At 43.6% G+C, this 57671-nt stretch carries 55 protein-coding genes and 1 pseudogene (1 of these 56 only partly in view); 36 read left to right on the top strand and 20 right to left on the bottom strand.

Translation table 11 applies throughout. The features are described from left to right. Window positions 1-1813, bottom strand: partial view of a methyl-accepting chemotaxis protein gene (locus L1D23_RS06040; protein ID WP_239864848.1) — the 5' portion only. The gene continues 143 nt to the left of window position 1, outside the view; 1813 of the gene's 1956 nt are visible here — the first part of the coding sequence; the start codon lies at window positions 1811-1813; its stop codon lies off the left edge, out of view. Window positions 1814-2173: 360 nt separating this feature from the next. Then, window positions 2174-2776 (bottom strand): hypothetical protein, encoded by a 603-nt coding sequence (locus L1D23_RS06035; RefSeq protein ID WP_239864845.1) that lies wholly within the window; start codon window positions 2774-2776, stop codon window positions 2174-2176. Between the two features lie 220 nt (window positions 2777-2996). Here L1D23_RS06035 and L1D23_RS06030 point away from each other — a divergent pair, with 220 nt between their 5' ends. The 5 genes from L1D23_RS06030 (at window position 2997) to L1D23_RS06015 (ending at window position 7019) form a co-directional block, all read left to right on the top strand. Further along, window positions 2997-3800, top strand: a complete 804-nt coding sequence (locus L1D23_RS06030) for an EAL domain-containing protein (protein WP_239864844.1) — start codon at window positions 2997-2999, stop codon at window positions 3798-3800. Window positions 3801-3970: 170 nt separating this feature from the next. Further along, window positions 3971-4105 carry a hypothetical protein gene (locus tag L1D23_RS22205; protein ID WP_275667209.1) on the top strand — a complete coding sequence of 45 codons (135 nt, stop codon included), beginning with the start codon at window positions 3971-3973 and terminating at the stop codon, window positions 4103-4105. 663 nt (window positions 4106-4768) lie between these two features. Beyond that, window positions 4769-5080, top strand: coding sequence for an IS66 family insertion sequence element accessory protein TnpB (locus L1D23_RS06025; protein ID WP_239864843.1), 312 nt, complete (start codon window positions 4769-4771; stop codon window positions 5078-5080). Next, complete coding sequence (gene tnpB / locus L1D23_RS06020) at window positions 5077-5430, top strand: IS66 family insertion sequence element accessory protein TnpB (RefSeq protein ID WP_025590488.1); 354 nt, start codon at window positions 5077-5079, stop codon at window positions 5428-5430. Before L1D23_RS06025 ends, tnpB begins: the two co-directional genes overlap by 4 nt. Window positions 5431-5489: 59 nt before the next feature. After that, window positions 5490-7019: an IS66 family transposase gene (locus L1D23_RS06015; protein WP_239864842.1), complete on the top strand. Its 1530-nt coding sequence runs from the start codon at window positions 5490-5492 to the stop codon at window positions 7017-7019. 124 nt (window positions 7020-7143) lie between these two features. Here L1D23_RS06015 and L1D23_RS06010 read toward each other — a convergent pair whose 3' ends face one another. Beyond that, window positions 7144-7344, bottom strand: a complete 201-nt coding sequence (locus L1D23_RS06010; RefSeq protein ID WP_239864841.1) for a hypothetical protein — start codon at window positions 7342-7344, stop codon at window positions 7144-7146. A gap of 225 nt (window positions 7345-7569) precedes the next feature. On the opposite strand from L1D23_RS06010, the pseudogene istA reads away from it, so the two are divergent. Together istA and istB are read left to right on the top strand one after the other, a co-directional pair. Continuing rightward, window positions 7570-9101 (top strand): annotated as a pseudogene (istA, locus tag L1D23_RS06005) (IS21 family transposase). 11 nt (window positions 9102-9112) lie between these two features. Next, window positions 9113-9853, top strand: a complete 741-nt coding sequence (istB, locus tag L1D23_RS06000; protein ID WP_239864840.1) for an IS21-like element ISVch3 family helper ATPase IstB — start codon at window positions 9113-9115, stop codon at window positions 9851-9853. 80 nt (window positions 9854-9933) lie between these two features. Here the strand turns inward: istB and L1D23_RS05995 are convergent, their stop codons facing one another. Beyond that, the gene (locus tag L1D23_RS05995; RefSeq protein ID WP_165387364.1) at window positions 9934-10104 is read right to left on the bottom strand and encodes a hypothetical protein; all 171 of its coding nucleotides are present in this window, start codon (window positions 10102-10104) and stop codon (window positions 9934-9936) included. A gap of 275 nt (window positions 10105-10379) precedes the next feature. On the opposite strand from L1D23_RS05995, the gene L1D23_RS05990 reads away from it, so the two are divergent. Continuing rightward, complete coding sequence (locus L1D23_RS05990) at window positions 10380-10805, top strand: antitoxin Xre/MbcA/ParS toxin-binding domain-containing protein (protein WP_039539437.1); 426 nt, start codon at window positions 10380-10382, stop codon at window positions 10803-10805. A gap of 225 nt (window positions 10806-11030) precedes the next feature. Here L1D23_RS05990 and L1D23_RS05985 read toward each other — a convergent pair whose 3' ends face one another. Next, the gene (locus L1D23_RS05985; protein ID WP_038885217.1) at window positions 11031-11405 is read right to left on the bottom strand and encodes an MbcA/ParS/Xre antitoxin family protein; all 375 of its coding nucleotides are present in this window, start codon (window positions 11403-11405) and stop codon (window positions 11031-11033) included. A gap of 232 nt (window positions 11406-11637) precedes the next feature. Here L1D23_RS05985 and L1D23_RS05980 point away from each other — a divergent pair, with 232 nt between their 5' ends. Continuing rightward, entirely contained in the window at window positions 11638-11973 is a 336-nt protein-coding gene (locus tag L1D23_RS05980) for a helix-turn-helix domain-containing protein (protein ID WP_239864839.1), read from the top strand. Further along, window positions 11966-13372: a HipA domain-containing protein gene (locus tag L1D23_RS05975; RefSeq protein ID WP_239864836.1), complete on the top strand. Its 1407-nt coding sequence runs from the start codon at window positions 11966-11968 to the stop codon at window positions 13370-13372. The genes L1D23_RS05980 and L1D23_RS05975 overlap by 8 nt, the downstream gene beginning before the upstream one ends. Window positions 13373-13627: 255 nt before the next feature. Here L1D23_RS05975 and L1D23_RS05970 read toward each other — a convergent pair whose 3' ends face one another. Next, a complete protein-coding gene (locus tag L1D23_RS05970) occupies window positions 13628-14968 on the bottom strand; it encodes a sigma-54 dependent transcriptional regulator (RefSeq protein ID WP_239864834.1) in 1341 nt (446 codons plus the stop codon). A 339-nt stretch (window positions 14969-15307) separates the two neighbouring features. On the opposite strand from L1D23_RS05970, the gene L1D23_RS05965 reads away from it, so the two are divergent. From L1D23_RS05965 to L1D23_RS05935, 7 genes are all read left to right on the top strand, one after another. After that, window positions 15308-15856, top strand: a complete 549-nt coding sequence (locus L1D23_RS05965) for a BON domain-containing protein (protein WP_345779101.1) — start codon at window positions 15308-15310, stop codon at window positions 15854-15856. A 32-nt stretch (window positions 15857-15888) separates the two neighbouring features. Beyond that, the gene (locus tag L1D23_RS05960; protein WP_239864830.1) at window positions 15889-16059 is read left to right on the top strand and encodes a DUF1328 family protein; all 171 of its coding nucleotides are present in this window, start codon (window positions 15889-15891) and stop codon (window positions 16057-16059) included. Window positions 16060-16074: 15 nt separating this feature from the next. After that, window positions 16075-16272, top strand: coding sequence for a hypothetical protein (locus L1D23_RS05955; protein WP_172563977.1), 198 nt, complete (start codon window positions 16075-16077; stop codon window positions 16270-16272). A 65-nt stretch (window positions 16273-16337) separates the two neighbouring features. Then, a complete protein-coding gene (locus L1D23_RS05950) occupies window positions 16338-16766 on the top strand; it encodes a hemerythrin domain-containing protein (protein ID WP_172563976.1) in 429 nt (142 codons plus the stop codon). A 107-nt stretch (window positions 16767-16873) separates the two neighbouring features. Then, window positions 16874-18487 (top strand): diacylglycerol kinase family protein, encoded by a 1614-nt coding sequence (locus L1D23_RS05945; RefSeq protein ID WP_239864828.1) that lies wholly within the window; start codon window positions 16874-16876, stop codon window positions 18485-18487. A 40-nt stretch (window positions 18488-18527) separates the two neighbouring features. Then, window positions 18528-19442, top strand: coding sequence for a mechanosensitive ion channel family protein (locus L1D23_RS05940; RefSeq protein WP_239864826.1), 915 nt, complete (start codon window positions 18528-18530; stop codon window positions 19440-19442). 649 nt (window positions 19443-20091) lie between these two features. After that, window positions 20092-20655 (top strand): porin family protein, encoded by a 564-nt coding sequence (locus L1D23_RS05935; RefSeq protein WP_238853194.1) that lies wholly within the window; start codon window positions 20092-20094, stop codon window positions 20653-20655. Window positions 20656-20879: 224 nt separating this feature from the next. Here the strand turns inward: L1D23_RS05935 and L1D23_RS05930 are convergent, their stop codons facing one another. Beyond that, window positions 20880-21119, bottom strand: coding sequence for a hypothetical protein (locus tag L1D23_RS05930; protein WP_239864824.1), 240 nt, complete (start codon window positions 21117-21119; stop codon window positions 20880-20882). A 228-nt stretch (window positions 21120-21347) separates the two neighbouring features. Then, on the bottom strand, window positions 21348-21770 hold the full coding sequence (locus tag L1D23_RS05925; RefSeq protein WP_239864822.1) for a DUF2383 domain-containing protein: 423 nt from the start codon (window positions 21768-21770) through the stop codon (window positions 21348-21350). Window positions 21771-22074: 304 nt separating this feature from the next. Between L1D23_RS05925 and L1D23_RS05920 the strand changes: the two genes are divergently transcribed. From L1D23_RS05920 to L1D23_RS05880, 9 genes are all read left to right on the top strand, one after another. Further along, window positions 22075-22323 carry a hypothetical protein gene (locus L1D23_RS05920; RefSeq protein WP_172563972.1) on the top strand — a complete coding sequence of 83 codons (249 nt, stop codon included), beginning with the start codon at window positions 22075-22077 and terminating at the stop codon, window positions 22321-22323. Window positions 22324-22351: 28 nt separating this feature from the next. Next, the gene (locus tag L1D23_RS05915) at window positions 22352-22828 is read left to right on the top strand and encodes a hypothetical protein (protein ID WP_239864820.1); all 477 of its coding nucleotides are present in this window, start codon (window positions 22352-22354) and stop codon (window positions 22826-22828) included. Between the two features lie 295 nt (window positions 22829-23123). Continuing rightward, complete coding sequence (locus L1D23_RS05910) at window positions 23124-24299, top strand: AI-2E family transporter (protein ID WP_239864818.1); 1176 nt, start codon at window positions 23124-23126, stop codon at window positions 24297-24299. A gap of 193 nt (window positions 24300-24492) precedes the next feature. Continuing rightward, a complete protein-coding gene (locus tag L1D23_RS05905) occupies window positions 24493-24951 on the top strand; it encodes an Hsp20 family protein (protein WP_239864816.1) in 459 nt (152 codons plus the stop codon). Between the two features lie 613 nt (window positions 24952-25564). Continuing rightward, window positions 25565-25855 carry a co-chaperone GroES gene (locus L1D23_RS05900; protein ID WP_239835676.1) on the top strand — a complete coding sequence of 97 codons (291 nt, stop codon included), beginning with the start codon at window positions 25565-25567 and terminating at the stop codon, window positions 25853-25855. A gap of 31 nt (window positions 25856-25886) precedes the next feature. Then, complete coding sequence (groL, locus tag L1D23_RS05895; protein ID WP_239864814.1) at window positions 25887-27491, top strand: chaperonin GroEL; 1605 nt, start codon at window positions 25887-25889, stop codon at window positions 27489-27491. 397 nt (window positions 27492-27888) lie between these two features. Then, the gene (locus L1D23_RS05890) at window positions 27889-28260 is read left to right on the top strand and encodes a VOC family protein (RefSeq protein WP_239865408.1); all 372 of its coding nucleotides are present in this window, start codon (window positions 27889-27891) and stop codon (window positions 28258-28260) included. A gap of 209 nt (window positions 28261-28469) precedes the next feature. Continuing rightward, the gene (locus L1D23_RS05885) at window positions 28470-30005 is read left to right on the top strand and encodes a methyl-accepting chemotaxis protein (protein ID WP_239864812.1); all 1536 of its coding nucleotides are present in this window, start codon (window positions 28470-28472) and stop codon (window positions 30003-30005) included. Between the two features lie 22 nt (window positions 30006-30027). After that, complete coding sequence (locus L1D23_RS05880; protein ID WP_239835673.1) at window positions 30028-30756, top strand: transporter substrate-binding domain-containing protein; 729 nt, start codon at window positions 30028-30030, stop codon at window positions 30754-30756. Between the two features lie 75 nt (window positions 30757-30831). On the opposite strand, the gene L1D23_RS05875 is transcribed toward L1D23_RS05880, so the two are convergent. After that, the gene (locus L1D23_RS05875; protein ID WP_239864810.1) at window positions 30832-31242 is read right to left on the bottom strand and encodes a hypothetical protein; all 411 of its coding nucleotides are present in this window, start codon (window positions 31240-31242) and stop codon (window positions 30832-30834) included. 215 nt (window positions 31243-31457) lie between these two features. Here L1D23_RS05875 and L1D23_RS05870 point away from each other — a divergent pair, with 215 nt between their 5' ends. Next, entirely contained in the window at window positions 31458-33056 is a 1599-nt protein-coding gene (locus tag L1D23_RS05870) for a hypothetical protein (RefSeq protein WP_239864807.1), read from the top strand. A gap of 54 nt (window positions 33057-33110) precedes the next feature. On the opposite strand, the gene L1D23_RS05865 is transcribed toward L1D23_RS05870, so the two are convergent. Next, window positions 33111-34814 carry a hypothetical protein gene (locus tag L1D23_RS05865; protein ID WP_239864806.1) on the bottom strand — a complete coding sequence of 568 codons (1704 nt, stop codon included), beginning with the start codon at window positions 34812-34814 and terminating at the stop codon, window positions 33111-33113. A gap of 292 nt (window positions 34815-35106) precedes the next feature. Between L1D23_RS05865 and L1D23_RS05860 the strand changes: the two genes are divergently transcribed. From L1D23_RS05860 to cyoE, 6 genes are all read left to right on the top strand, one after another. After that, entirely contained in the window at window positions 35107-36141 is a 1035-nt protein-coding gene (locus tag L1D23_RS05860; protein WP_239864804.1) for a lactonase family protein, read from the top strand. A 655-nt stretch (window positions 36142-36796) separates the two neighbouring features. After that, on the top strand, window positions 36797-37684 hold the full coding sequence (gene cyoA / locus L1D23_RS05855; RefSeq protein ID WP_080568982.1) for a ubiquinol oxidase subunit II: 888 nt from the start codon (window positions 36797-36799) through the stop codon (window positions 37682-37684). After that, the gene (gene cyoB / locus L1D23_RS05850; protein ID WP_019275229.1) at window positions 37684-39720 is read left to right on the top strand and encodes a cytochrome o ubiquinol oxidase subunit I; all 2037 of its coding nucleotides are present in this window, start codon (window positions 37684-37686) and stop codon (window positions 39718-39720) included. The genes cyoA and cyoB overlap by 1 nt, the downstream gene beginning before the upstream one ends. Next, window positions 39710-40306, top strand: a complete 597-nt coding sequence (gene cyoC / locus L1D23_RS05845; protein WP_021455231.1) for a cytochrome o ubiquinol oxidase subunit III — start codon at window positions 39710-39712, stop codon at window positions 40304-40306. Before cyoB ends, cyoC begins: the two co-directional genes overlap by 11 nt. Further along, window positions 40306-40617 carry a cytochrome o ubiquinol oxidase subunit IV gene (cyoD, locus tag L1D23_RS05840; RefSeq protein ID WP_006961883.1) on the top strand — a complete coding sequence of 104 codons (312 nt, stop codon included), beginning with the start codon at window positions 40306-40308 and terminating at the stop codon, window positions 40615-40617. Before cyoC ends, cyoD begins: the two co-directional genes overlap by 1 nt. A gap of 8 nt (window positions 40618-40625) precedes the next feature. Then, a complete protein-coding gene (gene cyoE / locus L1D23_RS05835) occupies window positions 40626-41492 on the top strand; it encodes a heme o synthase (RefSeq protein ID WP_021455232.1) in 867 nt (288 codons plus the stop codon). Window positions 41493-41608: 116 nt separating this feature from the next. Here cyoE and L1D23_RS05830 read toward each other — a convergent pair whose 3' ends face one another. The 3 genes from L1D23_RS05830 to L1D23_RS05820 are packed head-to-tail and all read right to left on the bottom strand — an operon-like array spanning window position 41609 to window position 46019. Continuing rightward, window positions 41609-42202 (bottom strand): hypothetical protein, encoded by a 594-nt coding sequence (locus L1D23_RS05830; RefSeq protein ID WP_239864802.1) that lies wholly within the window; start codon window positions 42200-42202, stop codon window positions 41609-41611. Continuing rightward, window positions 42199-44550 (bottom strand): hypothetical protein, encoded by a 2352-nt coding sequence (locus tag L1D23_RS05825; protein ID WP_239864800.1) that lies wholly within the window; start codon window positions 44548-44550, stop codon window positions 42199-42201. The genes L1D23_RS05830 and L1D23_RS05825 overlap by 4 nt, the downstream gene beginning before the upstream one ends. Before the next feature lie 11 nt (window positions 44551-44561). After that, a complete protein-coding gene (locus L1D23_RS05820; RefSeq protein ID WP_239864799.1) occupies window positions 44562-46019 on the bottom strand; it encodes a DUF4150 domain-containing protein in 1458 nt (485 codons plus the stop codon). Window positions 46020-46284: 265 nt separating this feature from the next. On the opposite strand from L1D23_RS05820, the gene L1D23_RS05815 reads away from it, so the two are divergent. Then, a complete protein-coding gene (locus tag L1D23_RS05815; RefSeq protein ID WP_239864798.1) occupies window positions 46285-47448 on the top strand; it encodes an AAA family ATPase in 1164 nt (387 codons plus the stop codon). Between the two features lie 132 nt (window positions 47449-47580). Then, the gene (locus L1D23_RS05810; RefSeq protein ID WP_239864797.1) at window positions 47581-48336 is read left to right on the top strand and encodes an MBL fold metallo-hydrolase; all 756 of its coding nucleotides are present in this window, start codon (window positions 47581-47583) and stop codon (window positions 48334-48336) included. A 132-nt stretch (window positions 48337-48468) separates the two neighbouring features. On the opposite strand, the gene L1D23_RS05805 is transcribed toward L1D23_RS05810, so the two are convergent. Together L1D23_RS05805 and L1D23_RS05800 are read right to left on the bottom strand one after the other, a co-directional pair. After that, window positions 48469-49872 (bottom strand): HAMP domain-containing sensor histidine kinase, encoded by a 1404-nt coding sequence (locus L1D23_RS05805; protein WP_239864796.1) that lies wholly within the window; start codon window positions 49870-49872, stop codon window positions 48469-48471. Then, window positions 49850-50530, bottom strand: a complete 681-nt coding sequence (locus L1D23_RS05800) for a response regulator transcription factor (protein WP_006961865.1) — start codon at window positions 50528-50530, stop codon at window positions 49850-49852. Before L1D23_RS05800 ends, L1D23_RS05805 begins: the two co-directional genes overlap by 23 nt. Before the next feature lie 171 nt (window positions 50531-50701). Between L1D23_RS05800 and L1D23_RS05795 the strand changes: the two genes are divergently transcribed. Next, a complete protein-coding gene (locus L1D23_RS05795) occupies window positions 50702-51202 on the top strand; it encodes a heme-binding protein (RefSeq protein ID WP_239864795.1) in 501 nt (166 codons plus the stop codon). Between the two features lie 78 nt (window positions 51203-51280). Here L1D23_RS05795 and L1D23_RS05790 read toward each other — a convergent pair whose 3' ends face one another. From L1D23_RS05790 to uraH, 5 genes are all read right to left on the bottom strand, one after another. Further along, a complete protein-coding gene (locus L1D23_RS05790) occupies window positions 51281-52429 on the bottom strand; it encodes a crosslink repair DNA glycosylase YcaQ family protein (RefSeq protein WP_239864794.1) in 1149 nt (382 codons plus the stop codon). Between the two features lie 169 nt (window positions 52430-52598). Continuing rightward, on the bottom strand, window positions 52599-53960 hold the full coding sequence (locus L1D23_RS05785; protein WP_239864793.1) for an 8-oxoguanine deaminase: 1362 nt from the start codon (window positions 53958-53960) through the stop codon (window positions 52599-52601). Between the two features lie 134 nt (window positions 53961-54094). Continuing rightward, window positions 54095-55498, bottom strand: a complete 1404-nt coding sequence (locus L1D23_RS05780; protein WP_239864792.1) for a nucleobase:cation symporter-2 family protein — start codon at window positions 55496-55498, stop codon at window positions 54095-54097. Window positions 55499-55652: 154 nt separating this feature from the next. Further along, window positions 55653-56996: an NCS2 family permease gene (locus tag L1D23_RS05775; RefSeq protein WP_239864790.1), complete on the bottom strand. Its 1344-nt coding sequence runs from the start codon at window positions 56994-56996 to the stop codon at window positions 55653-55655. A gap of 135 nt (window positions 56997-57131) precedes the next feature. Next, window positions 57132-57485 carry a hydroxyisourate hydrolase gene (uraH, locus tag L1D23_RS05770; RefSeq protein WP_239864788.1) on the bottom strand — a complete coding sequence of 118 codons (354 nt, stop codon included), beginning with the start codon at window positions 57483-57485 and terminating at the stop codon, window positions 57132-57134. Window positions 57486-57671 lie beyond the last annotated feature (186 nt).

The raw sequence follows: 57671 nt of genomic DNA, 5'->3' as shown, positions 1-57671 counted from the left end.
CACTAACTTGAGCTTGCTCTTCTGATGCAGTTGAAATCTGAGCCATCATGTCGTCAATTTTTGCCATTGCAATATTAATTTCTTCGAAAGCTTCGACTGTTCTTCGAGAAACCGAGCTCGTGGATTCTGCCTGCTCAACACTCTTTTGCATCTTAGACACTGACGTTTTCGCCGCTCCCTGAACCGTAGAGACAATGTCTTGTATATCGGCAGCTGAATCTTGCGTCTTTTGGGCTAACTGTCTTACTTCATCTGCAACTACCGCGAAACCTCTGCCATTCTCACCTGCTCTGGCTGCTTCAATTGCAGCATTAAGTGCCAGCAGGTTTGTTTGTTCAGTGATGGTTTGTATTACTGTAAGTACCTGATCAATCTGGTCAGTACTTTGTACCAGTGCGTCCATATCATGTGCTGTGCTCGTGACATCATTAACCAAAGTGTCAATCGATGCCATACTGTTATTGAGCATAGTTATGCCTTCTTCAGTCTTGTCATGTGCTTCTTTCGATATCAGTGCAGCATTTTCCGTATTATGTGCAACATTATTGACGGTACTGGTCATTTGGTTGATTGCAGTTGCCACCATCTCTGTGTCAGTTTGCTGATTAGCAACCGCTGCGGTGGTTTGCTCAGAGGCAACCGAGGTTTCTTCAGCCGTTGAAGCCAATACCTGACTAGATTCCAGAATCTGGCTAATGAGCGCTTTCAGGTTGGTGGACATATTTCTCAGGGAAGCATATACACTGCCAGATTGTACTTTGCTGTCAAATTGATGGGTTAAGTCACCATTAGCAATTTGTTCTGCTAACTGCATCATTTCCCGAGGCTCTCCGCCAATCGGACGTATAATCATTTTAGGCATGAATACAGAAACCGTAGCGCCCAGGATAAATGCAATCAAAGAGGTTACGATAATGATGGTTAAGTTATTCTCTGTATCCGTTTGCACTTTAGGACCTAGCACATCTTGGTCATTTTTTACGGATAGTTTTACTTTCTCAATATCACCTGCCACCTTTGCTCCAATAACATTTAAGGTGTTGTTGATGAGGTCGTTCCGCTCTTTTATAGTGCTATCGACACTATTAAATGCCTCAAGGTATTGCGAATGACTATCCGTGACTTTCATGAGCAGAGCCCGCCTGACACTGTTTTGAAGGCTGTTATCCAGCTTTTTCAGGAATACTGGTATTTCATCAGAAAGCTCCTGCCGGGCTCTTTGGGCATCCTCCTGGCTATTAGTAACCAGGTATTTGGTAACGTAAAGGCGAGCCAGTAAAAGGTGTTCTTGTAATTGTGCCGCAAAGAATGAAGCTTCTGCGTCGTTGTCATTGTAGGCAGAGACGATAATGTCTGATAGTGCTTGTCGCATGGTCAAACCATTTGGTTCCAATTTCTCCTTTACGATTTGATTTCTTTTTCCAAACAACTGAACCACTTGCTCAAAACCATGCTGGTAGTCATCGACTTCCGAGATGATGCTTTGCACCAAAGCGGCTCTTTGGGGGTTCTGAATTTCTTTTTCTGCTTCTTGCAGGAAATCCACGATTTGGGATTTCCGGTCTTCATATTGCGTGATTGAGTTATCGGATTGCGTGTTAATGTAGTTGAGTACGGCTAATCTCATTGTCAGTATATTAGCCTGAACTCGACCTGCCAAATTGGTATCCCTTGCCAGCCCTCTGTAATCTACAAACCCATCTTGCATTTGGTTAAAGCCTGCAAGGGAGGTAAGAGAGATGACAGACAGTAACAGCAAGATAACACCAAAAGAAATATAGAGTTGTACACTCAGTTTTAGACGACTAAACATAGTGAAATGAACCCTTTTTGAGACTAATTAAATTCAACGTTAGAGAATATAAATAACTCAACAACGCAGTGATGAGTCGCGATTATGAATGGTCAGATTTTGAGAGTAAAGGATTTGAGGAGCCAGCAAGCAGTGAATTGTCATAGCCTAGAGTTAGCTTCTTTATCTTTAAATTCGAGTAACAATTTCACAAGATATTCTGATTTCGGCTTGCGTAAGTTGTATCTACGAAAAACATCGTTTGCGATATCCCACTTGTCTACTTTAGCCAAGTAAGTCAAATAACTTTCCATCACATCAAAGCCTCAGGGCAACTAAGATAAATACAGTTGCCCTGATATAGTCATTTACTTGGTTTATTTAGAAATAGAATTTTAAACCAGAAATACCAGACCATTGTTCAGATTCTCGATAAGTTTTATAGCTAGCACCGAGCTCAAGAGCGAAGTGATCTGTAAAGTTTATTTCACCTGTCAAAGAGAATTTATTCATCGGATCTTTATCAACATGAGAGTAACGATAGCTAGGAGTCAATGTTAAGAAGCTGATAGGGACAAACTTTACGCCAAGGTGAGCAGAGGGACTGTACTCATTAAATTTGCCACTCCCACGTTCTACATCAATTCGATTTATACCCAATGATAGAAATGGGAAAGCACCATTAGCGTAACCGTTAATACCGAGCCCCGCATAATGATCTCGATATTGGGTTTTGCCCGTACTCATTCCTGTAAATTCGGCTTCAAAAAAGACGTGTTTGTTGAGTGTTGTCGTTAACATCGCATATCCACCGACAAGGTCTTGCTCACCTTTTTTAGCGTATGATGAACCCAGATATTGCTCAAGGCCATTATTTTGCCCTGCTTGAACTCCAAAACTAAAACTATTGAAATAATTCGTTTCAGCATTCGCTAAATTAGGCATTGTCAAAATAAACCCTATAAGTATGTTTGCTTTTTTCATTGTTTTCCTTCCTGTTTTTAGGTGTAGGAAAATAATGGTTATCTTATAAATAATCAAACATTATTTTGTTAATATTTTTATATAATTAATGGTATTTTTTAATAATTTGTATTTGTTTTATATATTTATAATTTGTTTTATATAGGTTTAACTTCATCTTGAATATTTATTGAACTTTCTATAAATTCCCTCGGCTTTAATGAAATTAGAGATAGGTTGAATGATTGTATCCAAAGAAAATATAGAAATAGCTTTACGGAACAATGAATTCGAACCTTACTTTCAACCAATCATATCTCTCGATACTGGGAAAGTGGTCAGATGCGAAGTATTGGCAAGGTGGGTTCATCATTCGGGCGTTATCTCTCCAATTCAGTTTTTAAGTGAAGTTCAGTCACTTGGCCTTCTAGAAGAAATGACAAGTCAAATAGTTAAGAAAGCTATTAATTGTTGTTTGCTTTGGACACGTTCTCATGTTTTAAATGATGTCGGTTTTTCTATTAATTATCACTACGAACAACTCATAAACATTGCTCGTGTTGAGCAGTTAATAGTTTTACTGAATGAGCTTGGTCTCTCTACCTCATTAGTTGAAATAGAGATTACTGAGACACAAGTTATCGAAAACTATACGAAGCTTTCCTCTTCCATCGAGAGATTGAGGAAAGAGGGGATGTCAATTGCTCTTGATGATTTCGGTGTGGGCTCTTCTTCTCTAAGTACGCTAAAAATGCTTCCAATAGATACATTAAAAGTAGACCGTTCGTTTGTTAAAGATATTGAAAGTTGCAAGGTTAGCCGTTCCATATTGGAGGGAGTCTGCGGTATTGCAAGTGCTATTGGTGTCAATCTTGTGGTTGAAGGAGTAGAAACAAAAGAGCAGTTTAACTTTATTGATGAAACCTGCGATTCCGTTGAAGTACAGGGTTATCTATGTGCACCACCTTTGCTATTTGAGGAGTTTTATTACTTTGCCGAAATGATTAACTTAAATAGTCTGCAGTCACTTTCTTTGTTATTTTAGTTAGGATGATTTATATGTTGTTCCGAGTTTGCGTTGTTGCACTTTTCTATGCCCTAGTGTGTGGGTTTGTCAGAGCCGAGGCGAATTATCTCTATCCCCATACATGCGATAGTATCGTATGTAGGAAAACACCTGAACCTAGTTATTCTTTAAATGAATCATCGCCTCTCGTGATTTCAGATGAACCGGCAGAGTTACCTGACAAACTAGCCTTAGCTATCTATGTGACCGCGTTATTCATGCTTGACGAGCGTAATGTTGAGGTTAAAGATTGGAAATCAGAGATAGGGAATAGCGTTGAATAATTGAAGCTACGTTAAAGATAAGGTTGAAGAACCTATACATGAACTTGATGCGTTATAGGCTTTGTTACTTAATTCAGAGAGAAGGTATACCGACCCCATTGAGCTTGATTCTAAAACGATATCATGAGTTTCGGGCATTGAGTAAGTTTCATCAACCTGAGCGTTGTAGCTCTTCAGGTGTAATTTCCCGCCTAACAACTGGTTCAGTCGAAGTGTTCATGGCCCTCTCTAACTGCTATTCAGAGCTATGTTATACTGTTTCCAGTTAGTTGTTTTGTAACGAGGTCTAGGCATGATACTACGATGGAAGGCCAATGTAGCTGATCAGATCGTAGATTAGAGGCTTAGTTCCATCTATTTACGCAACAAGGCTTTGCCTATCTAAAAAGCTATCACTTATGAACCCGATAACATTATAAGAAGCAATAGCATAAACTACTGTCAGTAGGCGATAGCCCATCGATTAGTCTTGTCCGCTCTCAAAAATACGATATTTAAATTTCTTTTTTGAAATTAGAATCCCTATTACAAATATTAGATATATTTGTAAAAAAATCAATCAGTTAGAAGGCGCTCTCTCTCCGTAAGCGCTCCATAAACCCCGCATTTTAATCGCCTAGCGCGAAGAATAAGATCAAGTCTCCAACCGTGAGGAGATTTGAAATGGGAAAACGACACACTAATCAAGAATGGCAAACGCTCATCGAGCAGTCTGAATCGAGTTCATTATCAACGCTTGCATTTTGTAAGCTCAATGCACTCAATCCCTCAACGTTTTATGCTAAGCGCCAGCAACTCAAAAAAGCGGATGTCTCTCAAGGCTTTGTACGAGCAGAGGTCGTCGAAAAGACAACGAAATATCAAGCTCAAATAGCCACCGCTAACATAACACTTCTCATCAATGATGTGGAGCTGAGTATTCCTCAAGGCACGCCCGCTGCCTACCTGGCAGAACTCATTGGAGCGTTGTCATGAAACGCATGCTCAGCGCACCAGAGATTTATCTGTATCGTGAAAGTGTCGACTTTAGGAAGTCCATCAATGGCCTCGCAGCGATTATCGAAAGTGACACCGACTTACCTCTAGGAAGTGGTGCACTGTTCCTGTTCACCAATAAACAGCGTGACAAAATCAAGGTATTGTACTGGGATAAAACAGGCTTTGCTCTTTGGTACAAACGCCTCGAAAAAGCCAAGTACAAGTGGCCATCAAAAGAGAAAAATGAGGTGTTTACTCTGACTCAATTCGAGCTTGATAGACTGCTTTCTGGCTTCACGATTATCGGCCACAAACCCGTGCAAATAAACGATTTTACAATGACTTAATCGATAATGAAGCCTTATCCACCAAGCATTCATGGCATGGTTTTAGTATAATAAATGCCATGAAAAAGACGCCAGATATCAACCCAAAAAGCCAAGATGTTGCCGAGCTACAAGCGATGGTGAAAGCGCTGATGGCGTCAGAAAACCAATGGAAACAAGAGCGCCAGTCGCTACTCGAACAGCTCAAGCTTGCCTTTGACCGTCAGTTCGCTAAACGCTCGGAGGCGCTAAAGCCTTACGATGAATCTCAAGGTGACCTCTTCAACGAAGTGGAATGTGAAGCGGCTAAGGAAGAAGAGATTGAGGTCACGACGACCACCACAACGAAGAAACGTGGTAAACGCAAGCCCCTTCCAAAGACCTTGCCTCGTGAGGTTATCGAACTCGATTTAGATGACAATGAAAAGCAATGTGCGTGTTGCCAACATAGTCTGCATAAAATCGGTGAAGACCGCAGTGAGAAACTTGAGTTCTCACCTGCCGTACTTAAAGTGCTGGAATATGTTCGTCCTAAATATGCTTGTCGTCAGTGCGAGCAAACTCAAGACAACAGCCGTATCGTTCAAAAACCAGCGCCACAGAGCATCATCCCTAAAAGCTTTGCCACAGAAAGCTTGCTGGCCAACATCATCCTTGGCAAATACCAATATGCGATGCCACTTTACCGCCAAGAGTCGCTGTTTACCCAATCGGGTATCGAACTATCACGAACCACAATGGCAAGGTGGATTATCCAAGTCAGTGATAAGTTCGAACCTTTATATGAAGCGCTGAAAGCCCATCTTCTTCAACAAGTGGTGGTTCAAGCGGATGAAACGCCGCTCAATGTCCTCAAAGAAGATAAACAGTGTTATATGTGGCTCTACTGCTCGGGCGCAGACTCGCCCGACGCTGCACTGCCGAATGTGAAGAATATCGCCTTGTACGACTATCAAAACAGTCGCGCGAGGGCATGCCCTGTTGCCTTCTTGGGGGATTACAGTGGTTATCTGCAAACCGATGGCTATGGTGCTTATGACGGTCTTCATCACGTAACCAATGTTGGCTGCTTGGCGCATGCACGGCGAAAGTTCATGGATGCGAAGAAACTTCAAGGTAAAGGTAAGTCAGGCAAAGCAGATAAAGCGCTGGCTAAAATCCAGAAGCTCTATGGAATAGAATCGCGCTTAAAAGGTGCGAGTGTCGAAATACGAAAAGCAGAACGTCAACAGTATGCTAAGCCGATACTGGATGAGCTGTACGAGTGGATGACGACTCAACAAGTGCTAGCGTCTAGCTCGTTGGGCAAGGCGATAAAATACACGCTCGGCCAATGGCCGAAACTTATTCGCTATATCGATGATGGTCATTTATCTATCGATAATAATCGAGCTGAACGTGCAATTAAACCGCTGGTCATTGGCAGGAAGAACTGGTTGTTCTCAAACACACCAAATGGTGCTGATGCGAGCGCGATGCTTTACAGCATCGTCGAGACTGCAAAAGCCAACGGCCTTATCCTCTACGACTACATGGTCAAGTGCATGAAAGAGCTAGCGAAAGCTGACCCTGATATCGATGCACTCCTGCCTTGGAACTTCAAACATTAACAACATCGCCCTGTGGGTTCATGGGGCGCATACCTCTCTCCAACACATGTTTGGTCCTTAAACACCTAACATGCATAAAAACATTTCTAATGAATGAGTATAATGGACTTTAAAGACGATTAAACTAAAGAGAGTTTTTTCCAGTGTTCATTCCTGAAAATTCAGTTTCCACGAAGACATTATTAGTTACTGAGAAAGATAGCGAAGCATATACGCCCATAAGGCCTTGTTCTTCTTTTTCTGAAAAATTGGAACCTAAATTTTGATCCAAACCTTCATTTTGTCCGGATTGAAAGCCAATACTGAGGCTATTAAAGTCATGCATATTTCGGAGCATTCCGATCAGTCATTTCGGGATTATCCGATCACCCATTTCGGTTTAAACCGATCACTGATTCCGCGATTATCCGATCACTTTTAGCCTAACTCCGAAATCGGTGATCGGAATAGCGAAAACCGCGATCGGAATGCCCGAAATCCTTCCTTTTTCTCTTTTAAATCAATAGCTCGCTATTCTTTACTTCTTAAACAAGAACGTAAGGAAGCTACAATGGCCAAAAAGAGAACTCCAATGAACAAGATCAAAGAGGTATTACGCCTTAAGTACGACTGCGGTCTTTCAAATCGCAGCATCGCTTCTTGCCTTAAACTCGGCCCGTCCACCATATCGGAACTCCTTACTCGCTTTAAACAAAGCCAACTTGGCTGGCCTCTGCCTGAAAGTTGTAGCGATACTGATATCACTCAAGCTCTGTATCACGGCAAGAAAGCCAGTCGCGATAAAGTCATGCCAGACTTCACTCAATACGCTGTCGAACTCAGGCGCAAAGGCATGACTAAGATGTTGCTCTGGCAGGAATATCACGAGCAATATCAAGAGCAAGCTTACGCTTACACTCAGTTCTGCGAGCACTTCACTCGCTGGCTTAAAACCCAAAAGCGTAGCATGCGCCAACATCATGTGGCGGGCGATAAGTTGTTTATCGACTACTGTGGCCCGAAGCTTCAGGTGGTCAACCCTGACACTGGCGAGGTGCGCGAAGCTGAAGTGTTCGTGGCGACCTTGGGCGCGTCTAATTACACCTATGTGAAAGCCTTCCCGAGCCAAGGTAAGTCCTACTGGCTAGAGGCGCATGCCAATGCGTTCGAACACTTCGGCGGCGTACCACAGCTCTTGGTTCCCGATAATCTGCGTAGCGCGGTCACCAACCCCAATCGCTATGAGCCGAGACTTAATGACAGCTATCAAAAACTGGCAAATCACTATCAAACAGCCGTGATGCCTGCTCGCCCCTACAAACCGAAAGACAAAGCCAAGGCAGAGAATGCCGTGCTCCTAGTCGAGCGCTGGATCATGATGCGGCTACGACACCAAACCTTCCATACCTTCAAAGAGCTGAACCTTGCTATCCGTGAGCTTATGAATGACTTAAACGAACGTGAGATGAAGCAATATAGTGCGAGTCGCAAAGCGCTGTTCGACAAACTCGATAAACCCGCGTTAAAGCCTCTGCCTAAGCAGCGTTACCTGTATACCGAAACAAAGCGAGCCAAAGTCGGGCTGACTATCACATCGAATATCGCCGTCACTACTACTCGGTTCCCCATCAACTTGTTGGCCACCATGTCGAACTGGAAGCCTCCAACCGTCTGGTGCAAATCTACCATCAAGGTAACTTGGTCGGCCAACACCCACGCAGCCAAAGAGAGCGTGGAAACAGTACTCAATCAGAGCATATGCCGAATAACCATCAACATCAGAAGTGGTCGCCTGGACGCTTACTCAACTGGGGAGCCAATATCGGCCCAGCCACACGAGAAGTCGTTAATAAGATGCTCAGCTCCAAACCTCATCCAGAGCAGTCTTATCGTTCCTGCCTTGGACTGCTCAATCTGAGTAAAACGCATGGTGAATCCCGCTTAGAGCAAGCCTGTAAAGACGCACTGATGCTGACAAAGCCCAATTATACCTTCGTCAACAATCTACTCAAGAACAATCGTGAAGGGCAACTAAGTAAAGACAAAGCGACTACGCCGAACCTTGTTCACAGCAATGTTCGAGGCCCGAACTGTTATCACTAGGAGAAGTGGATATGAACGCACTCAATGACCAACTCAAAAGCCTCCGCTTGAGCCATGCGGCGAAAGCGTTAGAACAGCAACAAGAGCAACTGACCACCTACGCAGAGCTGGACTTCGAGGAAAGGTTAAGCCTACTTCTGGAAAGTGAAATCTTGAATCGCAATCAGAGCAAAATCCAACGCTTAAAACGACAAGCCAAGCTGAGAGTTGATGCTCAGCCGAGCCAACTCATCTACAAGGAGGGGCGAAACCTCAACCGCAAGCAGATGAGCGAACTTCTAACGGGTGGCTATCTGCACAAGCACCAAAACATCTTGATTACAGGCCCAACAGGGGCTGGTAAAACATATCTTGGTTGCGCACTTGCAACCAGCGCCTGCGACCAACAGCAAACCGTCAGGTACTACCGATTAACTCGCTTGCTTGATGACCTAACCGCAGGTCGTCTGGATGGTAGCTATCAGAAACAACTGCAATCGCTGGCTAAGAAAGGCTTACTAATCCTCGACGACTGGGGGATGGAAAAACTGACCCAAGAGCATGCAGGTCACTTGTTAGAGGTGCTTGAAGACCGCTACCAAAACAGCAGCACAATCGTCATCAGTCAGTTACCTGTAAAAGAGTGGTACAACATGATCGGCAACGCTACTGTCGCAGACGCTCTAATGGATCGACTGGTACACAATAGTCATCGAATAGAACTGGGAGGTGAGTCAATGAGAAAACTGGCGCAATCCGATCACTTAGAGTAAAAATAGGAAGAGAGAAAAACGGCAGGATCAGGTGATCGGAATAAACCGAAACGAGCGATCGCAATCACCGAAATACGCAGTTAACGCTGGTATTTTTTCTTCAGCTTTTTTAGCTCTTCTGGATTGTTTTTCTCTAGCTCTTTTTCATATTCATCCATATGTTTTGAGAGCCAAACGTGAACATTTTCCGAATAGAGAGTAAAAGCACCAATAGCTAAACTTAATGCGAATATTATACTTAGAAACAACATCCTAGTCCTCTCATGTGTTGTGCCGACGCGCTAGTTCGTACTAGCTAACAACCCTATCAATTCATCAGTTGTAACTGTTTTTCATGAACCATTTTCGTTTATAACATATACAGCAATACGATACTTGGATTAGTTCTAGTGTAGCAAAACCAGCTTGCCACTAATTGGAAAGAGTATGTAGGCAACTAGCAAGCCGCGACACATTTCCGTGTTAAAGTTATCAAACTACGTCATTTGTCACCTATTGTGTAAATGTAGCTAGATTCGGAGGTTTAATGTTCAGTGCTGCTTATGAAATGCTTGGAGGTGAAAAATGCAAAGCTCAGAGCGTAATCGATAGCCTAAAAATTATTCGTCAAGGGCTTCCTGTTGAAACGCTGGATAGAGGAATGTTAACTCTTGGTCTGACTAAGACAGATTACGCGAAAATTATTGGCGTTAATCTGCGTACTCTCCAGCGAAAAATGAAAGAACCGAACGCAACGCTAAGCCCAACAGCCAGTGAACATGCTCTTATGCTTGCTGATATGGTCAAAGAAGCAGATGAGTATTTTGGTGATCGTGATGCGACATTACGCTGGTTAAATAAACCCAGTTTGGTGTTTGAAAACGAAACACCACTTTCACTCTGTGACACAAAAACCGGTATCATTCTGGTGACAGAAGAGATCAATAAGTTGAAGTACGGATATACGGCTTAACTGGAAACCTACCAATGGTCTGGTCACAAAGCCACTTTTCTGACATAGCAGGGAAAGTTGGTCTGTTTGGTTATGCGATATAGGCTCTTAGACACACAATGATTGGGTACAAGCGTGTTAGTTCCAGCCCATATAGCGTATCTCTGCCTTACAAAGTAGGCTTCATCCGGAAAGAGATGGCCAATGGATCAACATATCAACCTGATCTTTTGAGATAAAAACATCTCAAGAAAAATCACCATACTTGATACGATTTAATGCATCTAAAACGCGTTTTAAATCGCCTTTAAGCACAACTTCTAGCGGAGTTAGACCAGATAGCGCTGGAATTGCGGAAGTTAACCATTCTGCTCTCAAACCAGAGTCCTCAAACACATCCTCCATTTGCTCTTTTAAAGTAGGGTGTTGTGAAAGAATGTACTCTATAGACTTCGACTGGGTATCATCCTCAAGTTCAACTTTGCGTAAAGTCCATGAGCCATCGTTATTGTCGAGCCATTCGATTTGATCGCCTTCTTCCCATTGCAATTCTTCTTGCAGTATTTCTGGAATGTTGAAGAAAGCTTCACCATCACAGGTCTTCTCAATTTTAACTTTCATTGCTGCTTAGAACCTTATTCTATTCACATGGTGATTTTATGACACGCTTACTCTAGTTTAGCAAAAACAGATTGCCACTTATTGGAACGAACATACAACTAGCAAACTAAACATAAGTTACTTAAATTACACTTTTAAATAATTTCTTATACAGACACTTCAAAAGTGAGTTATAGTGAACTTATATATTGAGACGACCCCAATAGTAACAAAAGTACATTAAAAGGCACTTATGAGAAAAGGTAAGATGGTAAAGGCACAACCTATGCCTGATTTGAATACCGAGTTCAGTATGGAAACGCTGGGAGCCGCCATTCGCTCAAAGCGCACCGATAGAGGCTGGCGTATTGATGATCTCGCTTCAAAAGCCAATTTATCTCGTAGGACAATCATGAAGATTGAAAAAGGCGATACTAGCGTCACCTTTGCCAATGTACTTATCCTCATGGATATCTTAGGGCTGTCGTTACGCCTTATCGACTTAAAGCTATTTGTTCGTCCACACAACCAAATAACCTACCAAGACGAAAACAACGTGATAAGCAATGAGGATGGTTGGTATGAGTAAGTTGCAACAATTAGACGTGTTTATCGGTACGAATACCAAAATTGGTCGTTTGATTCTTCCTGTCGGAACAGAAACAGAGTTCTCATTCATCTATGAAGATGAATGGAAACACACTGGTTTCCCGATTTCGCCCCACATCCCTTTCGATGATCGGGCTTCGCCACGTAGTATTGAGAACTACCTCAGAAACCTCCTTCCTGAAGGAGAAGCCTTTGAGGAGATGATACAAAACACCACTATCTCCAAAAGCAACACTTTCGGGCTGATTCGTAAGCTTGGTGCGGAAACATCTGGCGCATTATCTTTTCGAGTTCCAGAATCAGAACCTCAAGAAACTAGTTTTAGATCTGTACCTGATGATGAACTCATAGAACGACTAGAGCGAAATCTAGCGCCATTAGTTTATTGGGACGGTAAGGTTCGCCTTTCGGTTGCTGGTGTGCAAAACAAATTAAACTTACTTAAGCGCGGTGATGAATGGGGGTTTGGCGAAGGAAAATTAAGTTCGAACTACATTCTGAAATTTGAAAGCGGTAGAGCACCGTGTATTGCTGTTAATGAGTTCTTTTGCATGACATTAGCCAAACTAGCAGGTTTGGACGTCGCTCATGTTGAGTTAACTCGCATTGGGAATACTAGGGCGCTGATCATAGAGCGGTTCGATCGTGCCTATATCGAGGCTCGTGATATCGTTCAACGAAAACATGTGATTGATGGCTGTCAGGCAACTGACTTACCTCCAGGTTACAAATACGAGCGTCAGAATGGGGATGAAGGCGATGGCGTATATATGTGTGATGGCGTTTCTTTCCCACGCCTACTGAGCGTCAAAACCATAGACACGGTCATCACTAACCTAAAGCTCACCCAATGGATGCTCTTTAATCTAGTAACGCTAAACTACGATGCTCATGGTAAAAATATTAGCTTCTTCGTCACCCCTAAAGGGCTGGAACTGACCCCTTTTTATGATTTAGTAAACATAGAAGCCATCGCTCAAGAGGGAACAAAACGTAACTCACGAAGTGGTAAATTGTCTGCTGATGAGGGGCGTGCCGCCAGTATCCCTCAATATTTTGCAATGTCGATTGGATATTGGGAAAGTGAGGACTTTCAAAATCCGCCGAAAGGTAACTTCAAACGCCCTATTACCAGCTATGATTTAGCTGAATTCGGCGCTCTACTCGGTTATTCTGGCACCAAAATGGCTTCCATAATGGTAGAAACCGTTGGTGCTATAAAAAATGCCCTGAAGGAAGCGATTGACCTTACCAAAGCTCAAGGAATCGATGATGGGGAACGTGAACACATAGAGCTATGTGTCTCACTCATCCAAACAGAGTGCGAATACTTGCTAGCGCAAGCCGATAGTGTGCCAGAAATGAGTGAGCTTCTTTAGTGGCTAATGCAGAAGCGAGCATTAGCAATTTATAAACCACTTTTGGACAGAAACGAGTTTCGACACATCAATTATTAGAAACCCATGAATTACCACTGACATAGCAAATAGCAATATTTGATGCATCACTGCGTTCAACAATAAACTCAGACCGATAGTTTCCAAGAGCAGATTTCACGACTTACTCAAAGTAGAGACATCGAGCTTGTTCGACAATTGACTTCAAATAAACGCAACGATGAGCCAATAATCTAATTAACCCTGATACTTGTCCAACTTGTTGTAGAGCGTTTTTATACTTATCCCTAAATCCTCCGCGGTTTCTTTTTTGTTACCTTGATTTTCTTCAAGGGTTTTAATGATGGCAGCTTTTTCTATTTTTTCTAGGGTTACACCAGCTGGCACTCTCTCCTCTAATGTTGTACCTGTTTCTAAAGGAGGAGTATCAAAAATGAGGTGTTCATCTTTAATCGTATCGTCCGCCAAAATGAACGCTCGCTCGACACAGTGTTTTAGTTCTCTCACGTTACCAGGCCAAGAATGCGCTGCGATTTTTTCGATCGCTGAGGCTGTAATGGCTTTTGGAGCGGCTTCATTCGCATTCCGGTGAGCGATGAAATGCTTGGCAAGACCGACAATATCACTACCTCGTTCTCTGAGAGGGGGAATATTGATAGGGAAGTGCGCTAATCTAAAATAGAGGTCTTCTCGTAAAAATTGCTCTTCAATAGCCACTTGTGGATCACGGTTTGTGGCGGCGATGATACGGGTGTTGGCAATACAGAGTGTGTTACTGCCGACTGGGCGATACTCGCCTGTTTCAAGTACTCGCAGTAGTTTAACTTGATGTTCAAGGGGCATTTCGGTGACCTCATCAAGAAATAATGTCCCGCCCTCTGCTTGCTTAAAAACACCTTGGTGCGTTCGGTTAGCGCCTGTRAATGCGCCTTTTTCATGACCAAARAGTTCACTGTCGACTAATTCTGGGCTGATGGCGCCGCAGTTAATGGCAATAAAAGGCTGCTCCTTTCTATCACTGGCAAGGTGGATAGTCTGCGCGACGAGCTCTTTACCWGCACCGCTTTCACCAATGATCAATACGTTGGCCTCTGTTTTCGCCACTCGTCTGAGGGTGCGATACAAGTTATGCATTGGCCTTGAGGAGCCGACTAACATTCCAAAYTGGTCYAAGTCGCTTGTGGATATTTTTTTCCCCTCTTCCTGCTTTTCTAGGAAGTATTGACTAAAGTCCGCTAGAGTATCGGCCAAAATTTGGATATCAACTGGCTTTCTATAATGAAAAATGGCGCCGCTTTTCATCATCATGTCTAAATTCTTATTGGGTGCACCGGAGCCGATGATGACCAAATCCAATTCTTCCAAGCCTGTGGCACTGGATAGGGCGACAAAATCATCRTTGGTGAATTGAGATACTTCAACAATAGCGGCATTGGGTTGAAGTCGTTGTAGGCTATCTATCCAGTGTTCGTTGTCATTATTGCTAATCGTGTCAAATCGTGACAACTCTTCCAGAGAGCTTATTTGAGACAATAATTTCTGATCTTTTAATTCTACGAACAGTGTTGGTAATGCCATGATTTAACTCTCTTTCAACAGTAGTGAGAGRGATGATAGCACGAGGYATAAGGAAAGAGAATGTATGGCTTTTCTTTCGCGTTTTTTGTGAATAATAATGATTTKATATTTAAAATGATAGATAAAAATCGGGCAATAATATTATGGTGTGTCACTAACTCGGACGRGRTAAATATTTATATTTTTTACAAAYAYTCCTTGTAAATTATTCATTCTCCATCATYGRAAATWTTAAKRTTATTTTTRKTTTTTYAYATAAYTCCTTKTWATTCAATGRTTTGTRYTTTTGGCAYGCGGTTTGCTYTAATGGTAATGCAAGTACAAAAAAGGAGATAAATGATGAAAAACATTGCAAGTAAAATTCTACTAACAACGGTTATYGCTACTTCTTCTTCTGCAGCGGTTGCAGATAGCATGTGGAARGAAGATACGCTAGATGCTTGGATTGACGGTAAAGCAGAAACGACACTATTACTTAATTCCAAYTTGAACTCTTTTGATATTAACACTTATGTTAAAGACCAGGTTGTAACTTTAACAGGCTCAGTTGAAAATCAGACAGAAAAAGCCCTTGCTGAAGAATTAGTATTAAGCCTTGATGATGTTAAGTYGGTAAAGAATGAACTTACGGTCATCGATAATGAAAAAGATAAAAATAAGGAATCAACCCAGGTCTTAACGGATACCAAAATAACGGCCATTGTTAAGACTCGACTATTAATGAATACGGGAGTCAGTGGTACTGATATCGAAGTGGAAACTAAAGAAAACACTGTGGTATTAAAGGGTTCGGTGACGTCAGATACRGAACATGACCTTGCGCTATCTATTGCTCGTAATACATCCGATGTTGATAAAGTCATTGATAAACTTGAAGTAATTCAATAATAARTTTACCAACAGATATAAGAGAGAACATTATGCTTCGCTGGGCTTTAATATTTTTTATTCTTGCCATCATAGCAGCTTTATTTGGATTTGGTGGTATAGCAGGCGCTGCAGCAACAGTAGCTAAAGTTATGTTTTATATATTTGCTATTTCGTTGCTTGTATCGGTGGTAATGAGTTTAGTTAACAAAGATAAGAGATAAGAGTTAGGAGTTTTTATGAATATAAGCACAGTTATTTTCCGTTTCCTATTGGCAACAGGTTTTGCTTTTACGCTTGCYGCATGTAGTGACGAYGGCCCCCTAGAGCAAGCTGGAGAAAGAGCTGACGAAGCGGTAGAGGAAGCTCAAAATCAGATAGAGGACGGCTGTGAGAACGTGAAAGAGCAACTTGGTACGGAAGATCAGGACTGCTAACAAAARGCATTAACTCACGAATTAATCATCCGAACCTCATAAAAGAATTGAAGCAGGAGCTAGATATGAAAAACATATTTGATGTGCTTAAAGATAGCCATGAGAAGCAACGRCTTTTGATGGATGCGATACTCCAAACATCAGGTGATACTCAGGCTAGGCAAGAATTCTACTCCAGTCTTAAAGAAGAATTAACTAAGCATGCGGTCGCGGAAGAACGCCACTTCTATGCACCTTTAATAGAGAGCGATCAATCCGTTGATATGACTAGGCACGGTATCGCTGAACACCACGGTATTGATAAGGTGCTTGCTCAGCTTGATGACACCGAAATGTCTTCACCAGCTTGGCTCACACTGATGAAGACACTCAAACACAAAGTAGAGCATCATTTAGAAGAAGAAGAGCAGCGTTTCTTTCAAACGGCTGGACGAGTTTTAGACTCAGATCAGAAAGAAACTTTGGCTCGAAAATATGAGCAAGAGATGGCTTGATTCGAAGTGTCACCTAAGCTTGATAGTGAAGCGTAGGTTTTGGTTTAACAACTTGGGCCCATTTATGGGCCCGCTTTTTTAATACACAGAGAAATTAAGGCCTCACTATGTTTATCGTTAAGTACTATATACTCATTGCTATCGCTTGTTTTTCTATAGCAGCATTTGTTCCCAATGTATTATTCAGCTTACTATTGGTTTGGTCAGGGTTATCGATGTCTATTGTTAGTGCCGCTTATATCTTCGAGATGCCATCCATATTTAGAAAAAATAGTGATGGCAAAATAGCTTGGTGGATCCGGTGGGCGTTTATTCCTTTTTTTCTAGGCATTCGTTTATACAATACTTGGGCTATTAAAAGAGATAAAGTCGATCCCATTCAGCGGGTGGGAGAAGGTTTATATGTTTCTCGACGTCTACTCCCCTCCGATTTGTCATTTCTACAATCTCAAAACATAACGTGCATTGTTGATGTCACCGCAGAATTTTCGGGTTTAGAGAGTGCGATGACCAGCGAAGAGTTTCATTACCTCAATACCCCGGTACTCGACCATCAAGCCCCTAAGTTACGCAAGCTTAAACATGCTCTTAATTGGATAGATACTCAGATAAGCCAATCAAGGTCCGTAGTTGTTCATTGTGCACTTGGCCGTGGCCGCTCTGTGTTTGTGGTTGCAGCATACCTGTTAGCGAAAAACCCATCTCTGAGCGTGGAGCAAGTGCTCAAAAATATCAATGATGTAAGAAGCACTGCGCAGTTGAACAAAAAGCAACTAAAGGTGCTGAATGCTATCAGTGATAAGGGACTGCTCAATCTTGAAGACAAATGCTGCCTCATTGCTAACCCTGTTGCAGGTGGAGGCAAATGGCAAACGAGTGAGCAACAGGTTATTCGAGAGCTCACCCGAAAGTTCAATTTAGACATAGTGACCACCAGTAAAGAAGTATCAGCGGAATCTCTAGCCAAACAAGCAAAAGCGCGAAATGCTTCTCATATCATCGTCTCTGGCGGAGATGGCACCGTCAGCGAGGTGGCAAGACAAATCGTGGGGACAGACACGGCACTCGGAATTATCCCATTGGGTACGGCAAATGCTTTATGTCATGTGCTCTATGGTTTTGCGACAAAAGTGTCRCCTGTTGAAAAGGCCTGCGAGGCTATTCTATCYGGCAAGTCTAAGAAAATGGATTTGGCGTACTGTAACGACCAGCCAATACTGCTTATTCTTGGTATTGGGTTTGAAGAGAAGATGATTGATTACGCGCATCGTGAACAGAAAAATAAAAATGGCCAAYTTGCTTACTTATCGGGTTTATTTTCTGCGGTTGTGGCAGGAGAAAGTCAGTGGTTTGAAGTCACTAAGGATGGGGAGCCAGCACGAGAAGCTGAATTACAAAGCTTAGTGGTTGCYAACACGTCGCCTTTCAGCACGGTCCTTGCTCAAGGAGGTAAAGAGCCAAAACCTGATGATGGTCAATTGCATATTACCTATTTAGAAAATACCGCTTCGCTTGGGGAAAGAGCTTTAGCGCTGTCTGATGTGTTGCTTTCAAGCTTAGGTCTTAAAGAACAAGCCTCATTTTTTGACTATGAATCTGCAAAGCAAGTCACAATAGACTCAAATCGACCGATCCACTATGTCATTGATGGAGAAAAGTTCTCCGCTGAATCACTTGAGATAAGCATCAAAAGCCAAGCTTTATCTGTTTGCATTCCATAGTCACTGATGACAGCACCAATCATGAATGAAGGACTTCACCATGGAGATGAATCTCTCTTTCGACATTGAGAAATTTAACCATTTAATTGAGCAAAAGCTGGAGCATTGGCTTGTTGAAACCATCAAGTTGATTCCTAATCTTATTGTTGCGCTCTTTACGTTGTTTGCTTTTATCTTTATCGCCAACCTGGGCGGCCGATTATTTAGGAACTTGAGCAACCGAGTCGTAGATTCAAAGGAAGCGACCAACTTATTAGCATCGATTGTTAAAGTGATCATTATAACCGTTGGTTTTTTTGTYGCGTTAGACTTTGTTGGATTGCAAGGTACGGTTACATCACTCCTAGCAGGGGCGGGTATTTTGGGGCTTGCTATTGGTTTTGCTTTTCAAGATATGACCGAAAACCTGATTTCAGGGATCACGATGAGTATCCGCAAGCCATTTAAAATAGGCGATATTGTCGAATCCAACAGCGTTATGGGGCAAGTTRTTCAAATTAATTTGCGCAATACTCTTGTAGAGACGTTTTCAGGTCAGCACGTTATGATTCCAAATAAAATGGTTTTTCGTAACATATTGACGAACTACAGTCGAAAAGGTCTCAGAAAAATAGAAATTCCTGTCGGTATCTCATACGCGGACTGTCCTAATTTAGCGAGCAAAGTAATAACAGAAGCTATTAATCAAAAACCTTATGTGAGTAACCCCGAAGACACAGCGGTTCATGCTGCCAGTTTCGCCGACAGTAGTATCAATTTGCTGGTATGGTTTTGGATTGATTACCCTGGCGACTTTGGTTACATGGAAGCACAAAATGACAGCATTGTAGCGATTAAGGAATCGCTGTCGGATGCTGGTATCACGATTCCGTTTCCTATTCGAACACTGGACTTTGAGGCGAAAGGAGGAGAAAGCCTATCAAGCATAGTGGCGAATAATGTCGCTAAGATGTAATTGTTCATGAGCAGACGTCACCCGGCCTCTTATAGTGCTAACGGTGTTTGCTTGTGATTGTTAACCTCAGTTTGAGCCAAGCCATTGCCATCACCCTGATTTTCAGTGCTTGTGATGTTAAGCGATGGCTTTTCCGGTTTTYGGCAGTACTCAATTTATTCGATTAAGTAAGATCGGCATGAAACCATGCAAACACCTGTGTTGTGAACGTTTCATCTGAGGGTACTTTGCAATGGGTGATTGATGATTATCCATAATAAACCCTTTGGGCAACATAGCCCCCTAAAAAACGACTAATAGCTTTCGCTTTCATATTCTCACCTTAACTGGTCATTAGAGTCATCACATCTTTTTTAAAATTTCACTAAATAATATATGGTTTCTAATCGAGTTTAGAAAGTCTATGTTTATTATTTTTTGAAAAAGTTACATAAMAACAAGAATATTTTTCACGGCGTTTATTTACCATAATTTAAAAGTGTTTTTATAAGGTAATAAATAGACTAATTTTTGTTCTTTTATTCGGTTTTCAACCGAGTTATGTTAATGTTYTGTTATTTTTAGTATGTTTCAAATRTTTTTTAAAGTTGGCATTTCTTTTGCTCTATATAAATCGATATTTCAATGGAACTTATATTAGGAGAACGAAATGAAAAGCAATGTTGTTACTTTGATTAGCCTTTTTTCTTTAGCAACCTTTAGTACTTTTTCACACGCTGCGGACTCCAACGAGCATGGCGTTTATGTGGGTGCCAACTATGGTTATTTGAAAGTTGATGGGCAAGATGACTTTGATGATGACAGCGATGCTATTCAAGGYTTAATYGGTTACCGYTTTAACCCTTACTTAGCATTAGARGGGGGRTATATTGATTTYGGTAGCTATGGTAATAAYTTAGCTAATACCGAAACAGACGGTTATACMGCTGCTCTAAAAGTTATAGCTCCTATTGCTGAGCGTGTTGATCTTTACGCAAAAGGTGGTCAAATGTGGTACACGACAGACTACAATATTGCGGGCTTTGGGGGCAGTAAAGAAGACGAAGGTGTATTTGCTGGTGCCGGTGTGGGTTTCAAAGTGACAGATCAATTCTTAATCAATGCTGAATATATGTGGTATGACGTAGAACTCAATGCAGAGAACGTTACGAATGGTGCAAGCACAGAAACAGATTTTAACCAAGCATCATTAGGTGTGGAATATCGATTCTAATTCGGTTCACAAGACCGAGTTTAATAAAATGGTGTTAGGCTCTTGATGTGTTTTATAGCAGGGTGGAGCATACTTTGATGGTTTATAATCAAAAGAAAAACTCGTACCCTGTTTTTTGCATGAAGAAAAGTAATAGTAATAAAAAGCGTCAAGCCTATTTGCTTGACGCTTTTTTATTACAGCTGATCGCCTGTTCGCCTAGAAGTGGATAATATCGAACTAAACTATAAATGCTTCGCCATTTCGTCATTTTCCACTTGTAATGCGGCAACCCAGTAAGAAAAGAATGATGACAGCTTTTGGTTGTTAAATGTTCCAATCGCACTTTTCAAATAGGTGATTAATTGTCGATTGCTTTGATACATCTCGTCGTAGCTGCTAATCACAACGGACTGGCTTTCTTGCATTGAATGATTATTTTCTGTTTTKAAATCAAGGACTTTAACCTTGATTTCATTGATCATCGAACGCTCTACTTTTAAAAAACGACTCGCGGCTCTAGAGAGAGTTTGGTGCGTCCTGTATTCAACGAGCTGACAGCATGATTGATAATGCTCTTTRAGAGCGAATAATATTCTATCTATGCTTTGATGGTGCGTTGCATCGAGAGTTCTATTGTGATTTTCCACCCACATATTGTTACTCCTTCTTGTCTTAACCGTGTTTTCCATACCTGTGTAAGATTTGACTGTTCAYTCCATTGACCGTAAGTCATTGATTTTATGACGACACATTTCTACTTCTCTCTTAATTGTTGTTATTTTTTGTCTCAATTCTGGCGCTTGCTTTGATAGTATTGCTATGTCGTCAATGGTTTTTTCTTCTATGCCCGACAAATGTTCCAGATAGAGGCTGTCATTTGCACTTCCTCTCTCTTCCTCTGCTTCAATGCAATATCGTCGAGCATTAATGGTGTAGCTGTCTGGAATGAGCTTGTGCGGTTTTGAAGGTTTTGAGAGCGACTTTAGTTTTAACTCAGCACACTTCTTAAGCGCATATATATCAAAAAGACTTCTTTTTATATCTTTATTATCTACGTTAGATATCGCTTTTTCATAAATAATATTCCCACTTTCTATTAAACTTATAACAGATGAAATGCTTTTATTTTTCATAGTGCCTCATTTAGATTTGTATGTAATAGAAGTAAAGCATGTTACGTGCCAAATAAAATCGCCACTAAGCCCTAGATTATGGAAGAAAGAAAAGCAATTTTGTAAAAGGTACAATCCTCATGGAGAATGAGTGAAAATATTACATGAATGGCACTCTTTTTATTACCGGAAAGCTCYCTAATATCATATGCGRCAAGCTATTTTAAAGTTGGCATGATGTTCGCTTAGCTTAGTGTAAGAAGTGATAGTTAATTTTGAATSATCACTTTATTTTCTCTCATTGGATAAGTTAAGGAGATTATGTATGCCAAATGCAAATACTAAAAAAACTGATTCTAAGCAGCAGGCCGAAGAGATTTATGAAATGGCAGAAGGGGTTGCTTCAGAAGCAATAGAAAATGTGAAAAATACYGTTCAAGACACGCTCGAAGCAGGGTCTGAAACTGTAAAAAATAAAACAGAGCAAGCTGAAAACATGATTAAAGAGCGCCCACTCTTGAGCGTTGGATGCGCCTTTATTGCAGGCTGGGCTATTTCTAAGCTAATCAAATAAGCCTGAATGATGCACGAAGAGGAAAGTTATGCAGTCTAATAATATCAACGACGCACACAATGAGCCTCAACATCGCGAAGAGGAGCTTTTAGAACGAGCGATCGTTCAACTGAGAGGGCTTTTAAAAGACCTAACCGTATTCCAATCTCACACTCAACAATGGTCAATGTCGATTTTTGAGTTGTTTTCTTTGGAGTTGCGTAACACGGTTGCCGCGAGTAAAAAACTCATTGTCATTAAACTCCTCTTCGTTGCATTGCTGCCGATGTTTCTTATTAGCATCGCCGTCGGTGTTGGGGTTATGGGGTACTACTTTACTTTGAACCTTTTAGTCGGTTATAGCGCTTTCATTGCAGCGTTCAGCGTTATCCTTATGCTTTTGATACTCGGCAGCCGATATTRCAAGCAATTTGTGGGTTTTGAATATACYAAAGAGCAGYTTGGGAGGTTGTGTCATGCGATCAATGAAAAAACGACAGCGGAAAATTCTAATGAAAAGGCTTGAGTGTGATAGTAAAGCTCGTCAAGTTGCACTCAGCTTAGGGCTGCTCTACTTCAAAGGAAAAAGCTTTGTACAGCAATCCCCATTTCATGCGGCAGGGTTCGCTGYGCTCGGCATGTTCGTCCTTAGCAAAGTCAAAAATCTCAGGACGCTTTTTTATGGTTATAAGCAAGCACGTCTATTRATTCATTCACTTGATAAATAATTAATAGGTTCTGGCTTAGTTATCAATGTAGTTATTCACTATTAAGTTTAGTGTGACTAAGCCAGAACCGGATCTTAATATCTGAGGAACATAATGAAYGTTAAACAAGAGAATATATTAAAATATAGTTTAATGACCATTGCTCTTATAATAATGTTCATTTTCATATTACATGTTGCCAARCCGTTTTTGTTACCCGTTTTTTTTGGCGCTTTTATTTCTCTTCTATGTRGCCCCTTAGTMAATCGATTAGTGCGTTTTGGCATTCCTCGTGTYATTAATGTTATTGCTGTTTTATTAGGGCTCGTTAGCTTCATTGTTTTGAGTTTAAATCTGTTAAGTGAGCCCGCTCAGCAATGGTGGTCTAAGCTGCCAATGTTAATTCAGAATGTTTCTAATGAAGTCAGTGAAGCGGCTGAAAGTAGTGAGTTAGGTGACAAGGGTGACTTCACTCTCGGTAGCACAGTGGCTAATGATGGGCTCACAAGCAATACCTCATTTTCCATCATTAAATCAGTACTCACTACAACTCCAACGATAGTCACACAATTAATGGTCGCGCTTTTTATGGCGTACTTCATGATGAGTTATGGACGKCAGATATATTCTCAAAGCTTATCTTTGTTCACACGATTTTCCGATAAACGYAAGGTGGTTGAGCTKGTGAAGGTGGTTCAAACCGATCTTTCTCGATATATAAGCTCTATTACGATCATCAATGTGTGCTTAGGAGTGGTTGTTGGCTGTGTATTCTACATGATGGGATTAAAAGACCCGTTTCTGTGGGGAGCATTTGCTGGCTTGATGAACTATATCCCTTATCTTGGGCCAATGGTTTCAGTGACCTGTTTTGCCTTGGTTTCCTTTTTGCAGTTTGAGTCTCTAAGTTACTCATTGACGGTCGCTTCGCTCTTTTTGGCAATCAATCTTATAGAGAGTCAATTGGCGACACCGACTCTACTTGGTAAAAGATTTAGTTTAAACCCCCTAATTTTGTTTGTGTGGTTAGTCTTTTGGGGATGGTTATGGGGAGCGATGGGAATGCTGATGGGAGGGCCGCTGCTGGTACTTATCAATGTTATTNAGAGTCAATTGGCGACACCGACTCTACTTGGTAAAAGATTTAGTTTAAACCCCCTAATTTTGTTTGTGTGGTTAGTCTTTTGGGGATGGTTATGGGGAGCGATGGGAATGCTGATGGGAGGGCCGCTGCTGGTACTTATCAATGTTATTTTAAGTAAAGTAAGTCGTCCGCAGCTTACTACTTAGATAATCATATTGGTGCCATCGTTACAAACCATAAGAATATAACATCTGGTTATATTCTTATGAAAAAAATATATTTTACGATACTTGAATAGAGGGCGAAGAGTTAATATAAATATTGGTGAGGTTAAGTTACCAAAGTAATTAGCCTCTTCATTTTGATTGAATAATTAATGTTGCTTCTTAGGAGGATATTATGAACTCAATTGATCTTACCCCACTATACCGCACAACGATTGGCTTTGATCGAGTCGCTTCATTGCTTAACAGCGCACTAACTTCTGATCCAATCCCTAGCGGTTACCCTCCATACAATATCGAAATGTTGGGTGAGGGCGAATACAGCATCACACTTGCCGTTGCTGGCTTTTCTCAGGACGATATCGATATTCAGGTAGAAAATGGTTTGCTGACTATCAAAGGGAATAAAGAATCTTCCAAGGATGATGATCAAAGCAAAATGCTTTATCAAGGCATTGCTAATCGTTCATTTGAACGACGCTTTAACCTAGCTGAGTATGTAGAAGTGACCGATGCTACCATGAAAGATGGTTTGCTGGCTGTATATCTCAAAAAAGAAATACCGGAGGCGATGAAGCCGAAACGTATCGAGATTCAGTCACATGATAATAATGTCATTGAACATAAGAAATGACCGTAACTTGGGCTGTGCTAGTGCACAGCCCAAATTAGAGTCTGTGTAAAACATATGATGTTTGCAAGGAGGAAAGGATGAATATTTGCCCATCTTGTAAAACTGAAATGATATTAAGAAATGGTGTACAGGTTTGCCCAAGGCATGAAATAGGTGACTGTACATTTGAAGTGTTTGGTACTTCAGACAACAAACCTCACTTTAGGATACAACCAGAACTTAGATATCCGCCTTATGCTTCTGCTACTTACTGTCCTAGGCCTACTCAACATGGTATGAGAAGTTAAAATTTTGAAGCGTTACAGGCGGCACTTATTGTCGCCTATGCGCGTTAATATCCTTCTGCTCAATCCCTTTCTTCTGAACTTATTCTCGCTTTTCTAAATATGCCATCATTGATTGTATTGTTTAGGTAAATCATCCTTTTTAACTGAAGGGCTGTGGTTAATAGATAATATTTATTATGACGATAAAAATTTTTTATTAAAAATAGCCCTTGAAGTCGTATCTAGTGACCTTATTTATTTTACCGAAAGCGAGTCAAAGGCTCGTTGTTTCAGTCAATTGTCTTAACCTGTTTTATTTTTGTATTCAATATAGGAGGTGTTTCAATATGAAAATTCGTCCTTTAAATGACAAGTTACTTGTTGAACGGCAAGAGGTCGAAAATAAATCTGAAGGTGGGATTGTACTTACTTCCCAGTCGGTCAAGAAATCTAACCGAGGCAAAGTGATTGCTGTTGGATTGGGTAAACGTCTAGAAAATGGTGATCGTGCGTCGATGGATATCAAGACTGGTGATCAGATCATCTTCAATGATGGCTACGGTGTTAAAACCGAGAAAATTGATGGGCAAGAGTATTTGATTTTGTCCGAGTCTGATGTGTTAGCAATTGTTGAGTAATGGTTGGTAGTAGTTTTTGAGGAGATAAATCATGGCTGCAAAAGAAGTACTATTTGCAAATGACGCACGTCAAAAAATGCTCAAGGGAGTTAACCTACTGGCAGATGCTGTGAAGGTGACGCTCGGTCCTAAAGGCCGCAATGTTGTTTTAGATAAATCGTTCGGAGCTCCGACAATCACTAAAGATGGCGTATCTGTCGCGAAAGAGATTGAACTAGAAGATAAGTTCGAAAATATGGGCGCGCAGATGGTTAAGCAAGTGGCTTCGAAAGCTAATGATGAAGCTGGTGATGGTACCACGACCGCAACTGTATTGGCGCAAGCGTTTATTAATGAAGGACTGAAAGCGGTTGCCTCTGGCATGAACCCAATGGACTTGAAGCGTGGTATTGATAAAGCGACTGAATCTGCAGTGGCTAAGTTACGTGAAATGTCTAAGCCGTGTAGTGATAAAGAATCCATTACTCAAGTGGGCAGTATTTCCGCGAACAGTGATCGTGCTATTGGTGAGATCATTGCAGAAGCCATGGAAAAAGTAGGTCGTAATGGTGTGATTACGGTTGAAGAAGGGCAGGGCTTAGATAATGAGTTGTCTGTGGTTGAAGGTATGCAGTTCGATCGCGGTTACCTGTCGCCTTACTTCATTACCAACCAAGACAATGGCACAGTTGAGCTCGATAATCCGTATATTTTGTTGGTGGACAAAAAAGTCAGCAACATTCGTGAGTTGCTGCCAGTCCTTGAAGCGGTCTCACAAGCCTCTCGCTCGCTATTAATTATTGCTGAAGATATTGAAGGCGAGGCGCTAGCTACGTTAGTTGTGAACAACATGCGTGGCATTGTTCGTGCTACAGCGGTGAAAGCGCCAGGTTTTGGCGATAACCGTAAAGCGATGATGGAAGACATTGCGATTCTAACGGCAGGTACAGTGATTTCTGAAGAGATTGGGCTTGAGTTAGAAAAGGCAACGCTAGAGCAGTTAGGCTCAGCGAAGAAAGTGACCATCACGAAAGATGCGACCACCATTGTCGGTGGTGCGGCTGATTCAAGTGCTATTTCGGATCGTGTTGCATTAATTGAAAAACAAATCGAAACGACCACTTCTCAATATGATAAAGACAAGCTTCAACAACGTATCGCGAAGCTTTCTGGTGGTGTCGCAGTGATCAAGATCGGTGCGGCAACTGAAGTTGAGATGAAAGAGAAGAAAGATCGTGTTGATGACGCGTTACATGCAACTCGTGCTGCGGTTGAAGAAGGCATTGTTGCCGGTGGTGGTGTTGCCTTGACCAAGATAGCAAAAGAGCTTGCTGAGCTTCAGGGTGATAATGACGATCAAAATATGGGAATACGTGTTGCCATTCGAGCTATGGAAGAACCTCTTCGTCAAATTGCTGTTAATGCCGGAGATGAAGCGTCTGTCGTGGCTAATGCAGTGAAAGACGGTGACTCGACTTATGGCTACAACGCTGCAAGTGGTGAATATGGCAATATGATTGATATGGGTATCCTTGACCCAGCGAAAGTCACTCGCTCTGCCCTGCAGTTTGCTGCCTCAGTCGCGGGTCTGATGATCACGACTGAAGCAATGGTCTCTGATCTTGCTGAAGACAAAGATCTAGAAAACAAGCTGTAAATAGTGATCTAATCACTTTCGCTAATATCAGCGGGCTCTTCGGAGCCTGCTGAAACACCCGTTGGAGGTAAGTGTTATGATTAGTTTGCCAGCGTTTACTTTCTCAGTCTCTGAATCAAACAGTAGAGAGTCGTCATCAACATGGCCGGCTAGTGTGAGCTTTCCCCTTGTTCCTTCTGGGCAAGAGTTTTCTATAATGAACTCATTACCGCAAAAGTCGGCTTTGAGGATCTTAACTTTAACTATTGATCTATCGCAGATAATGAACAGTAAACAAGGTGAGAGAATCATTCATTAGACCATACAGCCAACACTCCGTTGGCTGTATTGTGTAAGCTGCGTTCGTGTTCATTCGTCTAGTCTTGCACTGAAGACGGGTTAAGTAAGGAAAAAGATAATTATGATCAGCCATATTGACCACCTCGTCCTTACCGTATCGAATATTGATGCTTCGGTTGATTTCTATCGCCGGGTATTGCTGATGAAAGAAGTCACTTTTTCTGGTGGCCGTAAAGCGCTGAAGTTTGGTCGCCAGAAAATTAACCTTCAACTATTAGGCCAAGAAACTCGCAACAATGCTCGGGTAGGCTCTGGCGATCTTTGTTTAATCACCAACTGGGCAATCAATGATGTGATTACTCACTTACATCGCCTAGATGTTGAGATAGTGGAGGGGCCAGTCGAAAAATCAGGTGCGACAGGTGCCATTACCTCCATCTACTTTCTCGATCCAGATAGTAATCTGATTGAGGTGAGTACCTACCAATAAGTCTCCGAGCGTGTCGATCAATTATTGACGTGTAAGTCTAGGCATAACGAGCCTTCACGTTGCTGTTTCGCTAATTCCACACACTTTAAAAGGTGAAGAGCAATAAAAATCCCTTGTGTGATGTTCATCTCGTTTATTGTTAAATTTGATAATTGATTAATCACTTACTACTTTTTTAGATAACTGCCGAAAATCATAAGGGGCAAGTTTTGAAAAGGTTAAAGGTGGTATTTCTAGTCCAGGTCATCGTAGCATTGACACTGGTGTTACTGGTCTCAGCATTTATTAAGTATCAGAATTTCAAAGAAAATTTACATCAAGAGTTGCTGGTTAATGTGCAAAATACCAGCCAAAGGATGTCGATTAGCTTGCCTAAAGCGGTTTGGGATTTTGACTTGGACACGGCAAAGGTGGCGATGTCGGCAGAACTGGATCTGCCTGAAATTTCAGCCATACAATTAATTGATGCTCAGGACAGCGAATTATTATTCCTAACAAAACAAGGTGAAGGAGACGAAAAAGAGCTTGTGGATGTCACAGATAAGCAAGCGTACACACCGGAAAACAGCCAATCAACCGAGCTCACCTTCATAGACTATGGTGAAGAAAACAAGGTCGGTAAGGTGGTTGTTTACTTCGATACTCATGCGATGGATGCCAAATTGGCTGACTCGCTACGAACCAACATAATTGAGTTGATTATTCTCGATATTATTATTTCCATTGTCATCATTCTGGCTCTGACAATGACGGTACTAAGGCCCATTTCTCAATTGACAGATGTTATTAAAGACTTAGCGTCAGGGGATGGTGATTTAACCAATAAACTGGCTTCGGCTAAATATCGTGAGTTTGATGAAATCACCAATGGGATCAATAGTTTCACTGAGTCTTTAAGAGTTATTGTCCAAGATGTTAATCAATCTTCTGAAGCCTTGGGTGAAAAAGCGTTGGCGAATGGGGCAACGGCAAGAACGAACGCAGAGAAGCTCGAATCACAGAAACATCAGCTTACGACCGTAGCAGCTGCGGCCACTGAGCTTAATCAGTCAGTCGCAACAGTCGCAGACACCGCCTCAGAAACTGCGCAACAAGCCCAAACGGCAACAGGCTTGGCCTCCAGTGTCAACGAGGCAATTGAAAGCTCTGCCAGTGACATCATTAACATGCGTGAAGAAATGAATCATGTGAATGCAGAGATGCACATCTTGATTGAAGAGGGCGAGAAGATTACCACGGTGTTAAACGTCATTAATGATATTTCTGAGCAAACCAATTTGTTAGCACTGAATGCCGCGATTGAGGCAGCGCGTGCTGGTGAACAAGGGCGAGGTTTTGCGGTGGTGGCTGATGAAGTGCGTAATTTAGCTGTGAAAACCAGTGAATCCACGGAGCAAATCCAAAAAAATATCGCTGCGCTGGGGGTGGCTACCAAGTCAGTTGAGGATGAGTTGACTCGTATTGCCACATTACTTGAATCAACCGCGGCTAGAGTCAGTGATTCGCAATCTTCGGTTGGAGAAGTTCAGAGCTTGATTACGATTATTTCCGATCGCAGTGGCCAAATTTCTCAAGCGACGGATGAGCAAAGGATGGCCGTTGAGGAAATCAGTCAGGCAATTGTAGAAGCATCGGAAGCGACAAATGAGGTTTCTTCAGGTGCAACTCAAAATGCCCAAAGAACAGAAGAAGTCTTGAGCTTAAGCCAGAGTATCGCCAGCCATATGGCGAAATTCCGCACTTAGGTTATTTCATAGAGGATATGTTATGAGAAATTTCGTATTACTGGCTTTCACAGCCCTATTTTCAATCACTGGTTATACTGCAACCATCACGGCAGCACAGGATCCTTGGGCACCATTTGTGCAAAAAGACAGTGCGAATCCTGGGGTGTCAGTCGAAATCATTACCGAAGCTTTCAAATCCCAAGGGCATGAGGTTGATTTCAAAATTATGCCTTGGACTCGGGCATTGAATGAAGTGAAAGATGGACGTATCGATGTCCTAGTGGCGACTTGGTTTACCAATGAAAGGACGTCTTACCTGAACTACAGCGATCCTTACTTAGAGAATTCGTTAAAATTCATTAAACGCAAAGGGGATGGGTTTGAATACAATGGCATGGATAGCTTGTCAGGTAAAACCGTGGGTATTATTCGCAATTACGGCTATGGCGATGACTTTTTAAATGCTTCTAATTTCAAAAAACCGGAGGCGAACGATTTGGTTGCCAATGCTAAAAAGCTGATGGCGAAACGAATCGATCTGACTCTGGAAGATGAACTCGTGGCTAAGTCTACGTTGTCTGGGGCTGGCATGAACCTAGACGATTTTGAGTTTACAAGTAATGCCCTTTCTGTGAACCCTTTGCATGTGACATCGGGATTAGCCAATCCGAATAACGCTGAGTATATTGAAGCCTTTAATAAAGGATTGGCAGAGATTAAATCTAACGGTACTTTTGAGAAGATTCTGGAGAAGTACGGTATTAAGTAAAATGAAATTCCTGTCACTAAAAGAACGCCAGCTTCCATGCTGGCGTTTATATTCCTATAGATGATTATGTTATTATTATGTTTTCTTTAATTCTCTTAAGTATAATTTATCAGAGCTCTTCTTAATAGTTCCATCCATAAAATAAGCGGTGATCTCCGATTCAATAAAAGAGAATCCTTCCCCATTCTTTATAAACGTTATCTTGGGTAGCTTACTTATATCATCTAACCTGAAAAATTCATGAGAAGACAGTTGTATATTATGACTGCTACTGAACTTTATATCTAAGTGGTGTATAGGTTTAGGGGGAGTGATCGTTAAAGAGACACTGTTTTCAGAAGCGAATTCAAGTTCCACTGTAGCTTCTCCCCTTGACAAGTAACTCTCAAACATTTGACGTTGCATGAGTTTTCTATGTAGTCGAGCATCGTCACATGAAAATGTATAGCCTGAGAAAAATACTAAAAGTGTGATTATATATTTCATACCTGATCCCTAATCATGACCAGGTATTAGATAGTAAAAATATTAAATATATATTAAGAAGTATACTAATAATAATTAAAGTCAATGCATGTTGTCTCCATATGCAAATGTTTTTAATTGTGTTTTTATCGTATGGAGTAATAAAAGGTAAATAAAATGGTCACATTTGATATAAATAATTCTTCTCTTCAAACTTTGCCAAATGAAGATTATCCATGTTAAAAAAAACACCAATAGCCGTTGCCATATTTGCATCGATGGCCATTTTATCGGGTTGCAATGATTCTGAAACAGAAGTTGAAAATCTAAGTGGTCGATGGACAACCGGAGACTTGCACATCCACTCTATTCAGTCGGATGATGCGCAAAGAAACTTAGAAGACGTATTGAATCACAGCTTTGAGAATTATGGTCTGGACTGGGCTATTTTGACTAACCATTTACGTATGTCTCAACGAGATCACGCCGGAGAAGATATACCAGAAGGACCAATCCCTTTTTCTCTAGGTATGGAAAAATTTGAAGTACCATTTACTCAGTTTTCTCAATTCATGGGTCACTATCCAGGAAAGACGATCTTTTCTGCGTTTGAGTGGGATATGCCGGCGCACGAACATTTTAATATTGCTATTTTAGGAGATGAACCTCAGTCACCTGAGTCGTTAAAAGCCATTCAGCAGTTTGAGTATTACTTTACTGAACAACCAGCTAGCGCCTTCGACCTACAAGATGTGCTCGAATGGGAGGAACAAGGTGATAGAGCAAATAAGACGCACGATGATGCTTTAACTGCATTGGCTTGGTTACAGGAGCATTACCCTACCAGCAGCTTTGGTATGATCAATCACCCATCTCGCTATAACGATAATTATGTTATTTCCGACTTTCGTGAATTCCATGATACAGCACCTGATGTTGTTTTCGCGTTAGAGGGAATGATGGGGGGACAAATGGAACCAGATCGTGGCAGCTATGCTGAACCTTACAATGATAGTAACCTGCCTTACCGCTCTTATGGCGGCGCTGACTTCATCATTGCTGAGGTTGGTGGGCAGTGGGATGCACTATTAGGAGAAGGACGTCGAATTTGGAACTTTGCTAACTCTGATTATCACTTCAAAACCGATCATGGGGAATACAGTAGTGGTTATCGTCCGGGTGAGTATGCCAAAACCCACCTATGGATCCCAGATGCGGCTGAGCAGGGAATTAAGGGTATTCTAGAAGCATTGCGATCAGGTCGATCATTCAGTACCTATGGTGATTTAATTGATGCACTGAGCTTTAACGCCATGCATGATCGAGAAGTGGCCTATATGGGCGGTGATCTTTCAGTCAATCAGGGAGATGAAGTGACAATCACCATCCGCTTCAAAAGCCCTGAAACCAATAATTATGAGGAAGAGGTTGGGAGTAATGAGCCGACGGGGATGAAGCCTGTTGTGCATCATGTCGATTTGATTGCGGGCGATGTTTACCCAAGAGCAAAACCGGGCACTCCGGAATATGATCAAGCGGTTAACCCATCAACGCAAGTAATTGCGCGTTTTACTCAAGATGATTGGACAGTGGATAGCGAAGGTTATGCAACGATGACGTTTAGCTTTACCGCTGAAGAAGACCAATACTTCCGTTTACGCGGCACTAACTTGGCACCTAATACCCCTCATGAAACGGATGAGTTTGGTAATCCACTCCCCGATGAGCATATTGATATTTCGGACCACCAGTCACGGTTTAATGCCATCAACGATCGTAACTATTATGACCTTTGGTTTTATTCAAACCCAATCTTTGTTTCTGTGTCAAAGTGAGCGCTATAGAGCAGGATGTGGCTTGCCACATCCTGCTAATTAGAGACAAAGCCATCAGAAAGCTGACTTATATTCTCTGCGACCAAACAACGCAAAGAAAGTGATAAGGCATAAAGTTAATGGCCCAGTACTCCCTCCAGACTCCGCTTGTTCTGTTTCATATGTCATTGAAGTCAATACCCATCGGTGGTCACTAGGCCATACTTCTGGAGTGTATGGTATTTCGACATGGTCGTTAGCAAATGGGTAATCCGCATTTGGATCCGGACGGCCGCCGATGACAAAGGAATCTTTAACCTTCATTGGGTTAGAGACTGCATCTCGATAATAAATAAAGTCTATGCGATGAGCATCAGCCACACCATAATTACCCCAAGTAACGCCAGGGAAGTTAATTTCTGCTGGGAGATCGTTGTTTAATTCCTTATTGCGGTTCTGACGCGCTACATCATAAGTATCAACATACCCGAGATCATTGAGCATGATGTTAGACATTGGCATGGATGGAATGGCAAGAGGAATACGTTTTCCGCGGAGTGGTTTGTGCGCTTCATAGTCAGCGGCAGCCTGAGTATAGTCGTTATGACTTGGTTCGTTGTAGTCTCCGACAAAGAAAGCAGGGATAGAGTCACCAATCATGGCACTTTCTGAGATAATATTGTCATTGCCTTCTCCCCAGTTATCTGCAGCAGCTGTAACGATTTCTTCTTCGCTCCAACCTTGGTGTGCAGTGTAAGGAACATAATGATTAGCCCAGTCTGGGTCTAACCCTAGGTGTACTTCACCAAAGTAGAAGGGCTTACCATTAGGTAAAAGGACTTCGCAACCTTGTTTATGTTCGGCAACGACCTCTAATTTTGTGACGATACGATAGTTATGACAGCTATGCCATTCTTCCCCAGATTCGGACTCAAGTTGACTCTCAATAAACTCTGGGTCGAGTCCTTCTGTTTCCGGATGCATGTATTCCTGCATGCCAACCACATCAGCGTCGAGTTCTAAGATTGTTCTTATTACTTGTCCCCCACGCCCCATATGTAAACCATTCCAGTTATTGTCATCCCAACCGTAAAGGTCAGTCCGCCATACATTTGCTGACACTACTCGAATTTCATCATGAGATTTTTGAGGCAAGCGATTAACATAGAGTTGAGTATTGAGGTCATAGACAATTTCATACTTCTCAGAAGTTAAACCTGTAAAACGGTAGCCATCTTGGCTAATGCCCAGCTCTATGGCTCCTTCAGTCACTTCCTCTAAGGTATCATCACCGATGAGACCATCGTACGAAATAGTCACATTCTGCATTACTGAATTCGTCGTGGTGGGAAGAAGATCAGGATCAAAGTTGTTTGAAATGCCATCAATGTATTTTGGCAGGCCTTCTACTGTGACTGTTAAAACAGGGCGTTGTTCGACATTGAATGCCACACGTTGGCATTTTTCAGTGGTATAGTCAGACCCTTCTAAACAGGTGAGATAATAGTCTCCGGGAAGCTGAGGCGGCAAAGTGATGTTACCTGATTCCTCCGATAAATATGACCAGCTGCCGTAATTCTCATCTGGCTCAGAGCCATCCTTAAAAACGGCGACCCACTCTACACCTTGGTCCTCTGCTTCTACACCAGTATAGCTAACTGATATTTCATCAAGATTGGTGATTTTTTTATTGTTAATTTCTAGCGTTGTGGCCGCAGCATGGCTTGTGGCCAGCAAAGCTAGGGCAGCGATGCTGAGAGAAAATGACTGATTGTTCAAAATATCCTCCTTGTTATGAAGGTTGGAGAATATAAGTTACAAGTTTAAAAATGATGTTGCTTTTACTACACTTTCATTGGTTATTATTATATTTTTCAATTGTTTATAATTATATTGGGGTGGTTTTTTCTGAAGCTTAGCTCAAGAAAATTTGACGGGCTTGCCTTTCGTTAGCCCTAGTCATCAAGACGCTACTTCACAAACTGGCCAACTCATTGACTTTTGGCATTGCCGTCAACGTGTGTTGGCGGCAATGTATTAAGAGTCTAATGTTTTATTTATATGGTCAATAATGAAAGCAAGTAATCACTTACATTTTTATGTTGGTACCTATACCGACGATCCAAGTCAGAGCCAGGGCATTGCTCAAGTGAGCCTCAACACTTCTTCGGGGGAGCTGACGCGACTTGATGATGCCATGGTGATACGCAACCCCTCTTACCTCACTCACACTTCCTCTGGTCTCTATACATTTTCTGAAGTTTCCCGTTCTGATAGTGCTGTTTTGGTGTTTCAGTCGGATGCTCGCTTTGACGTGTTGGCCATTGAAGGTGACTACCCTTGTCATATTGATGTGGATTGCCAGCAGCGATATGCGGCGGTGGCCAATTATGGATCCGGAAATGTGAATGTCTACATGTTGGATGGTGATGGAAAGCCACTCAAACTTGTCGCGGACCTGTTTGTGGATGGCAAAGGAGCGAACAGTGAACGTCAGCAATCGCCGCACGCTCATCAGGTACAGTTTTTAAATCACACACCTCAGTTGGCTGTGGTCGATTTGGGCAGTGATTCGCTGCATCTCTACGACATTGATACACAAAGTGACCAGTTCCAACTTCATCAAACCGTGTCACTGCCTCCTGGCTGTGGCCCTAGGCATCTGGTGATGAATGGTGATGAAGACATGGCTTACGTTGTATGCGAGCTAGCGGAAACGCTGATTACGCTGACGAAGGAAGGTAACCACTGGCGTATGGTAGACCAGTGCGACTTACTGCCCGGCCAGCCAAAAGGAGAGGCCGCAGCAGCGATCAAGCTGTCTTCTGATGAGCGCTTTATTTACGTTTCTTGTCGTCAGCAGAATGCGATTAGCATTTTCGAGCTGGTGGATGGATTACCTTCGTGGTTAGCGGCGCAAGATTGTCAGGGCCAATTCCCGCGAGACTTTACGTTATCATCTGATGGCAACTGGCTAATTGTCGCCAATCAACATTCTAATAATCTCGCTAGTTACCTGCGTTGCCAATCAACAGGTCTTCTTACTCCAGCCAATTACCAGTGCCAAGTGGATGCACCAGTATGTCTGATTGAGCATTTCGTTTAGAGGCGTGAGAACCTTTCGATAATTTGGTGTTATATCAATCTGGCCCTTCTTTCCCCATTCGTTTGGATGGGGATATTTTTCTAATGGGCTGAACTCTGACGTTTTATTTCATTCATTGTCTCTGCGGATATTGATCTGATTTGCACTGTGAATGCTTTGCGCGTAGTAGTGATCTTTTTGTGAATACCCATCAAAAACTACGTGAATTCCTTAATGTGATTAATGTCACATTTATCTATCTATAGATCGATCGGTTTAGTCAGTTAAAGGCGAGCAAATGACTTATTGCTCAATTGAACTGTTGGTCGGCAGCTATCCCTTATCTTTCATGGCTTTCTTATGTGGCACGTCAACGGTGTTGTGGGTGATAAGTGGCTATTGATCAATGCGTCAATTTCATAAATGGAAGGTTAGTTTCCAAGTTCGACAGATGAGCTTCAATTTCGATCTAAGCATAATGCTCAGAATGTAACATTGTATTTCAAAGTGTAACAATTAAACCATATAAGCAGAGTGGTTTTAACCGGATTGCTTATTTGATAACCCCACACTTTGCTTTGCGATGCTGCACATGCTCAACACATAAACATTCTAATGACTATAACAACCGGCCTTCAGGCATTGCCCTGCAACCGGACAAACATCGAGAAAGTTAATGGAAGCCTCAAGATATAAACGCATCTTGTCGAGGGGAAGTTTGGTGACCGCCATTCTGCTGCTCTCAGGATGTAATTCTGCTTTGCTTGACCCGAAAGGTGCTATTGGTGTCCAGGAAAAAGAGCTGATTATTACCGCTCTTTTGCTGATGTTGATCGTTGTGATCCCAGTGATTCTGATGACGATTTACTTCGCCTACCGATACCGCGCAACTAACACCGACGAAGAGTACGCGCCTGAATGGGCTCACTCGACCAAGATTGAAGTGGTGGTTTGGACGATTCCTATCATCATCATCGCGATTCTTGCCACCATTACATGGCGTTCAACGCACGAACTGGAGCCGTCTAAGCCTCTGGTGAGTGATGTGAAACCCATGACGATTGAAGTGGTGTCACTTGATTGGAAATGGCTGTTCATCTATCCGGAAGAACACATTGCAACGGTTAACTACGTTGCGTTTCCGAAAGATGTTCCGGTCAATTTCAAACTGACGTCAGACAACATTATGAACGCGTTCTTTATCCCACGCCTTGGGACACAGATCTACGCGATGCCGGGCATGGTGACCAAGCTGAACCTGATTGCTAACCATGAAGGCGATTACAAAGGCTTTGCTTCAAACTACAGCGGAAAAGGTTTCTCGCAGATGAAGTTTACTGCGTCCGCTATGCCTGATCGCGCGGCATTCCTGAACTGGGTGCAGAAGGTGAAAGCCAGCCCAGATCGCATCGAAGACTGGGAGCAATTCCGCTCGCTGGCAGCACCAAGTGTCGCTGAGCCAGTCACGCTGTTCTCCAGTGTGCCACCGTTTTTGTTTACTGATGTCGTGACCCAGCATCCTGGTTCAATGAACTGTTTGCCTGAAAACCAAGGACAATCGTAATGTTTGGAAGATTAACTCTCGATTCAATTCCATACCACGAACCCATCATCGTCATCACCTTAGCGATTGTCGCTTTGGTTGGCTTGGCAGTGGTTGTCGCGGTGACCAAAGCAGGGAAATGGCAGTACCTGTGGAACGAATGGTTTACGTCAGTAGACCACAAAAAACTCGGCTTTATGTACATCGCAGTTGCGATGGTGATGCTTGTGCGCGGATTTGCCGACGCCGTCATGATGCGCAGTCAGCAGTTGCTGTCTTCTGCGGGTGAAGCGGGTTACCTGCCGCCTCATCACTATGACCAGATTTTCACCGCGCACGGCGTGATCATGATTTTCTTCGTCGCGATGCCTCTGGTTATCGGTCTGATGAACATCATTGTTCCGTTGCAGATTGGTGCTCGTGATGTTGCCTTTCCGTATCTGAACAACCTCAGTTTCTGGTTGTTTATTGTTGGTGTCATCCTGACCAATATGTCGCTAGGCTTAGGTGAATTTGGTCGTACTGGCTGGTTAGCGTATCCGCCTCTGTCGGGTATTGATGCTAGCCCAGGAGTTGGGGTCGATTATTGGATATGGGCCTTGCAGATATCCGGTGTCGGTACCACGCTGACGGGGGTGAACTTCTTCGCCACTATCCTGCGTATGCGCACTCCGTCTATGCCAATGATGAAGATGCCAGTTTTCACTTGGGCGTCTCTATGTGCCAACATCCTTATCATCATTTCGTTCCCAATCCTGACAGTGACGATTGCATTGCTGACACTGGATCGATACCTCGGATTCCATTTCTTCACCAATGATCTTGGCGGCAATGTGATGATGTACGTCAACTTGATTTGGGCATGGGGCCACCCAGAGGTGTACATCCTGATCCTGCCAATCTTTGGTGTGTTCTCGGAAGTGACCGCGACCTTCTCTCGTAAGAAATTGTTTGGTTACACCTCGCTGGTGTGGGCAACGGTAGTGATTACTATTCTGGCGTTTGTTGTATGGCTGCACCACTTCTTCACTATGGGATCGGGTGCGAACGTTAACGCCTTCTTCGGTATCGCAACCATGATCATTTCCATCCCAACCGGGGTGAAGATTTTCAACTGGTTGTTCACCATGTACAAAGGCCGCATTCGCTTTACCACACCAATGATGTGGACGGTGGGCTTCCTGATCACCTTCTCAGTCGGTGGTATGACTGGCGTACTGATGGCGGTTCCGGGTGCTGACTTTGTTCTTCACAACTCAGTATTCCTGATCGCGCACTTCCATAACGTGATCATCGGTGGTGTGGTGTTTGGTTGTTTTGCGGCAATCACATACTGGTTCCCGAAAGCGACTGGCTTCACGATGAACGAAGCGTGGGGCAAGCGTGCATTCTATCTTTGGATTGTCGGCTTCCTGATGGCTTTCCTACCACTGTACGCACTGGGCTTTATGGGTATGACTCGTCGCTTGAGCCAAGACATTAACCCAGAGTACTTCCCTCTGTTGGCCGTTGCTGCGGCAGGTACTGCTGTGATTGCGATGGGCGTCGTATGCCAGTTCATCCAGATTTACGTCAGTATCCGTGATCGCGAACAGAATCGTGATCTGACAGGTGACCCATGGGGTGGCCGTACGTTTGAGTGGGCGACGTCTTCACCTCCGCCGTTCTACAACTTCGCGCATTTACCAAAAGGCGACGAACTGGACGCATTCTGGTATCAGAAGCAGAGCGGTGAGTTCGACCCAACCAAGGAAGTGGAATACGAACGCATCCATATGCCGAAAAACACGCCGACAGGTATTTATGTGTCTGCTTGGGCACTGGTATTTGGTTTTGCGATGATTTGGTACATCTGGTGGCTGGCAGCAGCGAGTTTCGTCGGCATCATCGTGACTTGTATCCAACACAGCTACAACGATGACGTGGACTACTACGTTGAAGTCGAAGAGATAAAAGCGATTGAAGCTGAGCGCCGTGCTCAGTTTGAAGAAGCAAATAAAAAACCTGTGCAAGATGATAATAAGAAAGACGATCTGGAGGTGACGTATGCAAGCTAACATCGCGTCTCACGCTCATGATCACCACGATACCAGCGGCAACAAGCTGTTCGGTTTCTGGGTTTACCTGATGAGTGACTGCGTACTGTTTGCGACCCTGTTTGCGACCTACGCAGTGCTAGAAAGCGGCTCGATTAGCGGGCCGACAGGTAAAGATATTTTCGAACTGCCATTTGTGTTCGTTGAAACCATGCTGCTGCTGTTCAGTAGTATCACGTTTGGCTTTGGCATGATTGCCATGAAACGCAAAGATGTCGCGGGCTTAAAGCGTTGGTTGCAAGTGACTTTCTTGCTCGGGCTTGGCTTTATCGGCATGGAAGTGTATGAGTTCCATCACTTGATCGCTGAGGGCTATGGCCCACAGGCGAGCGCATTTCTTTCTGCGTTCTTCACGTTGGTGGGCACTCACGGCCTGCACGTGACGTTTGGTCTTATCTGGCTGGCGGTGTGCTATCACCAACTGTCGACGAAAGGTCTTAACGACAATATGGCGATGCGCTTTAACTGCCTGAGCCTGTTCTGGCACTTCCTAGACATTGTTTGGATCTGTGTCTTCACTATCGTTTACTTGTTGGGGGTTATGTAATGGATCAACATCTGGAAACGGGTGCGTCGGATTACGTTAAAGGTTTCGTTGCATCTCTGATTTTGACCGTGATTCCGTTCTACTTTGTGTGGACGCAATCGCTGCCCGACACGACAACATATGTTCTTTTGTTTGGTTGTGCTCTGGTACAAATCTTTGTGCACTTTAAGTACTTCCTGCATATGGAAGTAAAAACTTCCGATGGTCGCTGGAACCTAGTATCACTGATGTTTACTGCTATCGTTGTCTTGATTCTTATCGCTGGCTCGGTGTGGATCATCTACAACATGAACGTCAACATGAAGCTGTAGGCCAGAGTATGCTGAAAAGTTATTTGTCTATTACCAAACCGGGCATCATTTTCGGCAACCTGATATCTGTTGCGGCGGGGTTTTTCCTTGCCGCAAAAACAGAGCACGCAAGTCTGAACTTGTTACTGGCGACACTCGCTGGTGTCGGGCTTGTGATTGCTTCAGGCTGCGTAGTGAACAACATCTTTGACCGAGACATCGACCAAAAGATGAAGCGCACTCAAAATCGTGAAACAGTCAAAGGTAACATCAATATCGATGTTGCTTTTGTCTATGCCTTGGTGATGCTGCTCAGCGGGACCGCCTTGTTGTTTCAGCTCGCCAATCCACTGTCAGCAGTGGTAGTACTTTTGGGCTACGTGTTTTACGTGTTTTTCTACACCATGTGGTACAAGCGTACGTCTGTGTACGGCACGCTGGTGGGTAGCATTTCCGGTGCAGTGCCACCTCTGGTGGGCTATCTGGCGGTAACAAACTACATCAGCCTTGAGGCCATTCTGCTGTTTACCATGTTCTGCTTATGGCAAATGCCGCACTCGTACGCGATTGCGATGTTCCGTATGCAAGATTACCGTGACGCGGGCATTCCAGTTTTGCCAGTGAAAGAAGGCATCAACAAAGCTCATCGCCATATGAAGGCATATGTTGCGGCTTTTGGTGCCGTCTCACTGGCTCTATTCCTATTGGGAGAGGCTGGCTATGAATACCTAGCGGTTGCCGCTGTTGTGTGCTTCATGTGGACGCAGGTGACGTTTCGCAAGGTTGACTACAGCAATTACATTCAATGGTCGAAATCGGTGTTTAAAGTCTCTCTGCTGGTGGTGATGAGCATCAGTGGTGTTCTGGGTCTGGAGCTGATTCCACTACCCATCTAACGAGTTAAGCGCTCCTTCCTGAATCTGCTAAGCCGATAACGGTTTTATGCCTGAGATATCCGATACCGGCATGTTTGTGTAAGCAGAGAAAGGGCGGGGCGCTTTTTTCAATACTCCTAATTATCCTTACCAGCTAGTTTTTCGTCTATGACATTATAATCGGAAACTCTATTATATTTATTTAGGAGCTTATGCGATATTTCAATGTAGGAGGACTTATTGTCATTGGTGAGTGGATAGCATGCCATGTAGCTCTCTATAGAAAAATCGATATCTTGATAGTCAATATCGGTGAGCATTTCTTTTGGAGGTAGTTGCTCAGAATGGTTAGGTATAGTTACTTCTCCAGATGAAGTGAGAATTTTATTATTCTTGGACCAGTTTGCTCCACATATTTCTCCGCTATATGTACCAATTACACACCCTGAGTCTAATTTAACTATATCACAATAACCTTCTTTATCTTCAGATTCATTTCCGTCTTCGTCAACGTATGTATTAGTAAGAGTTTTTTGTACAATTATGTATTTATTATCCGGTGACTTTGATATTGAATCTGAATAGTTATCAACTATAAACCTATTTTCCTTAGGATATATATAAAATTTATCACCATGATAAGAAGTAAATTCTATATTTCCATTTTTAAACTCAAATGTTTCAGCATACAAAAAGTTTGGAAATAATAAGAATAATAAAAAAAGCCTCATAATGAATTTCTCCCTAAGAGTTTTTTATAACGAAGTTGAGGGTGTTTCATCCTTCTATCAACTCCATAAATATCAAGTATCATTCTTTCTCTTTCATCATGGTCTTTGGAATTCCATGATTTAATATCTTGTGAAATGTTAGGGTTCTCTGAAAAGAATTTATTAATTGCATTCGAAATATCAGTAGCGACATAGCTAGGTCTATTTATATGTTGATCTAATGCAGTAGCTAACCCTAGATTAGATCTAAAGATTTCTGATATCTTCATCTTATACTTTGGTAAGTAAATTGACTCAACAAATCTCAATCTTTTTACAAAATCTTCTAATTGCTTTGAGATGAACCTTTCATCTCTCATTGAACAAGCCATGTTTTTTATTGGTAGACAATCTATAGTCTCTTTTTTCTCAAATGAACTTTGATTACACATTTCTCTTAACTTTTGCATCAACTTCCTTCCTTGTAGCTTTTCTCCATTTGAGAAACCTTCATGTTGAAAGTAGGTGCTGTTTTCACTGAAAAACCATCCTTTATTTTCAAATAACTCCACATACGCTTCATAGTTATTTTTTTTAAAATCTACTATTTGATCTGTCAGCTCGCCTTTACCAGTGATCTTAATGGTTTTTTGCATTGCACCTGCTGTAATCAACTCACTATCATAAGATTGTACTGAATCGATCTTGCCTTCATTTGGTGACATCATCTCAATCACTTCTTGTTCATGTTTAGTAACTGGTTGAGAACCAACTTTGACATTATTCCAATAACTTTTAAGCTCATGTAAATGTTTTGTCCCCCAAACGACAGGACCATAGACAGGACCATACTTTCCATTATACCTCGTACATTTAACACTTATATCACAGTTACAAACGTAAAGAGGGCTTGTATTAGCAACAAAAGGCCAATAATGCCAGACACTTTTATCGTCCGGGAGCGTAATCTTGCTTTGTGTGTCTTGCATCCAGGAAAACTTATCCGCTCTTTCTCGTTCATGCTGTGAAAACATGTCGTGATGGTTCATGACCTCACTACGCCAAGGTGACTCTAGGTAGTCCTTTTCAGACACAAAACCTGTCATGTACTTTTCATCCATCACTTCTTTGGCGAGTTGATGAATCATAGAATAGCTATCTTTAGTGACGTCTGTATACCAGTCAGAAGGGTGCTTTGCGATAACGCGCTCAAAGTGTTTACGTTTGTTTTCTAAGTAAACTTTGGCTTCTCTTGGTTTTAATGCCGAGAAATCAATCTCTTCACCTTTGGATAGCTCTTCGAGCAGTTTGCTATAGAACGCATTGGATACGTTCAGAGCGCCATCACTTCCACTGCCATCAATGATGATAAGAGGGCTTTCTTCAGCATTTTTTGGGGCAATTTTTTTTAAGAAAAACTCAGGCGGTTCTTCTACGGAAAACAGCTCTATGTGGACTCGGTTATCTTCTTTCTTGGTGGCGTGGGCATCGTTACTGTACTCGTGAAGCCCCATATAGCCCAGTTCATCCCCCGCTTTCACTTCGATAGCGCCAAAGTCGATATTGAGTGGTAAGGGGAGGCCCAGCGTCACGACACTGCCATCACGTAGCGAGGCGGCATCCTTAGACATCCATTCTGGTTCAGAGACAGGCTCTGGGACCATCACAGAGGTGTCGTTAAGAATATCGAAATCGCTGTCTTTACCCGCAGCAAACCAGACGATTTTGCCTTTCATTTTCTTTTCGCTAGATGAAGGAGAGTCACCTAATTGAACAACGCGGCACTTAATCATCTTATAAGTGTGGCCCCCAATTTCAAACCCTACGGTTTCTTGCTCTTCTGCATGCAAATATTCTAAAACCGTGCCGCTTGACATAGAGACTTTGCTTTCCACTTTCCCTCTTTCAGGAGCACCACCAAGTTTAAACGTTCGCACGTTCCACCCATCATCAACCAACTTATAGCGAGTCGTTAGCGATGAATTAGCCCCAATATCCGATGGTGGAGCAAGATGCATGTAGAGAGAGTACAGTTTAAAGACTTCGTCATCCTTTTCTGGGTTTTTGTATTCATGTTCCAGTAGAACGAAGTTGTTACTGTATTTGAGTTCTTGGTCTTTGTATGTTGTGGTTTGGTAGTCAGGGTGAATACGATACGCGATAATTTTCCCATCCATCATTGCTTGGATTGGTCTTAACCCTTTGCCCCATGGCACCATTTTGGATGTTAAATGAACACCACTGTGCCAACCATAACCTTGCCCTAGAAGGTAGCGCCCGCTTTTGACTTGATCGAACAGTTTAGTGAAATCACTAAGCGTATGATAGGGCTCACCATTTCTTTGTGTTATAGGAAAAACTGCATCCATGAGGTCATACCTTAATCTGAGAAAACGTCATCAAAAACAATGAAAGAAGGACGGTTGAGGTTGTTGGCTTTGGTGTAGACAACAGCGTTAATTTCACCTGAGTTCGTCGCGAAGCCCGATTGACCCGTGACATTAACGATGGTGCCAATCGCCATACCTGAGATGGTTAAAAGCTTATCGTTAGTCTGGGTTAGGATTTCACTGAAGACATCAGGAAGAGATCGAGACATCACTTTCATACCATCTCTGTACCCTTGAACGCCTTCTTGTACTGCCGTCAGAGAGCGAGCCTCGGCTTGGGTTTGAATAAACTCTAAGCGCGTGTCCAACGCGGCAATCAAGTCATCGATAAAGCCACAAAGCTGTTGATTGATTAGAGTCCATAGAACCATCTGAAGGTGCTGTATGGTATTACCTGTACCCAGCAAACGAAGCTTAGCGAGTAACTCAGAAGGTGGCTCCAGAAGATCGGCCTGGAATAGGATGCGCAGGATATCGCCGTTCTTATGTACTTTCTCGAAAAGGAGTTCAAGCAGGGATTCGTACTTTTCTAGTGATTCAAGATCTTCCTGAATATGGAAAAGGGATGAAACGAAAGACTCGGAGAAATCGTTAGAATGGTTTTTGCTGACCACATGGGGTGACAAGATTCGGCTTTGTTCGTAGACCATAGCCTTGAAATCATCATCGCTAAAAGAAGGTGAGAGCAAGATGCCCCAGTCATTGGCAACACCAACTTTGTCCTCCCAAAACGGCGCTCTTCTCCCCGCAACAAAAGTACAAAAGTCATGAGAATCTTCGTAGGTTTCTGTAGGAACATTCACAGGTAGAGTTGCGTTTGGGGTATAGGTGTCTGTGGTCTCTTTTAGCACCAAGATACATTCTTTTAGTGGTAAGCCGCCGACGGTGCCACAACCTGTTGAGTCTAAAACCCCGCCACCAATTGAGCCGCCACCAGATTCTCTGAGTTCAAACGGTGCGTTAGCGTAAGGTTGGCCATTAGGGTATTTGCAAGTGAGATCCAGCGTATAAGTACCTTCCTGATCTTCGGTGACAGATACCGATGGGTTCTGTACACCGCCAAGACACATAGTATTCGCTTTGTTCATCGTCATCTGGTCTGTCAGACGACACACTCCAATGCCTTCCATTGTTACGGTCGGAGAAGCCGAGATAAATTCGGCTTCGGACTCAATCGTTCCAGACGACACGCCTTTTTTGTCACCGCCTGCATCCCCTGTACTGACTGCAAACTTGCTGCCTTTGATAGCGATGCTGTTGCCACCATCCATAGAGACAGTCGTGGTTCCATCGACAAGGTCGGCTGATTTTGCATTGTTACCATATGGAATGGGAACAACGGAAGGACCAACTGTGGTTAAACAAACATCGGGTAATGTGGCATTGGCTTCACCCCCCGATCCTTTATGGACCACGCTTAGCCCATTAGCACAAACTGTAACACCCATGACGCACCCTGAATTCTCATACAAAGATGGGTAATAATATAAAATAAAGCGCACATCAATCTCACCAAAAAACCAGTTAAAATGAATGGTTTAACGTTCTAAATAACTAAAATAAAAAATTTTGGCTGGATGTCTCACAAAAAGGGGGTTTAGCATTGTGAGGGGCGTCAATACTGGGGGGAGCATGACATATAGATAAGTGAATGTTAACGTCTGACTAATACATTTTTAATATATAATTAACCCACCCAAACGAGATGTAAATATGATTACAGCGTTGGCGATCAATAATTATCGTTCGATCCTAAATCTGGTTGTTCCACTAGGCAGATTGAATGTGATCACGGGAGCCAATGGCACTGGCAAATCCAATTTGTATAAAGCACTTCGTTTATTGGCGGATACAGCGCAAGGTGGTGTGGTGTCTGCGCTTGCGACTGAAGGTGGCCTAGATTCAACTTTCTGGGCGGGGCCGGAAAAGATAACCAATGCGATGAAGCGAGGTGAACACGCCGTTGAAGCCACCGTTAGGCAGAAGGTCAAACGTCTCAAGCTTGGCTTTGCGACAGAAGAGTTCAGTTACGCGATTTCTTTAGGTTTGCCAAAACCAACGACATCGATGTTTGGTTTTGACCCAGAGATAAAACGTGAATGTATTTGGAATGGCCCGTTGTATCGACCAGCTAGTGCGTTGATAGACCGAAACGGGCCAGCGATTAAAGCGCGTGAAGGACGAAAATGGCAGGTAATTTCAAGCCATATCGCTACTTATCATAGCTTGTTCGATCAAATTGCCGATCCAATGGCGACGCCTGAGGCGTTTATGCTGCGAGAAACGATTCGTGGCTGGCGCTTTTATGATCATTTCAGAACCGACAAAGACGCCCCCGCAAGACTGCCTCAGCTTGGAACTCGTACTCCGGTTTTGCATCATGATGGCCGCGATCTGGCTGCAGCCTTACAGACCATTATCGAAATTGGTGACAAAGAGGTGCTTTACAAGGCCATCGACTATGCCTTTCCCGGTGCCACTCTCCGCATCGTTAATCAGGCTGATGGCCGATTCTCGTTAGAGTTTTCGCAGCATGGTTTATTAAGGCCATTAAGTGGAGCTGAGTTGTCAGATGGGACTTTACGTTACTTGCTGTGGGTGGCCGCTCTTCTTACGCCTAGACCACCAAGCTTGATGATCCTTAATGAGCCAGAAACCAGCCTTCACCCAGATTTGTTACCTGCTTTAGCTCGTCTAATTTCTCACGCGGCAAAGAATACTCAAGTCTGGGTTGTGTCACATGCGCCTCGCTTGATTGCGGCTTTGGCTGACCACCCTGAATATCATGCAATCCAGTTGGATAAGGAGTTCGGCCAGACGATCATTCCGGATTTAGACCCTCTTTCATCTCCAAATTGGTACTGGCCTGATTCTTAACTAGAAAGACCTCTTTCTATTTCTACTTCACCAACATGGGGCAAATAATGACCAATGTTCCTCTCGCTGAAGGCTATTAATGGCTAAACTCAAAGTCATGTTCAGTGAAAGTGGTCTTTAGGGGAGGGCATAATGACAACCCAGAACATTCAGCACTTTTTTCATCCTGAGTCCGGCAGCTTGAGTTATGTGGTGGCAGATTCGGACACTAATGAGGCGATAGTGATTGATCCCGTTGCTGATTACGATGAGGAAAACTGTAAGATCAGCTTTGAATCCGCGCAGCAGATTATTGAGCACGTTAAACAAAATCAACTTCATGTCACCGCGATTCTTGAAACACATATTCATGCTGATCATTTGTCGGGTTCGTTCTATCTCAGTAAAGTACTACAAGCGCCTATCTACATTTCTGATCATGTCAAAGAGGTATACGCTAGCTGCAAGGATGATCTGTCACTTACCGATCTTTATCATTTTGAGCACTTCCTGTTGGAAAATGAACAACTGGATTTTGGCCATTCACATATAGAAGTATTAGAAACTCCCGGCCATCCACCATCTGATCTTACCTTTAAAATTGGTGATGCATTATTCGTGGGTGATTCACATCTTCATTCTGGAGAAGGGGATTTGGCTAAAGATAGCGACCCGACATTTGAGTCATTATCTAAGATATATGAACTCAAAGACTCGACCAAAGTGTACCTGTGTCATAATGAACCAAGCAGCCCGGATGAGTTGGTTTATAAGACGACACTTGGTGATGAATTGCGCGATCAGGGCTCTGTTCATCAGCCTAGCAGCAGAAACCCAAAGCTGCCGACCCCGAAGCTGGTAAGCTCCGCGCTAGAATATAACCTTACAGCGATGAGGCCACATACGTAGATGGAATTGCCACCACTGCGCAGGCCAGTGTTTGATGAGCTCTTAATGAATTTGTTGGTGAAATTCCGCTTATGGCGCTATAGCCGATGAACTGTGCGGTATTTTAAAAGGGGACGCTTGTCCCCTTTTTTATCAATTATTGTTTGAGTCCGCGCTCAACGTAATCGTAAACGTACTGCCTTGATTCGGTTCAGACATCAGTTGAATGTTGCCACCTAAGTTATCAACCATGGCTGCGGAAAGTGATAGGCCCAGTCCATAGCCTTCAATATTGCTGCGACTCGTATCAACGCGGTAGAGCCGCTCGAAAATCAAATCCTGATACTGTTTGTCGATACCAATACCTGTATCTGAGACAAGAATCTGAACATGATGATCACTGGTTGTATCGGCTTTTAGACTAACTTTTCCGCCTGTTTCGGTGTATTTAATTGCATTATCGACCAAGTTCACCAGCGCCTGTGTGAGTTTTTCTGGGTCTGACTGAATGATGAGATTGTCATCAGCCATTGCCTGCAATTGAATCTGTTTGTCATCCGCCACGTCTTCATACCAGCTCACAACGGTTTTCAGCACCTCAGAGACATTGGTTGAGGTGCTTTGTTGCTGACGCTTACCGGTGACCTCATCATTGAGCTTCATTAGAGCGGTCAGCATATTGCTGGCCTGCATTGCATATTCAGCGCAATCAGATAAAGCGTGCTCCATCTGCTGGGTGTCTTTGCTGTCTAACAGCGCGGATTGTGAAGAGAGCGTAATCCGTGACAAGGGAGTGCGGATATCATGAGCAATGGCATCGACGGTCGTATTGAGTGTAGTGGTGACATGGTGTAGTCGGGCGATAGCGTCATGCACGCTGGCACTGATGACGCTCAGCCCTTGCGGTGTGGCGGCTGGTTTGTCCGTCATCTCTAACTTGCCTTGGCTGAGCTTATCCAGCGAATCTCCTAGCGTAACCAGTGGTGACATCGCGCTGCGAATAATGCGGTGAGTGAACAAAGTAGTGATAGCAACCAACACAATTAAGGCGTACAAAGTCATCAGCCATTGTTTGTAGGCGATGGCGTAACGCGGTTGATTGTCGAGAACTAACCAAAAATCCAGCGTTTCTCCTTCAATCTTCAGCGACATATATGGGTTAATAATGAAAGCCGTGAACCAAGATTTATCATCTGTGACGTAATCATTGAGTTGGATGCCTGATGGCAAGTTGTTATCACCGGCGACAAAGTTGAGGCTGGCCGCAGGCTCTTTCGAAATAGAAAAGGCTGCGATATTGTTTTCAATCAGGCGATGCGGATTGGCAGTCATGACGTGAATCAGTTGATCGGCTGAATCGTAGGTAAGAATACGCTGGTATTCAGTGGCCATTGAGTTGAGGATTTTCTTTTCGGTGCGGTATAAATCGAAGAAGAACATCACTCCAACCACTATTTCAACCAGTATCAGGCACAGCAATAAGATCGCCATAAACCGCATCAGTAGTGTGTTGCGTGCCTTAGCCAGTGCCTGCTCAATGTTGTGACTTGAGGACATAGCCAACCCCTCTGAGTGTATGAATTAATGGGGTATCAAAGCCTTTGTCCACTTTGCTGCGTAAACGACACACCAGTACATCCACCACATTGGTCTGCGGATCAAACTGATGGCCCCAGACTTGCTCAAGAATGGCGGTTTTTGAAATGACGGTTTCAGGGTTTTCCAGCATCAGCTTGATCAACATGAATTCTCGTTGATTGAGTTGAATCGAGGCGCCATTTCTTTCAAGTGAGTGTTTGAGTAGGTCCAGCGATAGCTCACTGTAGCTCAATTGATAACTTTGCGCAGGGTTCTGTTGACCTCGGCGGGCCAGTGACTGACAGCGAGCCAGCAGTTCCGGAAAAGCGAACGGCTTAACCAGATAATCATCCGCACCCGATTGCAGCCCTTTGACTCTTTCATCTACAGAGTGTTTTGCGCTCAGGATGAGAACCGGTGTTGCATGGCCTTCTCCTCTTAGTTGAGCCAAGACTTCAAAGCCATCTTTTTGTGGCAGCATGATGTCGAGCACAATCACATCGTAAGATTCGCTGATGGCTTCATGCAATCCGTCAACGCCATTGGTGGCGTGCGTTATTGTACAGCCTTCCTGCTGAAAGCCATTGATAAGAAAGCGTGCTATGTGGGTGTCATCTTCAATCAAAAGTATTTTCATCAGCTGTCCATTTCCTTACTCTCCCTAAACAGTCCTTCATACTCTACCAACAACCTTTCATGAATTTAACCAAGATTACAGCTTTGTAATGATTGGGAAAGTCTTCAGTAATAGAGCCTTAGTTAGGATGTACCTGTCGAATCAAACAAGGTCTACCTTACAGGAGTGAACATGAAAACTATCAAACTTAGCGTACTAGCAGCGTCTCTTGGCTTCCTTTCAATGTCTTTCAATGCGTCAGCCGCAGATAAAGGCCACACCGTATCAGTGACGCAAATTTCGTCTCAGTCCGCTTTCAGTCTGGCAAAAGAAGCCGTTAATCAATGTGAAGCGAAAGGCTACAAAGTATCAGCGACAGTGGTTGACCTGTCAGGCAATGTACTGGCTCAACTCCGTTCAGATGGTGCAGGCATCCACACCTTAGACAGTTCACGCAAGAAAGCCTTTACTGTGACCAGCATGAAACAGCCGTCAGGCAACCTGATGAAGCTGATCGCTGACCAGCCAATTATGCAGCCTTTGCAAAATATGGATGACAACTTGCTGTTCTTAGCGGGTGGTGTTTCTGTTCAGCTTGATGGCAACCTAATCGGTGCAGTTGGTGTAGGTGGAGCACCGGGTGGTCACCTAGATGTGGAATGCGCTGATGCCGCAATCAAAAAAGTGTTCTAATTTGAGTTAACCACTGCCTTTGAGTGAACTCAATTCCCCGACCAGAGACACTGGTCGGGGTTTGTTTGTATCTGAAGGTTAAGCATGAATCTGTTGGATTTTAAACTGCTCACACTGATTGAACTGGGCAAACTCCGACAGCTCTTGTTCGAGGGCAGAGTGAAAGTCATCTCGCTTTCTCAGTGTGGGTTCGATATGTAAGCTTAGCGCCTGAAGTGTCGAGGTTGGCTTGTCTACTTTGCAATCAACACGAGCGACTAACTTTCCATCCCACATGACAGGTAGGCAGAAGTAACCAAACTGGCGTTTATCCGCTGGCACATAGCACTCAAGCAAATAATCGAAGTTGAAAATTTTCTGAGCACGTTTTCTCTGGATCAGTAGATTATCAAACGGAGAGAGTATTTTGGCCTTCTGGCGATTGAGGCGCTTACCGAGCAAATCCAACGCGCCGTGGAACGTGTAATAGGTATGGCCGTCGACCTTAAAAGGGAAAATTTCACCTTGTTGGCACAATTGCTTCATCGTGTTGCTGACCAGCTGCTTAGTGTTTTTGAGTAGGTAATTGATTTCCGACAGATGACCAAAACCATGCGCTCTGAGGTAATTCATCACTAGATAACGCCCATATTCTTCATCGCTTGGCATTGTGGTATCTATTCCTGGCGGCAGGACTCGTTCTGTCAGGTCATACACTTTATGGAAGTTGCGCCTCTCAGTGATCATTAGATCACCTTGCATGTAGAGATTCTCCAACGCCTGCTTCGTGGGTTTGGTTCCCCAGCCCTGTTTTTTGACGCCCGCAGACTCAAAGTCTTTTGCCATTAATGGCCCTTCGTGCTCAATTCGACTCATGATGTCATTCATCAACTGGTTGTCGCGGCGATACCAATGATTCTGGTCTCCGGATTTTATGGCCTGTTTACGTGGCAGAGTGAAGCGATAATCTCGCATGGGTAAATAAGCGGCGGCATGAGACCAGTATTCAAACACAGAACGATTTTTTACCAGCTTATCGAGGTGATTGGGTTGATACTTTGAATTGCGGCTCCACAAGGTATGATGGTGGGCGCGCTGGACGACCGAGATAGTGTCGATTTGCACATAACCGATACGCTCAAATGTTGAAAGCGTGTTCTGTAACGCGCCGCCTGATTTTGGGCTTTGTGGCAAACCTTGAGAGAGTAGCGCGAGCTTTTGAGCCTGCGCAATTGAGAGTGTTTCCATACTGAAGTGAATCCTGTATCTACCCCGTCAGGGTATGAATGCCTGTATAATTAGCAGTGTAATCTCGATACACCAGTGTAATGAAAACGCCTGAATTATTCGTTGGGAAAGATCGAATTATGAGGGAAAGAATAAAAAGCCCCAGCGTGATGCTAGGGCTGAATTAGGTTTATTCACCGAGTGCTTTTTTCGCCAAACGCGCGGCGGCGTGTTTATGTCGGTTGAGAAGTTGATGCAAGTCGACACCAATCACTTCACTATTGAGAACGCGCCAGTGGCCCGCGACCATAACTCGATCTGCTTGCTGTGCGCCACATAAGATCAGAGCGGCTAACGGATCGTGACTGCCAGAAAAACGTATGTCATCGAGCTTGAACATAGCAAGATCGGCTTGTTTTCCGACGGCCAGCTCACCGATGTCGCTACGCCCCATGGCACGAGCAGAGCCTTGTGTTGCCCAGCGAAGGGCGTCGAAATGGGTGACATTGGCTGAGCCGTATTGTAATCGTTGCAAGTACATCGCCATGCGAACTTCGGCAATCATGTTGGAGCCGTCGTTGGATGCCGAACCGTCGACACCTAAACCCACTTTGACGCCAGCGGCTTCCAAATCGTTGTTTTTGCAGATCCCCGATGCCAACATCATGTTCGATGTCGGACAATGGCTGATCCCCACGCCTGCTTCGCCAAGACGGCGAATCTCTTCTTGATTGAAATGAATACCGTGTGCCAGCCAGGTTCTATTATTTAGCCAACCAACGTCTTTAAGGTAATCTACGGGTCTCAGGCCGAATTTCTCCAAACAGAAATCTTCTTCGTCGAGTGTTTCACACAAATGCGTGTGCATCATGACGTTTTCTTGCGCGGCAATGTAGGCAGTTTCCTTCATCAGATCTGTTGTCACTGAGAAAGGTGAACATGGCGCAAGGGCGATTTGCGTCATGGCGCCATCGTGATGCTGGTGGTACTGGCGAATCAAGCGCTGGCTATCATCGACAATTGCTTGTTCCGTCTGAATGGTGTGACGAGGCGGAAGGCCTCCGTCATCTTCACCAAGGCTCATTGAACCGCGGGTAAAGATGGCTCGTACGCCGAGTTTCTGCGCCGCTTCAACCTGAAGAACAATCGCATGTTCGAGTCCGTTTGGCAGTAGGTAGTGATGATCGGATGCCGTGGTGCAGCCAGATAGCATCAGTTCCACCAGTGCCAGTTCAGTCGCGACACTCATCATCTCTTCGTCGAGATTCGCCCACACTGGGTACAGGCTTTGCAGCCAGTGGAACAGTTCTTTGTTCAAGGCATCAGGATAGGCGCGAGTCAGGGTCTGGTAGAAGTGATGGTGGGCATTGATTAAACCGGGGGTCACCACATGATGTGAGGCGTCGACGACGTAATCTATCTGATGAGATGGCGTCTCATTTTTTGCAATAAGTTCGACAATCTTGTTTCCCTGCACCACCAAGCCGCCTTGCGCGTCTTGATGATTTGCAGTGTAAATTGCCAGTGGATTCTTAATCCAGATGGTTTCCATTCATAGTAATCCTTAGCCATCTCAGCCATTTCAGGGGAGAGGGTCTTGCTCGATTTTAGGTTGAGTTATTGCCAGACTTGTCTGACGCTAAGTGTGTTTCGGTTGCTTCTAGAGAGGAGCAACCAAAACAGTCGTTATTCTTGCTGAGCTTTCAACGGGCTTTGTGCGTCTGGTGTTTGCTCTTCTTTCTTAGACAGTGCCAGCTCTTCTTGTACTTGATCGCGACTCTCTTTGAGAGCATCGCGCTCTTCTCTGCGGCTCGATTTAGGTAACAGTTGGTGCAGGAGAACGGTTGCGATGGTGCCCGTTGTGATGCCTGAATGAAGGAAATTAGCTATATCATGGGGTAAGTGCTGCAGCAGACGAGGCTCAAAAGTGACTGCCAGACCAGAAGCAAGGCCAACACAAATCACCAGTGCATTACGTTTGGTATCAGCAGCTTTGATCAGCATACGAATCCCAGCGTAAGCGATCATGCCGAACATGACAAAACCGACGCCGCCCAATACCGGCTTAGGAATAGTGACGGCAATCGCAGCCAGTTTCGGAAAGAGTCCACCGAGAATAAGCAAACCACCGGTTGCGGCGACGACAAATCGGCTGGCAACGCCCGTAATGCCGACAATACCGACGTTTTGACTGAAAGAAGCCAGTGGCATCGCGGTAAGAATTGCGGCAAGCGTACTGCCGAGGCCATCACCCAGCAAGCCACGTTGTAAGTCTTTACCTGACACTTGCTTATTACAGTTGTTGGCGAGCGCCATGAAGTCGCCTGTGGCTTCTGCGATCACGACGATGTAAACCAAACTCATGCTGACAATCGCGCTGGCGTGAAAGCTTAAACCGTATTTAAGCGGTTCTGGGCCACCGACCCAAGCCGCAGTCGAAACGTCATCCAGATTAACCATACCCATAGAAAGAGCAACGATGTAGCCACCTGCGAGACCTATTACAATCGCTGATGCCGCTACCGCCCCTTTACAGTACACCGATACCGCGACGACAATACCCAGTGACACTATGGCGAGGAAAAGCTTGGGTAGTGTCGCGAAGTTTTCACTAGCCGCAGGCGCATCACCGACCCAGTTCATTGCGACTGGTAATATGGTTAAACCTATCAAGGTGACGACTACGCCACTGACCACGGTCGGGAAGAGTTTGCGTACCTTGTCCATATAAAAGCTGGCGAAAATCACCACCAGTGAGCCGACTAGCGCCGAGCCCATAATACTAGCGACTCCTCCTTCACGGCCAATTGCAATGGCGACGCCAAGAAAGGCAAAACTGGACCCCATCACTACGGGTAAGCGAATGCCAATTGGGCCAAAGCCGAGGCACTGGGCCATAGTCACGATACCGGAAGCGAGCAAAGCTGCATTGATCAGAGAAACAATTTCTTCGTTGGGCAGCCCAATAGAGGCGCCGACGATGAGGGGAACGGCAACGATGCCGCCAATCGACGCCAGCATATGCTGGAGTGCTAGGAGTAAAGTGATGCCATGAGGCGGTTTTTGGTTAAGCGTGTACAGAAGTTTCATTTGTTTACCTCAGAGAGAGTTGGCGGTTTCGGTTATCTCTCGTTGAATGGTCAATTGCACCACTCAACAGGTGACAGACTTCTACAAACTGCGTAGGGTCGACGGATGTTTCACCTGAGTAGGTACTCAGGTGAACTGATAAAGATATTGATGATTAGATGTAAATTAGCTTGGCAACGAAGATAACTGTCAGGATGTACATCGAGATAGAGACGTCTTTGGTTTTACCCGTGGCAACTTTGAGCACAGTATAAGTGATGAAGCCTAACGCGATGCCATTAGCAATCGAGAAGGTCAGTGGCATCATCAGTGCGGTAATCGCAGCCGGAGCGCCATTGGTGAAATCTTTCCAGTCGACGTGCTGCATGCTGCTCATCATCACAAAGGCCACATAGATCAGTGCGCCAGCTGTCGCGTATGATGGGATCATCCCCGCCAGAGGCGATAGGAATATGGCCGCGAGGAAAAGAACAGCAACCACTATGGCAGACAGACCTGTACGAGCACCTGCAGCTACACCTGCGGCGCTTTCAACGTAGCTAGTAACCGGAGGACAACCTACACACGCACCTGCCACACTAGAGATACTGTCGGCTTTGAGTGCTTTGCTTAAGCCTTCAATCTTACCTGTTTCCTTGTTGATCAAGTGTGCTCGCTCTGCCACACCCATCAGTGTACCAGCGGTATCGAACATGTTAACGAACAAGAAGGCCAGAATCACGCTTACCATTGAGATGTTAAATGCGCCAGAAATGTCCATGGCCATAAAGGTTGGCGCAATACTTGGTGGTGCAGAGAAGAAGCCGTTGTAATGCACCAGCCCTAGCATCATACCGATCAGAGTAACACTCAGAATGCCGATCAGAACTGCACCGAAGACTTTACGTTCGCTGAGCACAGCGATGATCAGGAATGCGATGGCAGCGAGCATAGCATCTGGCTTAGTAAAATCACCTAATGAGACCAAAGTTGCTGGGTTTTCGACAACAATACCTGCGGTTTTAAGACCAATCAGACCAAGAAACAGTCCGACACCGGCTGTCATAGAGAAGCGTAAGCTTTCAGGAATACTTTCGATGATCCACTGACGAATCTTATAGAAGCTCATCCCGACAAACAGGATACCAGAGAGGAAAACGGCACCCAGTGCCACTTCCCAACTGTAACCCATTTCGCTGACAACGGTGAATGAGAAAAACGCGTTGAGGCCCATACCCGGTGCCAGACCGACAGGCCAGTTAGCAAACAGCCCCATTAACAGACAGCCGATGGCTGCACCGATACAGGTTGCGACAAAGACGGCGCCTGAATCCATTCCAGAAGCAGCCATTATCTGAGGGTTGACGAAAATGATGTACGCCATAGTGGCAAAAGTGGTGATCCCCCCGACCATTTCGTTTTTGACACTGGTTCCATGGGCTTTTAATTTGAAAAAACGCTCTAAAAAGCCACTAGGTTGACCTTCGGTATTGAGCACTTCTGCTTTGCTTTCATTCATGTCAGCAAGTCCTTTTATTTTGATGTTTCCTTAATTGAAGACCGCACTTCGCCAGGACGTCTCTGTCTCAGACGAACTTCAACTTTCCCGATTGAGTAGTGTTATGACGCTGTTAGGTGATGGTGAGTATTCGCGTTAACTGCCTCGATAGGTCGAGAAACTATAAGGGGAAACCAATAACGGAACATGATAATGGGCGTGTTTTTCATTCAACCCGAAACGGATCACAACATCATCAAGGAAAGCAATCTCTCCAAGATCGACATCCTTATTGCGGAAATAATCAGCAACGTGAAAAACAAGCTGATACTTACCAAGCTCAAAAGCTTCGCCTTCTAATACAGGCGAGTCAGTACGGCCATCGAAGTTGGTGGTAACCGTTTTAATCTTGGTAAGGTTGTCATCTTCCACTCGGAACAGTTCAACTTTGATGTCTGCTCCTGGCAGGCCATGCATTGTATCCAATACGTGTGTGGTTAGTTTTCCCATAATTCCTGTTCGCGCGTCGCGCTCTCCTTAGCTTTGAAGTGAACTAAAATTGTATACAAAGATGTTTTAAAACTTTGTTGGATACCTATATATGTACACAAAATATTCGGATAGTAAAGCTTGTTGTTATAAAAATGTTATTAAAGAATAATTGAGAAAATCAAATTTGTGAACTGTTGATGGCTA

The organism is Vibrio sp. Isolate24, assembly GCF_022398215.1.
In the GTDB taxonomy this organism is placed as follows: Bacteria; Pseudomonadota; Gammaproteobacteria; order Enterobacterales; family Vibrionaceae; genus Vibrio; species Vibrio coralliilyticus_A.
Note: the sequence above shows the minus strand (reverse complement) of the source record. Positions and strands in the feature narration are given on the sequence as shown.

Excerpts from the sequence above, each read along its gene's own strand:
- L1D23_RS06035 (WP_239864845.1), bottom strand. The coding sequence starts at position 2,776 with ATGAAAAAAGCAAACATACTTATAGGGTTTATTTTGACAATGCCTAAT.
- L1D23_RS06030 (WP_239864844.1), top strand. The coding sequence starts at position 2,997 with ATGATTGTATCCAAAGAAAATATAGAAATAGCTTTACGGAACAATGAA.
- L1D23_RS06025 (WP_239864843.1), top strand. The coding sequence starts at position 4,769 with ATGGGAAAACGACACACTAATCAAGAATGGCAAACGCTCATCGAGCAG.
- tnpB (WP_025590488.1), top strand. The coding sequence starts at position 5,077 with ATGAAACGCATGCTCAGCGCACCAGAGATTTATCTGTATCGTGAAAGT.
- L1D23_RS06015 (WP_239864842.1), top strand. The coding sequence starts at position 5,490 with ATGAAAAAGACGCCAGATATCAACCCAAAAAGCCAAGATGTTGCCGAG.
- L1D23_RS06010 (WP_239864841.1), bottom strand. The coding sequence starts at position 7,344 with ATGCATGACTTTAATAGCCTCAGTATTGGCTTTCAATCCGGACAAAAT.
- istB (WP_239864840.1), top strand. The coding sequence starts at position 9,113 with ATGAACGCACTCAATGACCAACTCAAAAGCCTCCGCTTGAGCCATGCG.
- L1D23_RS05995 (WP_165387364.1), bottom strand. The coding sequence starts at position 10,104 with ATGTTGTTTCTAAGTATAATATTCGCATTAAGTTTAGCTATTGGTGCT.
- L1D23_RS05990 (WP_039539437.1), top strand. The coding sequence starts at position 10,380 with ATGTTCAGTGCTGCTTATGAAATGCTTGGAGGTGAAAAATGCAAAGCT.
- L1D23_RS05985 (WP_038885217.1), bottom strand. The coding sequence starts at position 11,405 with ATGAAAGTTAAAATTGAGAAGACCTGTGATGGTGAAGCTTTCTTCAAC.
- L1D23_RS05980 (WP_239864839.1), top strand. The coding sequence starts at position 11,638 with ATGAGAAAAGGTAAGATGGTAAAGGCACAACCTATGCCTGATTTGAAT.
- L1D23_RS05975 (WP_239864836.1), top strand. The coding sequence starts at position 11,966 with ATGAGTAAGTTGCAACAATTAGACGTGTTTATCGGTACGAATACCAAA.
- L1D23_RS05960 (WP_239864830.1), top strand. The coding sequence starts at position 15,889 with ATGCTTCGCTGGGCTTTAATATTTTTTATTCTTGCCATCATAGCAGCT.
- L1D23_RS05905 (WP_239864816.1), top strand. The coding sequence starts at position 24,493 with ATGAACTCAATTGATCTTACCCCACTATACCGCACAACGATTGGCTTT.
- L1D23_RS05900 (WP_239835676.1), top strand. The coding sequence starts at position 25,565 with ATGAAAATTCGTCCTTTAAATGACAAGTTACTTGTTGAACGGCAAGAG.
- groL (WP_239864814.1), top strand. The coding sequence starts at position 25,887 with ATGGCTGCAAAAGAAGTACTATTTGCAAATGACGCACGTCAAAAAATG.
- L1D23_RS05880 (WP_239835673.1), top strand. The coding sequence starts at position 30,028 with ATGAGAAATTTCGTATTACTGGCTTTCACAGCCCTATTTTCAATCACT.
- L1D23_RS05875 (WP_239864810.1), bottom strand. The coding sequence starts at position 31,242 with ATGAAATATATAATCACACTTTTAGTATTTTTCTCAGGCTATACATTT.
- L1D23_RS05870 (WP_239864807.1), top strand. The coding sequence starts at position 31,458 with ATGTTAAAAAAAACACCAATAGCCGTTGCCATATTTGCATCGATGGCC.
- L1D23_RS05860 (WP_239864804.1), top strand. The coding sequence starts at position 35,107 with ATGAAAGCAAGTAATCACTTACATTTTTATGTTGGTACCTATACCGAC.
- cyoA (WP_080568982.1), top strand. The coding sequence starts at position 36,797 with ATGGAAGCCTCAAGATATAAACGCATCTTGTCGAGGGGAAGTTTGGTG.
- cyoB (WP_019275229.1), top strand. The coding sequence starts at position 37,684 with ATGTTTGGAAGATTAACTCTCGATTCAATTCCATACCACGAACCCATC.
- cyoC (WP_021455231.1), top strand. The coding sequence starts at position 39,710 with ATGCAAGCTAACATCGCGTCTCACGCTCATGATCACCACGATACCAGC.
- cyoD (WP_006961883.1), top strand. The coding sequence starts at position 40,306 with ATGGATCAACATCTGGAAACGGGTGCGTCGGATTACGTTAAAGGTTTC.
- cyoE (WP_021455232.1), top strand. The coding sequence starts at position 40,626 with ATGCTGAAAAGTTATTTGTCTATTACCAAACCGGGCATCATTTTCGGC.
- L1D23_RS05830 (WP_239864802.1), bottom strand. The coding sequence starts at position 42,202 with ATGAGGCTTTTTTTATTATTCTTATTATTTCCAAACTTTTTGTATGCT.
- L1D23_RS05825 (WP_239864800.1), bottom strand. The coding sequence starts at position 44,550 with ATGGATGCAGTTTTTCCTATAACACAAAGAAATGGTGAGCCCTATCAT.
- L1D23_RS05820 (WP_239864799.1), bottom strand. The coding sequence starts at position 46,019 with ATGGGTGTTACAGTTTGTGCTAATGGGCTAAGCGTGGTCCATAAAGGA.
- L1D23_RS05815 (WP_239864798.1), top strand. The coding sequence starts at position 46,285 with ATGATTACAGCGTTGGCGATCAATAATTATCGTTCGATCCTAAATCTG.
- L1D23_RS05810 (WP_239864797.1), top strand. The coding sequence starts at position 47,581 with ATGACAACCCAGAACATTCAGCACTTTTTTCATCCTGAGTCCGGCAGC.
- L1D23_RS05805 (WP_239864796.1), bottom strand. The coding sequence starts at position 49,872 with ATGTCCTCAAGTCACAACATTGAGCAGGCACTGGCTAAGGCACGCAAC.
- L1D23_RS05800 (WP_006961865.1), bottom strand. The coding sequence starts at position 50,530 with ATGAAAATACTTTTGATTGAAGATGACACCCACATAGCACGCTTTCTT.
- L1D23_RS05795 (WP_239864795.1), top strand. The coding sequence starts at position 50,702 with ATGAAAACTATCAAACTTAGCGTACTAGCAGCGTCTCTTGGCTTCCTT.
- L1D23_RS05790 (WP_239864794.1), bottom strand. The coding sequence starts at position 52,429 with ATGGAAACACTCTCAATTGCGCAGGCTCAAAAGCTCGCGCTACTCTCT.
- L1D23_RS05785 (WP_239864793.1), bottom strand. The coding sequence starts at position 53,960 with ATGGAAACCATCTGGATTAAGAATCCACTGGCAATTTACACTGCAAAT.
- L1D23_RS05780 (WP_239864792.1), bottom strand. The coding sequence starts at position 55,498 with ATGAAACTTCTGTACACGCTTAACCAAAAACCGCCTCATGGCATCACT.
- L1D23_RS05775 (WP_239864790.1), bottom strand. The coding sequence starts at position 56,996 with ATGAATGAAAGCAAAGCAGAAGTGCTCAATACCGAAGGTCAACCTAGT.
- uraH (WP_239864788.1), bottom strand. The coding sequence starts at position 57,485 with ATGGGAAAACTAACCACACACGTATTGGATACAATGCATGGCCTGCCA.